This window comes from uncultured Pluralibacter sp. (genome assembly GCF_913775985.1).
In the GTDB taxonomy this organism is placed as follows: domain Bacteria; phylum Pseudomonadota; class Gammaproteobacteria; order Enterobacterales; family Enterobacteriaceae; genus Pluralibacter.
Genome location: NZ_CAJYMB010000147.1, coordinates 230,687 through 288,357, shown reverse-complemented (window position 1 = coordinate 288,357; position 57,671 = coordinate 230,687). Strand labels below are relative to the sequence as shown.

Sequence of the window (57,671 nt, the reverse complement as noted above, 5' to 3'; positions counted from 1 at the left end):
TCCGAGTATGCCAACGTCAAAGCGCAGTTCGTGCTGCGCGCGGCAGACCTGGCCGGGGCGCGCGATAACATGAAAGTACTGCACCCGCTGCCGCGCATTGATGAAATCACCACCGATGTTGATAAGACGCCGCACGCCTGGTACTTCCAGCAGGCCGGCAACGGCATTTTTGCTCGCCAGGCGCTGCTGGCGCTGGTGCTGAACAGCGATTTGGATCTGTAAGGGGAAACGTATGACTCAGGATAACAAGCTGCAGGTTGAAGCCATCAAGCGCGGCACCGTGATCGACCACATTCCGGCCCAGGTGGGCTTTAAGCTGCTGACCCTGTTCAAGCTGACCGAAACCGACCAGCGGATCACCATCGGCCTGAACCTGCCCTCCGGCGAGATGGGACGCAAAGATCTGATCAAGATCGAAAACACCTTTTTGACCGACGAGCAGGTTAACCAGCTGTCGCTGTACGCGCCGCAGGCGACGGTCAACCGCATCGACAATTATGAAGTGGTGGGTAAATCCCGCCCGGCGCTGCCGGATCGCATCGACGGCGTGCTGGTGTGCCCGAACAGCAACTGCATCAGCCACGCCGAGCCGGTGGCCTCGAGCTTTAGCGTGAAGAAGCGCGAGCAGGATATCGTGCTGAAGTGCAAATACTGCGAGAAAGCGTTTTCCCATTTCGTGGTACTGGCCAACTAATTAGGTTGGTAACCCCTGCCCGGCTCCCTATAATGGCCGGGTACCTTATGCCCGTCATACTTCAGGCTGCCTGCGCGTAAACTGCGTCAAGTGACTGGAATTATTGCGGGTATCAAAGCCATCCACTGTCACCAAGGAGAAAATAATGAGCAAAAGTATTGCGACAGAAAAAGCACCGGCAGCCATTGGCCCTTACGTTCAGGGCGTCGACCTCGGCAGCATGATCATCACCTCCGGCCAGATCCCGGTCGATCCGAAAACCGGCACCGTGGCCGACGACATCGCCGCCCAGGCGCGCCAGTCGCTGGAAAACGTGCAGGCGATCGTTGAAGCCGCGGGCCTGAAAGTGGGCGATATCGTAAAAACCACCGTTTTCGTGAAAGATCTCAATGATTTCGCCACCGTTAACGCTACTTACGAAGCGTTTTTCACCGAGCACAAGGCCAGCTTCCCGGCGCGCTCCTGCGTCGAAGTGGCCCGCCTGCCGAAAGACGTGAAGATTGAAATTGAAGCGATTGCCGTGCGTCGCTGATTGAAGCCTGACATCACGCAATGAGCCTCTTGATTACCCTCGCGTAATCAAGAGGCTTTTTTAATCCTCTCTCTTACCGGCCTCCCTTAATTCGTAGCATTCCCTTCTGTTGAATAAAACGCCAAAAACAGCTACATTTCTTTTTGTACGGATATTCACCGTACATCTGATAACAATCCCAGCAGGATAATCCTGCTGAAGGAAAAGAAAATGTCTGCACTGAAAAAGCAACGCATCGACCTCAGGTTGACTGAAGATGATAAAAATATCATTGAAGAGGCTGCTGCTATGTCCAATCAGACGGTGACTCAATTCCTGGTTTCCAGCGCCTGTGAACACGCCGCGCAGGTTATCGAGCAGCACCGCCGTTTGGTCTTAAATGAAGAGTCCTGGAATCAGGTGATGGATGCTATCAGCAATCCACCCCCCCCCAATGAAAGAATCAAGCGCGCAGCGGAACGCCTTAAAAAAATGGAGTAATTCATGCCTGATTACGGGATAGAAACCTACTCTGATGATAAAGAGTACGATTTTTCAGGTTTTGACTGCGGAGAAGGATCTCTGAATGTCTTTCTGCAAGATCACCTTATTCGCCAGCATCGCAGCCGTATTTTACGCGCCTACATGCTTATTAACCGGGATACGAGACCGCGTATCATGGGATTCTACACCCTCTCAGGTAGCAGCTTTGAGAAAGCGGCGCTTCCCTCAAACAGCCAAAAACGCCATATTCCCTACGTTAACGTTCCGAGCGTTACGCTCGGAAGGCTGGCAGTAGATAAAACGCTGCAGGGACAGGCATGGGGGAGCACGCTTGTCGCGCATGCCATGACAGTGGTGTACCAGGCTTCGCAAGCCGTGGGGATCCACGGCCTTTTTGTTGATGCCCTAAACGAAAATGCGCAGCAGTTTTACCGCAAGCTGGGCTTTATCCCGCTGGTGCGAGAAAACGCGCGCTCGCTTTTTTACCCGACAAAGTCGATGGAAAAGCTATTTCGGCCATAACACTAGATCGGCACCGATCTGTTGTTACGGCTTCTTCCATCACTCAATCCGCGTCGCCCGCAGCAGCTTCTCCAGCGGATAGACCGCCGCTATTGCCATTTCATCCTGAATTTTCGCCGCCTCGTCGAGCTGGGTCTGAATGGACGCGTACTCTTTATCGTCCAGCGTGCCCTGGCGCGCCACGATATCGGTGAGTCTCAGCCCCAGCGCGGCGAGCTTGTCCACCTGCAGCACCACCGGCTTCACAGCCGCCAGCTGATAGCTGGCGTCGGTGAGGGCCAGCACGTCGGCGGTGTTGTTCTGCCAGCGGGTAAAGACGTGGCGCAGGCTGTCGGCGCTGGCGTTGTCTTCCGGGTCGCTGATCAGGTTATCCGCCCACAGATCGAGATTGCGCAGGGTGGCGCTCTCCGGCGGCAGCGCGTCGGCGAGCCGGTTCAGCGGCTCGAATTGCGTGTAGTTGCCCGCCTGAAACTTCAGATGCTGGCGGGTGTAGTAGTGCGCCGGCTCCAGCGCCTGGGCGAGGATCGCCAGCGGCAGGGTATCTGCGCCATTGGCGAGCCGGGTGAACTGCACCTGCTGCTCGGCGTGCTGGCGCAGGCCGACGGAGACCGTTGACCAGCCGTCAATAGCCTGCAGCCGCTGGTACATGTTGTCGGTATCGTTGACGTCCTGCGCCGACCACAGCCGCTCCGCTACCGCAAACGCCCGCGGCCAGAGGCGAATATCCAGCACCGGCGCCACCACGTTTTCCGCCCACAGCGCCGCCTCGCCGCCGAGCAGGTTCTTCTGCTGCTGCGCGTCGAGCGTAACCGGTGGAATGCCGTTGGGCACCGCGTCAAGGCTGCTGCCGGTGATGGGATAGCGCACGTTGCCCAGCAGGAAATAGCCGCTGAGGCGATCGTCGTGAATGCTCACCACCGGCCGGGTTTCCCCCATCCAGGTATCGACGGTAAAGGTTACCTGGTCCGGGGTCAGCCACTCGATATCCTGCACCGCCCGGCGGGATTTGCCGTTGAAGTCAATAAAGCCGCGCCACTCGTCCTTGCCCTTCACCAGGGTAAAGCTGCCCTCGACCGGGCTGCCCTTCAGGCGCGGCATGGAGAACGACCAGCTCTGGGCGCTGTCGGCATCGCTTATCTTGTCCACGCCGTCCAGCCCCTGGGGGATGATTTCGTTGCGGTAGTGGTAGCGGGTGTACTGAGGCTGGTCGAGGTAGAAACCGGTGGAGAGAATGCCCCGATAGCCGTTTTTCGCTACTTCGCCCAGCGCGTCCTGCCCCTGCCAGGACTGGATCAGGATGCTTTTCGGCAGGTCGGGATGGTAGATCTCATCCCAGCCCACCATCTGGCGATGATGTTTTTCGAGGATAGTTTCCAGCCGGCGGTTGAAGTACGCCTGCAGCGCATGGCTGTCCGCCAGCCGGTGCTCGCGCATAAAGCGCTGAATATCCGGGTTACTTTTCCACTGGCTGTCGTCCACCTCGTCGCCGCCGATGTGCAGATACGGATCCGGGAAGATCGCCACCAGCTCGCTCACCATCGCCTCGGCAAAGACGTAGGTCGCCTCTTTGGTGGGATCGAGCACCGGCTTGAGCACGCCCCAGCGGCGCTCCATTTTGTACGGTCCGGGGGCGCTCATCAGCTCCGGATAGGCCACCGCAATCGCCGACGCGTGGCCCGGCATGTCAATTTCCGGCACCACCCGAATGCCGCGATCGGCGGCGTAGCGCACGATCTCTTTCATCTGCGCCGGAGTGTAAAACTGCCCGTCGCTCGCCAGCTGCTGCAGCTTAGGATAGCGGACAGAGGCAAAACGCCAGCCCTGGTCGTCGGTCAGGTGCCAGTGCAGCACGTTGAGCTTGGCCGCCGCCATGCCGTCGAGCTGGCGCTTAATGTCTTCAACCGGCAGGAAGTGGCGGGCAGAATCGAGCAGCAGCCCGCGCCAGGGAAAGCGCGGGCTGTCATTGATGGTGAGATACGGAATGGCGGTGTTGCTCGGGCCGTTCTGGATAAGCTGCAGCAGGGTTTCGATGCCGTGCAGCGCGCCGAAGCGGGTATTGGCGGCGATGCGCGCCCCGCTTTCGTCTACCGTCAGCCGGTAGCTTTCGTCGCTGTCCGGGCGCGGCAGCGGCGACATTTTTTTAGCGATGGTGATGCTGATAACAGGGGCATCAGCCGGGCCGCTCTGGGGCACCATTTCCCAGCCGGTCTGGCGGGCGATGCGGCTGCGCAGCCTCGCCGCCGCATCGCCGAGATCGTCGCCGGTAATATTGATGGTCAGCTGATGGTTGAGGATCAGCATTCCCTGCGCCGCCGGGCGCTCGACCTGCTGAGGCCAGGGCATCAGGGGCAGATCGCCGGCGGGCGCGGCTGCCGCGATGCCGCTAAACAGAATTGAGGTCGCCAGCAGGCTGACGCGCGCGGTATTGAACATGCGGGTTCCTTAGTGAAAGACGGGCCAAAAAAAAGCAAACCACTGAGGTATCACGCGGGATCGCAAGGGTCAATAGCGAGGCCGGTTTAACCTCGCTTCTGTTGCACTTTCAGCTACTGCCAGCCGTAGCGGCGGCTGTAAAAGCCCTTCACCAGCTGGGTCAGCGTCATGTAGCCCGCAAGGATCGCCACCAGCCACGGGAAGTAGGCCAGGGGCAGCGCCTGCAGCGACAGGTACGACGCCAGCGGCGAGAAGGGCAGCGCGATCCCCGCCGTCATCACCACCAGGGTCATCACCATCAGCGGCCACGCGGCTCGGCTCTGGATGAACGGAATGCGGCGGGTGCGGATCATGTGCACAATCAGCGTCTGCGACAGCAGGCCCACCACGAACCAGCCGGACTGGAACAGAGTCTGGTGCTCCGGCGTATTGGCGTGGAATACGAACCACATCAGGCAGAAGGTCAGAATGTCGAAGATCGAACTGATCGGACCGAAAAAGAGCATGAATCTGCCGAGATCGGCCGGGTTCCAGCGCTGGGGTTTGCGGATCTGCTCCTCGTCAACGTTATCAAACGGGATCGCCACCTGGGAGACATCGTACATCAGGTTCTGGATCAGCAGATGCAGCGGCAGCATCGGCAAAAACGGCAGGAAGGCGCTGGCCACCAGCACGCTAAAGACGTTGCCGAAGTTGGAGCTGGCGGTCATCTTGATGTACTTGAGCATATTGGCAAAGGTGCGGCGCCCTTCGATCACCCCCGCTTCCAGCACCATCAGGCTCTTCTCCAGCAGAATGATGTCCGCCGCTTCCCGGGCAATGTCCACCGCGCCGTCCACCGAGATACCGATATCCGCCGCGCGCAGCGCCGGGGCGTCGTTGATGCCGTCGCCCATAAAGCCCACCACGTGCCCTTCCCGCTTCAGCAGGGTGACGATGCGCTCTTTATGCATCGGCGTCAGGCGGGCAAACAGGGTGGTGCGCTTCGCCAGCGCCGCCAGCGCGTCATCGCTCAGGGCGTCCACCTGGCTGCCTACCACCGCATCGCCCGCGTCCAGGCCGACGTCCCGGCACACTTTCGCCGCCACCAGCTCGCTGTCGCCGGTGAGAATTTTCACCGTGATGCCGCTGGCCTTCAGCGCCTTCAGCGCCGGCGCGGTAGTTTCTTTCGGCGGATCGAGGAAGGCGATGTAGCCCTCCAGAATCAGATCCGATTCATCAATGCGCTGGTAGTCTCCCTCGCGGGCGGGCAGCACTTTGGTGGCGACCGCCACCACCCGCAGCCCCTGGCGGTTGAGGGTATCGGTCACCCGGCCGATGCGGCGCAGCATCGCGTCGTCCAGCGGGATAATCTCACCTTTAAAACTCACCCGGGTACAGACGCTGAGGATCTCCTGCAGCGCGCCCTTGCAGATAAGCTGGTGCTGGCCCGCTTCTTCGGCGACCACCACCGACATCCGGCGGCGCTCGAAATCAAAGGGGATCTCGTCGATTTTCTGCCAGCGGGCGGAGAGCGTCCGCGCCGCGGCTTCGTCCACCCCTTCCAGCACGGCGGTATCCAGCAGGTTTTTCAATCCGGTCTGGTAGTGGCTGTTAAGCCAGGCGCAGTGCAGCACCCGCTCGCTGGTTCTGCCGGAGATATCGGTGTGGTTTTCCAGCACGATTTTATCCCGGGTCAGGGTGCCGGTTTTATCGGTGCACAGGATGTCCATCGCGCCGAAGTTCTGAATGGCGTCGAGATGTTTGACGATCACTTTCTGCTTCGACAGCTTCACCGCCCCGCGCGCCAGGGTCGAGGTGACGATCATCGGCAGCATCTCCGGGGTCAGCCCCACCGCCACCGACAGCGCAAATAGCGCCGCTTCCCACCAGTCGCCCTTGGTGTAGCCGTTGATCAGCAGCACAATCGGGGTCATCACCAGCATAAAGCGGATCAGCAGCATGCTGACGCGGCTGATGCCTTTCTGAAAGGCGTTCGGCTCGGTCTGCTGCTCGCTGACGCGACCCGCCAGCTGGCCGAACCAGGTCTCACCGGCGGTGGCGAAGACCACCGCCTGGGCGGTGCCGCTCACCACGCTGGTGCCCATAAAGCACAGGGTATCGCACTCGAGCGGGTTGCTCTGCTGCGGATCGCGGCTGCGGGCGATCTTCTCCACCGGCAGCGACTCTCCGGTGAGCGAGGCCTGGGCGACAAACAGATCCCGGGCCTGGAGAACGCGAAGATCCGCCGGGATCATGTCTCCCGCCGAGAGCTTAACGATGTCGCCGCGCACCAGCCGATCGAGCGGGATCTCCTGCCAGCGGCTTTCGCCCTTGTCGTTGACGGTGCGCAGCACGGTGGCGGTGTTGCTGACCATCGCTTTCAGGGCGTCCGCCGCGCGGGTGGATCGCGCCTCCTGAATGAAATTGAGCAGCGTGGCAATCGCCACCATCAGGGCGATCACGCCCGCGGCAAACAGATCTTCCGTGGCGTAGGAGATGATCCCCAGCACGGTAAGCAGCAGGTTGAACGGATTGCGGTAGCAGCGCCACAGGTGCGCCCACCAGGGCGCCGGCTTCTGGGCCGGAATGATGTTTTCGCCGTGCGCTGCGCGGCTGGCTTCCACCTGCTGCGGCGTCAGCCCTTCGGGATGGCTGTCGAGGGCGCGCCAGATCTCGTGTTCATCAACGGCGGCGATGTTCAGGCAGCGCTGGCTCAGGCTGTCCGGCATCGGCACGCTGGCCAGGGTTTTGCCGTCCGGCAGCGGATCGCGGCTGGTGAGGCGGTGCGGCAGGCGGCGGGCGAGCTGCGCGAGCAGCTGCCGGGTGATAGTTTTCAGCATAAAAAGTCCCTCTGCGCTCGCCGTTCGGCGATCGCGGGTTACGTTCAGGCGCGGCGGGGCCGCGTCTGAAAGACGTGATAAAACAGGGACATCGGGAAAGAACGACGTCGCTGCCTTACGGTTTATCCGGCAAGGCAGCGCGGGGCAGGCTTACCGGAAAATGATGTTGCTCCATCGGTGATGGGGGGTGGGATCGGGATCCATAGCGCCTCCGGTAAGTGAGAAAACATTGGCTATATCGGTACGGTTGTTCAGGCCGCGGGCGGCCGGGCAATAAGCATCAGCCTGCGGCTCAAACTATTCAGGGAACAGCCAGAGTACGGAAAAATCATAACGCTACGTTATTAAACAGCAGCTATACCGCCACAAAACTGAGACAACTTTTTGCCGAAGGGACGCAGGTTGAGTAGGATGACGTTCACTTTTTCTTTTCGCATTTACCCCGGGAACAGAGATGACCAACCGCCTGACCATCAAAGATATCGCCCGCCTGAGCGGCGTCGGCAAATCCACTGTCTCCCGGGTGCTGAATAACGAAAGCGGCGTCAGCCAGCGCACCCGCGAGCGGGTTGAAGCGGTGATGAACCAGCACGGCTTCTCCCCCTCCCGATCCGCCCGGGCGATGCGCGGCCAGAGCGATAAAGTGGTGGCGATTATCGTTACCCGACTCGACTCGCTGTCGGAAAACCTCGCCGTGCAGACCATGCTGCCCGCCTTTTACGCCGAGGGCTACGACCCGATCATGATGGAGAGCCAGTTCTCGGCGGAAAAAGTGGAGGAGCACCTCGGGATGCTGCGCCGGCGCAATATCGACGGCGTAGTGCTGTTCGGCTTTAGCAGTATCAGCGTTGATATGCTGCATCCCTGGCGCGAAACCCTGGTGATGCTGGCCCGGGACGCGGACGGATTCGCCTCGGTGTGCTACGACGATGACGGCGCCATCACGATGCTGATGCAGCGTCTGCTGGATAAAGGCCACCGCCATATCAGCTTTCTCGGCGCGCCGCACTGCGATGAAACCACCGGCCGCCGCCGCCACGAAGCCTATCTGCGCTTTTGCCGCCAGCACCGCCTGACGCCGCTCTCTGCGCTGCCCGGCCTGACCATGAAACAGGGCTATGAAGCCGCCGCCGGGGTGCTGGCGGCGGACACGACCGCCCTGCTGTGCGCCACCGATACCCTGGCGCTGGGAGCCAGCAAATACCTGCAGGAACAGCGCATCGACACGCTGCAGCTGGCGAGCGTCGGCTGCACGCCGCTGATGACCTTTCTCCACCCGGAAATCGTTACCGTCGATCCCGGCTACGGCGAGGCCGGACGACAGGCGGCGCAGCAGCTTATCGAGCAGATCAACGGCCGGGCAGAGCCGCGCCAAATCATCATTCCCGCCACCCTGCTGTAGCCCTTCCCGACAAATAATTGTGATCTTTCCCGGATTTCGGGAACGTTCCCGTTTTCGCTTTTCAGGAAAGCGGATAGATTGCCTGCAGGTTATTTCACGCATCTCCCCACAGTCATGAGGCTTCATGATGAGCAAAGTAAATCAACAGGATATTGACAGGCTGGTGGCGCTGGTGGGCGGTCGCGGCAACATCGCCACCGTCAGCCACTGCATTACCCGGCTGCGCTTCGTGCTTAACGATCCGGCGAAGGCCGATCCGAAAGGCATCGACGGCCTGCCGATGGTTAAAGGCTGCTTCACCAACGCCGGGCAGTTTCAGGTGGTGATCGGCACCGACGTCGGCGACTGGTATCAGGCGCTGCTGAAAACCACCGGCCAGGCCTCCGCCGACAAAGAGCAGGCGAAGCTCGCCGCGCGCCAGAACATGAAGTGGCACGAGCGGATGATCTCGCACTTCGCGGAGATCTTCTTCCCGCTGCTGCCGGCGCTGATCAGCGGCGGCCTGATCCTCGGCTTTCGCAACGTGATCGGCGACGTGCCGATGAGCAATGGCCAGACCCTGGCGCAGATGCATCCGGGGATGAAAACCCTGTACGACTTCCTGTGGCTGATTGGCGAGGCAATCTTCTTCTATCTGCCGGTGGGCATCTGCTGGTCGGCGGTGAAAAAGATGGGCGGCACGCCGATCCTCGGCATCGTGCTGGGAATTACTCTGGTGTCGCCGCAGCTGATGAACGCCTACGAGCTGGGAAGCAAAATCCCCGAGGTGTGGAACTTCGGTCTGTTCGCCATTGAGAAGGTGGGCTATCAGGCGCAGGTGATCCCGGCCCTGCTGGCGGGGCTGGCGCTGGGCATCATTGAGACGCGTCTCAAGCGCATCGTACCGGACTACCTCTATCTGGTGGTGGTGCCGGTGTGCTCCCTGATCCTCGCGGTGTTCCTCGCCCACGCGGTTATCGGCCCGTTTGGCCGGATGATTGGCGACGGCGTGGCTTTCGCGGTGCGCCACCTGATGACCGGCAGCTTCGCGCCGGTGGGCGCGGCGCTGTTTGGCTTCCTGTACGCGCCGCTGGTGATCACCGGCGTGCACCAGACCACGCTGGCGGTTGATATGCAGATGATCCAGAGCATGGGCGGCACCCCGGTGTGGCCGCTAATTGCGCTCTCCAACATCGCGCAGGCCTCGGCGGTAGTGGGGATCATTATCTGCAGCCGCAAGAAGAACGAGCGCGAGATTTCGGTCCCGGCGGCGATTTCAGCCTTCCTCGGCGTCACCGAACCGGCAATGTACGGCATCAACCTCAAGTACCGCTTTCCGATGCTGTGCGCGATGGTGGGTTCCGGCCTCGGCGGGCTGCTGTGCGGACTCAGCGGCGTGATGGCCAACGGCATCGGCGTCGGCGGCCTGCCGGGGATCCTCTCTATTCAGCCGACCTTCTGGCAGGTGTACGCCACCGCCATGGCTATCTGCGTGGTGGTGCCGGTGGTGCTCACCAGCGCGGTCTACCAGCGCAAATACCGCCAGGGCACGCTGCAAATCGTTTAAACCTTTTCGGGGCGCGCCCGCGCCCCGCCGCTTTTTTGACAGGAACGTCTTATGCACAACCTCCCCCACTGGTGGCAAAACGGCACTATCTACCAGATTTACCCGAAGAGCTTTCAGGACACCACCGGCAGCGGCACCGGCGATCTGCCCGGTATCATCCGGCGGCTGGACTATCTGCACACCCTGGGCGTGGACGCCATCTGGCTGACGCCGTTTTACGTCTCGCCGCAGGTGGACAACGGCTACGACGTAGCGAACTACACCGCCATCGATCCGGCCTACGGCACCCTCGATGATTTCGACCAGCTGGTGGCCGAAGCCAAAGCCCGCGGCATCCGCATTATTCTCGATATGGTGTTTAACCACACCTCGACCCAGCATCCGTGGTTTCGCGAGTCCCTCAGCCCGGACAGCCCGTACCGCCGCTTCTACTTCTGGCGCGACGGCAAATCCGGCGCGCTGCCGAACAACTGGCGCTCGAAGTTCGGCGGCAGCGCCTGGCAGTGGCACGCGGAGAGCGAGCAGTACTATCTGCACCTGTTTGCCCCGGAGCAGGCGGATCTCAACTGGGAAGAGCCGGCGGTGCGGGATGAGCTGAAAAAGGTGTGCGCGTTCTGGGCGGATCGCGGGGTGGACGGGCTGCGGCTCGACGTGGTGAACCTGATCGCTAAAGATCCCGATTTTCCCTCGGATCCCGACGGCGACGGGCGCCGGTTCTACACCGACGGCGCGCGGGCCCACGACTTTCTGCAGGAGATGAGCCGGGAGGTGTTCACCCCGCGCGGGCTGATGACCGTGGGGGAGATGTCCTCCACCACCCTTGAGCACTGCCGCCGGTACGCCGCGCTGGACGGCCGCGCGCTGTCGATGACCTTTAACTTTCACCATCTGAAGGTGGACTATCCCGGCGGCGAGAAGTGGACCCTGGCGCGGCCGGACTTCGTGGCGCTTAAGGCGCTGTTCTGCCGCTGGCAGCAGGGGATGCACAACGCGGCTTGGAACGCGCTGTTCTGGTGTAACCACGATCAGCCGCGCATCGTCTCACGCTTCGGCGACGAAGGAGAATACCGGGTGGCCTCCGCCAAAATGCTGGCGATGGTGCTGCACGGCATGCAGGGCACGCCCTACATCTATCAGGGCGAAGAGATCGGCATGACCAACCCGCACTTCACCGCCATCGCCGACTACCGGGACGTGGAGAGCCACAACATGTACGGCGAGCTGCGCGAGCAGGGGCGCGATGCCGACGAACTGCTGGCTATTCTCGCCAGCAAGTCCCGGGACAACGGCCGCACGCCGATGCAGTGGAACGCGCAGCCCCACGGCGGCTTCACCGACGGCACGCCGTGGATAAGCGCCTGCCGCAACTACCCAACGGTGAACGCCGAGGCGGCGCTGGCGGATCCCGATTCGGTATTTCACACCTACCGGGCGCTGATCGCCCTGCGCAAGGCCGAGCCGCTGCTGACCTGGGGCGACTATCAGGATCTGCTGCCCGGGCACCCGGCGCTGTGGTGCTACCGCCGCGCGTGGCGCGGGCAGACGCTGCTGGTGGTGGCGAACCTCAGCCGCGAACCGCAGGCGTGGACCCCGGAGGACGCAGCCGGCGGGTGGACGCGGGTTATCAGCAACTATGACGATGTCGGAGAGCAGCCTCGCGCCGCGACGCTGCGGCCTTTCGAGGCGACGTGGTGGATACGGAAATAGGTGGCTGGCCCGCAGGGGCAAACCCCTTCGGGCACCGCACTCGCGGCCACATCCCCGCGCCTCCGGCTGCCACACTGATTGTTCTGTAGCAAACATTCAGCCTGCACACAGCGATAAAGGGAAGCGCCATGATTACGTTATGCAAAGCCTGCGGCACGTCTTATAACATCACCGATGCGCCGCCGGCCCATTGCCCTATATGTGGCGATGAGCGCCAGTACGTGCCCGCCAGCGGGCAGGCGTGGGTTAATGTTGACGCCCTGCACGCGTCGCACACTAATACGTGGCGGCAGCACGACGACGCCCTGTTCAGCCTGTGCACCGTCCCCGAATTTGCCATCGGCCAGCGCGCGTTTCTTCTGCGCACGCCCGAGGGCAACATTCTATGGGACTGTATCGCCAACCTCGACGACGCCACCAAAACAATTATCGACGCCCTCGGCGGAATCAAGGCCATCGCAATATCTCACCCGCACTTCTACACTACCATGCAGGACTGGGCGGAGATCTTCGACGCACCGATTTACCTGCACGCCAGCGATCGCGAGTGGGTCATGCGCGACAGTCCGCGCATCGTCTTCTGGGAAGGCGATTCCCTGGAGCTAACCCGTGACGTCCACGTCCTGCGCCTCGGCGGCCATTTCCCCGGCGGCTGCGTGCTGCACTGGGCCCGCGACGGGGGAATCGTGCTGTCCGGCGATATCGTGCAGGTCACCGCCGGCGCCAAAGCCGTCTCCTTTATGTGGAGCTACCCCAACCTGCTGCCGCTGCCTGCCGCGACGGTCAGCGATATTGTCCGCCGCCTGGGCGCGGTGGAATTTAAGCAGCTGTACGGGGCGTTTGAAGGCGGGGATATTCTGGAGAATGCGGATGAGATTGTGAGGGAGTCGGGGGAGAGGTATGTGGTTTGTTTGGGGTAGAGAGAAAAAGCAGATATTATACTAGAGACTGGATATAAATAGGTTGGAATATTAATACCTCTCAATCTTTTTTATAATAAGTGGGTGACGTTAACTCCTTATATATTTATATCGATAGATTCCCTCTCCCCCTCCCCCTATGGAAGAGGGGATGTTGCATTAACTACTTAACAGTTCATCCAACTTTAATTTTATATCTTTTATTAATGAATTACCTTTAGCAAGCTTATCCCCGCCACCTAAAGAGAAATAACGTTCTGAAGTAAAATTAAAGGCAGCCTCAATTTTATCATCAGTAATTTGTTGAGGAGTTATATTCTCAAGAAAACGAAATCCAGGGAATTTATTTTTTGTAATAATTACAGCAACTACAAACGCTAAATAAAATCGGAGGTTGTTTTTATCACTAACTGATAGATCTGTCTTCGTTTTTATATACAATTCAGACTTTTTACCTATTAAAGCAGCGATGTAATAAGCGTTAATGTGGTTATTTGTATTGTATAATTTTTCATAAGAAAAATCATCTTCCAGTAATGTAGATGGCCGAGCTCTCGCGGTATCAGGCTTATGCATGGTGATTGCCATAAGACATTGAGCTAAAAAAGGCAACCCAATAATATCTGTAGATTTTTTACCTTCATTTTTGTAATAGTTTTTCCTTCGATCATAATAAAACCCTCTGGGTTTAAAATAATCTTCAATGTCTCTATGAATTGAATCAGTTGCTCGCAGTGACGTCTTTGGTATTGGTGTTTGGCTGTTTGTAGCTCTAATAATCTTGTCACGACTAACCTCATTATCTGGGACAATCACCCGTACCAATAGGCTTCTATTAGAAACCCTTAATTCTTGATTGCTTTTTCTTTTGTTTTGAAAAAACAAATATATTTCGTTAGAGGTTTGCAAACCATTAACAATTTCAGGATCATGTATGACAAGCTCTTTTCCGCCAGGAGCTGAAACATCAGTGGCAAGAATTGTGACACCATTATTAAGCCACCAAAAGTCCTCTTTTGAAGTATCATCTTCTAAGGTCATCTTTATTTCTTGATTTACTGATGTTTTCCCTTGATAGTCTCGAACATTTGACTCAAATATGTATTTAATAATCTGCCCAGAGCTATCAGTAATAAAATCAAAATAATCACTTAGTTTTACAAGCGATATGAAAACTTTTCCTTGAGAGGATAAAGGGTTTTCTTGTAATTTAAGATTAAATACTGTACTATCTCTTTTTCTATATATTTCAACTAAGTTTGTTGCAGTTATAAAAGTGAATTCTACAGTCGAATCAGTTAATATTGTCGAGATTGACGACTTCAATTCATTAGATTGTTGAATTACATTCTTATGAATATCCACTCCTTTTGATACATAGAAGTACTTTATTTTTAAATTAGGTTTTTTTGTTATCAAGCTTAAATAAATACTACGAAACAGCTCAAATTTCTCCAAAACTTTACTATTGTATCTGCCGATATAACTAGCTGAATCAAACTCTAAATCCAATAAATTAGAACTAACCTTTAATAATTTGGTAATAGGATCCTCACCGAAAGACCTTTCATTTTTGCTTTGAATGATCACTAATTCTATATCGGCATTTTTCTTATACTTATCAACTATATTTTCATCCCCAAAAATCAAATCACCATTAACAAATACATATAGGGAATCAATGCCACCGTCTAGAGTTCTTCCACATAATCCATCTTCAATCTGATCGTAACTTAATTCATACTCTCTTAAAACTTGCGAAGCAGAAAAAAACTCAAAAAAATCATCTTCCCTTGAATAGTTTAGATTAGACTCATGTTCTTGTTTTATTATTTGTTCAACCAAAACCTGATCATTTTTAGACATATGAAATTACTCTCCTGCACACATTATCTGACATGTTACATTATGAGTATTATTCATTCAATACTTTGGTTGTTCAAAACATTATTCGTGTTCATTAATAACTACGGCTGACACAAATTCATTTTTTGCTCTAAAGTCTCTCATCATGCCACAACACAGAAAAACAACTAACTTTATATTAAGATAGGCATTCATCTTATATTAGATTCACCATCCAACCATTTTGTAAACCAAAAAAAAGCCCCCGCACCCGCGGAGGCAATTCATGTCCGATAAAAATATCACCGCCTTCAGCTCAGCAGCCGGGAACCCTACAGTCCCCAGCCCCTGCCCCTCCGGCGGCGCAAAACTTAGTTAAACACCATACCACCGTCGATCAGCAGGGACTGGCCGGTCATGTAGTCGGAGTCCGGGCTGGCGAGGTAGGAGACGCAGGCTGCCACGTCTTCCGGCTCGGACAGGCGGCCGAGGGTGATTTTTTTAGCGAACTGCTCGGTGCCGTAGCCCAGCGGTTTGCCGGCGGCTTCGGAGACCTGGCGATCGATTTCGTCCCACATTGGGGTTTTAACGATCCCCGGGCAGTAGGCGTTCACGGTGATACCCAGCGGCGCCAGATCGCGGGCGGCGGTCTGGGTCAGGCCGCGCACGGCGAATTTGCTGGAGCTGTACACCGCCAGTTCCGGGTTGCCGGTGTGGCCCGCCTGGGAGCAGGCGTTGATGATTTTGCCGCCGTGACCGGCTTTCTTGAAGGCGTCCATTGCGGCCTGAATGCCCCAGATAACACCCTTCACGTTGATGTTGTAGACCTTATCGACGATTTCCGGGGTGATCGATTCGATCGGGGTGGACGGCGCAACGCCGGCGTTGTTGACGATGACGTTGAAATCGCCAAACGCGGCGCGGGTTTTTTCCACCGCGGCGAACACCTGGTCACGGTCGGAGACATCAACTTTAATCGCCAGCGCCTTGCCGCCGTTGCTGTTGATTTCCTGCGCCACCTGCTCGGCGGTATTGATGTTGTAATCGGCGATGGCGACTGCAAAACCGTCTTTTACCAGACGCAGCGCAATAGCTTTACCGATACCCTGACCGGAGCCCGTGACGAGTGCTACTTTTTGCATATCCGTATCCTTTCGTTGATTCAAAGTAATTGGCTGAGATGGAGCTGGCCCATCAGCAGCGGGTTATCGCTGTAATCTACCGGTATCGCCACTACGGCGGGACCGTCTACATCCATTGCTGCACGCAAAGTCGGTTCCAGCGCATCCGCGCTTTCAACGGCGAACCCTTTCGCACCGAAGGCTTCCGCATAGACTTTAAAGTCCACGGGGCCAAACTCGACGCCGGACAGCCGCTGGTATTTTTTCTCTTCCTGAATCGCCACCATATTATAGGCGTTGTCCACCCAGACGATGTGAAGGACGTTGGCTTTCAGCCTTACCGCGGTTTCAAGCTCCATGCTCGACTGCAGGAAGCCGCCGTCGCCGGAGACGGAAACCACTTTGCGGCCCGGGTTCACCAGCCACGCGCCGATCGCCCACGGCAGGGCGACACCCATGGTCTGCTGGCCATTGGAGATCATCACCTGGCGGGCGCGGAAGCTGTACAGGTAGCGGGCGATCCAGATGTGGAAGCTGCCCATATCCACCGTCAGCGTCACGTCGCTGTTGACGATATCCTGCATGGCGCGAACGATGCGCAGCGGGTGCAGCGCAAACTGGTTGAGCTGCGCGCCGCGGCGGCTCAGCAGCTCGCGCTGGTGCTGGCGGTCCACCAGGATCTCAGAGGCGCGGGCGCTCAGCTCCAGCTGGGAGCTGATGCGGGCGGTCAGTTTTTTCAGGGTGCTGGCGATGTCACCCACCAGCTCGGTATCCGGCTGGTAGTTGCGCTCTTCGTAAGCCGGCAGCACGTCAATGTGTACCAGGGTCGCGTCGCCGGTGTTCCACATCGCCGGTTCGTATTCTACCGGGCTGTAGCCGATACAGATGATCAGGTCGGCCAGATGCAGCAGCCGATCCCCGGCCTGATTGTTGAACAGGCCCACGCGGCCGGCGAAGCGGGTGAAGTGCTCCTGGTGTACGGCACCGGCGGCCTGATAGGTGCTGGTGACCGGAATACGGCTTTTTTCCAGCAGCTGGTGCAGGGCGGTGCTGTTCTGCTGCTGGCTGGCCATCAGGCCCAGCAGGATCACCGGATTTTTCGCTTTATCGATCATCTTAGCGACTTGTTCAATCGCTTCGTCCGGCGCGGCGCCCATCTGCACCGAGGCGGACGGCGGCAGCACCTCGCCAATAACCGGCTGATCGACGATATCCTGCGGCAGGCTGACGAAGGCGCTGCCCGGACGGCCCTGCTCGGCGGCGCGGAAGGCGTTGGAGAGGACTTCGGACAGCGCATCCGGGGAGTTTACTTCCACCGCGTATTTAGTCACCGGGCTGAACATGGAAACCGTGTCCATGCTCTGGTGCACCTGCTTGGCGCGGTCGGCGCGTTTAACCTGCCCACCGAGGGCAACCACCGGATCGCCTTCGCTGTGGGCGGTGGCCATCCCGGTCACCAGGTTAGAGCAGCCCGGCCCGGAGGTGACTAACGCCACCCCGGCTTTACCGGTGATGCGCCCTACCGCGGCTGCCATAAAGGCGGCGTTGGCTTCGTGGCGCACCGGTACCAGCTGGATTGATGAATCCAGCAGCGAATCAAATACTTTATCGATTTTGGCGCCCGGAATACCGAACACGTGTTTCACGCCCTGGGCTTCCAGCTGGGCAACCACCAGATCGGCACCGTGCTGCCACTCTTTTACGCGACGTTCTTTGTTTTTCATGATGCTTCTCCTGTTAGCTCTCAACCGAGCGGATAGCCGCATCGAGATCGTCAGGATGCAGGTTGGCGTTCAGAAAGGCCTTGTCGGCCGGGAAATCGATAGTCAGCTTGTGGATCTCACCGAAGGTCAGCACCCCGCGCTCGAGCTGATAGTCGAGCAGGTGGCCGCCGCCCTGGCGGTCGTCGGTAATGAAGTGTTCGTGATAGCCGGCGACGTTGAGGCCCTGCATGTGCTGCGGGGTGCGGAAACCGACCAGCACGCCGTCGCGCTGGTTAAAGCGGAATATTGGCTGATCGTCGAGCACGTCGGTCATGGCGCGGTACGGCGGCGTCTGGCGCGGCACCGTGCGGGTGTGGGCGTGGCGGAACAGGCCGTCGATGCGCAGGGCACAGAAGACGTTATCGGACGGGATCTGCTCATCAATGATGGCGTGCAGCGCCTCGCGGCTCATCGGCTCGTCAATTTTTACCCGGTACTGGGGAACAAACTGGGTGACCACCGCGAAAGGGGTTTTCTGATCCGGGCTGACCACCCGGGCGCTGCCGTCGGAGCGCAGCTGGTGGATCTCGTCGCTGAAGGCGATCATCTCGCCGTCCAGGCCGTTAAAGGTGCCGAGTCCGAAATTTCCGTGGGTAAACAGCTCCGCGATGGTGGTGCTGCCTTCATACACGCCGCTGAGCAGAGCGCTCATTAGCGACGTCTGGTAGATGACGCTCTCGGGATGCTGTGCTGAAAATCCGCTCAGCGTTTCGACGAGGCTCTGTTCGCAGGTACATTCTGATGAATGCTTCATTATTGACTTCCTCGTTAAACAAAAATAGGAAAGATTCAATAAATGTTGACGCGATCCAGCTCACAGTTCCAATATATAGTCCATGTAGGTTTGAGACGTTTTATATATGGAACATCGTTATCTACGCTATTTCGTCGCCGTTGCCCGTACCGGTAACTTCACCCGCGCCGCCGAAGAGCTGAAAATTTCGCAGCCGCCGCTGAGCCAGCAGATCCAGCGGCTGGAGAGAGAGGTGGGCACCCCGCTGCTGCGCCGCCTCTCCCGCGGCGTGGAGTTAACAGAGGCCGGGGAAGCCTTCTACGTGGATGCCTGCCAGATCCTCGCCCTCACCGACGCAGCAATGGAAAAGGTCAAGGGCATCGCCCGGGGCATTAACGGCAGCCTGTCGATGGGGATCGCCAGCTCCGACGCCTTCCACCCCAACATATTCGCCACCATTCGCCAGTTTCAGCTGACCCATCCCGGAGTGACCATTCACCAGGTGGAAGCCAACATGGCGGCGCTGATGGCCGCTCTGAACGAGGCGGAGCTGGATATGGCCTTCATCCGCCTGCCCTGCGAGAACAGCAAAGTGTTTAACCTGCGGATCGTGGATCAGGAGCCGATGGTTATCGCCCTCAACCGCGCGCATCCGCTGGCTGGCGAAGACGCCCTGCGCCTGGAGCAGCTGCGGGACGTGCCGCTGGTGCTGTTCCCCCAGGCCATTGCGCCGGGGATTTACGAGCTTATCTACAATAGCTGCCTGCGGGCGGGGATCGACATGAGCCAGATCTACGAGTCGTCGCAGATCTCCTCTTCGCTGAATATGGTGAATGCCGGTTTCGGCTTCGCGCTGGTGCCGAAATCAATGATGTGTATTTCCCATCCGGAGGTAACCTGGCATCCCATCGCCGGCCCGGCGGTGACTACCGATATCGCCATTGCCTGGCGGCGTTTTGAGCGCTCGCGCACGGTAAAAGGCTTCCTCGACGAGTACGAGAAGTCGGCGGCGCGGAAAAAATAGCGTCTTTTTTCACCGCTTAGCGCGACCCAAAAATTCCTGCCAATCTGAACGGCCCGCCTTGCGGGCCGTCACCGTTTTACTTTGTCCTGCATCAAAAAAATCGCAAACATCTTTAATGCAAATCACTACATATAGAACTTAAAATGCACTCCGGCCCTACATATTGTATTAATCACCTGTTATCGCCGCGTTGTGTTCTCGCGCGACAGATAACATTTTGTGGATAAAAAGGGCCGGGACCCGAGGAAGTGACTGGGCAATAAGCCAAATCCTTTTGCCGGTTCGCCTTCACCCTTTGTGGATAACCTGTTTTTTACTATATGGAGCGATCATGACACCGCATGTTGTGAAACGAGACGGCTGCAAAGCCCCTTTCAACTCGGCACGCATTCAGGAAGCAATCCTGCGCGCGGCCCAGGCAGCGGGAGTCGATGACGCAGCGTACTGCGCCACCGTCGCAGAGACCGTCAGTCAGCAGATGCAGGGTCGCGAGCGGGTCGATATCAACGACATCCAGACCGCGGTTGAAAACCAGCTGATGTCCGGGCCGCACAAGCAGCTGGCCCGCGCCTACATTGAGTACCGCCACGACCGCGACGTGCAGCGCGAGAAGCGCGGTCGCCTGAACCAGGAGATCCGCGGCCTGGTGGAGCAGACCAACCCGGCGCTGCTCAATGAAAACGCCAACAAAGACAGCAAAGTTATCCCGACCCAGCGCGATCTGCTGGCGGGTATTGTCGCCAAGCACTACGCCCGCCAGCACCTGCTGCCCTACGACGTGGTGCAGGCCCACGAGCGCGGCGAGATCCACTATCACGATCTCGACTACTCGCCGTTCTTCCCGATGTTCAACTGCATGCTGATCGACCTGAAAGGCATGCTGACCCAGGGCTTTAAGATGGGCAACGCGGAGATTGAGCCGCCGAAGTCTATCTCTACCGCCACGGCGGTCACCGCGCAGATCATCGCCCAAGTGGCGAGCCACATCTACGGCGGCACCACCATTAACCGCATTGACGAAGTGCTGGCGCCGTTTGTCACTGCCAGCTTCAACAAGCATCGCCGCACCGCGGAAGAGTGGCAGATCCCGGACGCCGAAGGCTACGCCCGCTCGCGCACCGAAAAAGAGTGCTACGACGCGTTCCAGTCCCTGGAGTACGAAGTTAACACCCTGCACACCGCCAACGGCCAGACGCCATTCGTCACCTTCGGTTTTGGTCTGGGGACCTCCTGGGAATCGCGCTTAATTCAGCAGTCGATCCTGCGCAACCGCATCGCCGGGCTGGGGAAAAACCGCAAAACTGCCGTATTCCCGAAACTGGTGTTCGCCATCCGCGACGGGCTGAACCACAAGCCGGGAGACGCCAACTACGACATCAAGCAGCTGGCGCTGGAGTGCGCGAGCAAGCGCATGTACCCGGATATCCTCAACTACGACAAAGTGGTTGAAGTCACCGGATCGTTTAAAACGCCGATGGGCTGCCGCAGCTTCCTCGGCGTGTGGGAAAACGAAGACGGCGAGCAGGTCCACGACGGACGCAACAACCTTGGGGTGATCAGCCTCAACCTGCCGCGCATCGCCCTGGAAGCGGGCGGCGACGAAGCCGCGTTCTGGACGCTGCTTGACGAGCGCCTGCTGCTGGCGCGCAAAGCGTTGATGACCCGCATCGCCCGTCTTGAAGGGGTTAAAGCCCGGGTGGCACCTATCCTCTATATGGAAGGGGCCTGCGGCGTGCGCCTGAACGCCGACGACGACGTGGCGGAGATCTTCAAGAACGGTCGCGCGTCCATTTCGCTGGGCTATATTGGCATCCACGAAACCATCAACGCGCTGTTCGGCAACCAGCACATCTACGATAGCGAAGCCCTGCGCGAGAAGGGCGTGGCTATCGTCCAGCGCCTGCGCGACGCGGTTGACCAGTGGAAAGAGGAAACCGGCTACGGCTTCAGCCTGTACAGCACCCCGAGCGAGAACCTGTGCGACCGCTTCTGCCGCCTCGACACCGCCCGCTTCGGCCTGGTGGACGGCGTCACCGATAAGGGTTACTACACCAACAGCTTCCACCTCGACGTGGAGAAGAAGGTCAACCCGTACGACAAAATCGACTTCGAAGCGGCCTATCCGCCTATCGCCAGCGGCGGCTTCATCTGCTACGGCGAATACCCGAACATCCAGCACAACCTGAAAGCGCTGGAAGACGTGTGGGACTACAGCTATCAGCACGTGCCGTACTACGGCACCAACACGCCGATTGACGAGTGCTACGAGTGCGGCTTCACCGGCGAGTTCGAGTGCACCAGCAAAGGGTTCACCTGCCCGAAATGCGGCAACCACGACGCCGCCCGCGTATCGGTCACCCGCCGCGTGTGCGGCTACCTCGGCAGCCCGGACGCGCGCCCGTTCAATGCCGGCAAGCAGGAAGAAGTGAAGCGCCGGGTTAAGCATCTGGGGAATGGGCAGATCGGTTGATGCGCTATCACCAATATTATCCGGTCGACATCGTCAACGGCCCCGGCACCCGCTGCACCCTGTTCGTCTCGGGGTGCGTTCACGAATGCCCCGGCTGCTACAACAAAAGCACCTGGCGGCTGAACTCCGGCCAGCCGTTTACCCCGGAAATGGAAGCGCGGATTATTGCCGACCTGAATGATACCCGCATCCGCCGCCAGGGCATCTCGCTGTCCGGCGGCGATCCGCTGCATCCGGCCAACGTGCCGGATATTCTGCGGCTGGTACAGCGTATCCGCGCCGAGTGCCCGGGGAAGGATATCTGGGTATGGACCGGCTACCGCCTCGACGAGCTTGACGCGGCGCAGATGGCGGTGGTGGATTTGATTAACGTGCTGGTGGACGGGAAGTTTGTGCAGGACCTGAAAGACCCGGCGCTGATCTGGCGCGGGAGCGAGAATCAGGTGGTGCACCGGCTGCGGTAGGATGAAGTTGATAGGGGCGACCGGGAGGGATGAGGTGGTCGCCTAATGATAAAGATCTTACTAAGCCTAAGCCCCTCAAAACCGGCTCACGCACTCCATCGCCACGTCCTTAAATTCGGCGAAGTCGCGGCACGTGCAGAGCCTTGCCATCGCCCGCTCGCGCAGGAAGGTGACGAAAATGTCGTAAATCGCCATCGCCTCTTCGTATTCACTTTTGCTGATCGCCAGCAGGAAAATAACGTGGGCGGTTTCGTCTCCCCAGCGGATGCCCTGCGGGGCCAGCACGGTGTACACCACGGTTTTTTTCGCCAGCAGCCCGAGGGCGTGCGGCAGCGCGATGCCGTCGCCGAGCATGGTACTGACAATAGCCTCACGCTCGGTGACCGATTCAACGAACTCCGCATCCACAAACCCTTCATCCCGCAGCTGCTGGCACAGCTCGCTGAACAGCGTCTCCTGATCCATCGACGTGTCGATAATGCGGAAGTGGCGGGCATCGAAATATTTGTCCAGCATCCACGGCCGGGTGCGGTCCACCAGCACCAGCTTGCCGATCTGCTCCAGCTGATAGTCGGTGGGAAACGGCGACATCACCACCACCGGCTTGTTCTTCTCGGCGATGCGGGCGGTGGAAATAACAAAGTCTTCGCTGATGCTGTCGCGGCTCTCGTAGTCGCGCAGGGTCACGGTGCCGACAATCTCCAGCCGCGGATATTTACGCTGCAGCACCGCCTCAATCATGCGCACCATCGCGTTGCCGGCGTCGCATACCACCAGCACCTGCGGCTGGCGCTGGTAGCCGATGTTGTAGTGGCGCTCCAGCCCCACGCCGATATGCAGCACCAGAAAGCCGATTTCGTTCTCGCTGATGGTCCAGGGCGTGTATTTGCTCCAGCCGGAGACCGCCGCCAGAGTCATATCCCAGGCCATCGGATAGTGCTGCTTGATGTTATCCAGCAGCGGATTGGGGATCATTATCTGGTAGCGCACCCGGGTGATCATGGTTTTGATGTGGGTGAGCAGGTCGGCGTGCAGCTGCGCGTCGTTGAGCAGGTTGTAGTTATAGTGGGTGTTGATGTACTGCAGGATGTAGTTAACCAGCGCCTCGTCATCATCGGCGTTGATCTGGCTGGGGGCTATCTCCTGCACCCGGCGGGCGGCGATATGCACCTGCAGCCAGTTCTCTTCCGAGGCGGCGAGGGTTTTGCCGGAGAGCTGCTGGATCGCCGCAGCAATGTCGCGGGCGGCGCTGCGCACCTCTTCGGAAACATCATCGGCGGTAAACTCCGACAGCGGGAATCCTTCGCTGATGCGGCGCACGGCCACCGCGCAGTACAGGCGTACGAACAGCTCGCCTTCATCGGTCAGGCGGATGCGCCAGCGGGCAAGGGCCTGGTGCAGCACCGCGGCCAGCTGCTCGGGAACGCCGGGATTGAGCGCCTCCTCGGTCAGCAGCGGATTGGCGCTGTCCTGCTGGGCCAGCTGCCAGAGCAGATCGGTCAGACAGGCGCGGATCGCCTTTTCGCTGCCGAACAGCTTTACACCGTGGCGCGGCCGGGTTTCCAGCGTCAGCTGATAGCGGGCGAGGTACTCGCGCACCTCCGCCATATCGCCCTGAATCGTCGCCCGGCTGACGAACCACTCGTCGGCCAGATCTTCAAGCTTAAGGGAGAACGCCGAGGTGAGAAAACGCACCAGCAGATAGTGCACCCGCTCGGCGCCGGTGCGGGGAATGCGCAGGGCGCCGGGCCGGGCGGCCTGCACCGCCTGATAGCGTTCAGGATCGTCGATCCGCAGCTGGTAGCCGCTGCCGCGGGTCAGCACCAGCTGCGCACCGCGCTCGGCCAGCAGCGCGTTGAGTGCGGTGATATCGGCCCGAACGGTGCGCGTGGAGACGGATAACCGCTGCGCCAGCTCGTCCTGCGGCAGGGTTTCGTTTTGCAGCATTTCAAAAAGCTGCGCCAGGCGTTGGTTCGGGAATCGCACTCAAATCTCCTTCAATCTTAAGGTGTCGTCGACATCACCATCTGCGACGGGCTGCCGACGGCAACGTAGCCCGGCTCGAAAGTCAGGCGGCCGCTGCCGGGCGCAACGCGAAAGCGGGTAATATTATCGCTGCGCTGGTTCATCACATATAGCCACTCGCCGCGCTTATCAAGCGCCAGAGAGCGGGGATAGTCACCGCGGGTCCACACATCGTCCTGATGATGCAGCTCGCCGCTGGCGGACACGGTAAAGTGAGCGATGCTGTTATGCAAACGGTTCGCGACATAAAGCTGCGTGCCGTCGCTGCTCAGGGCCAGACCAGCGGCAAAGCTGGTGCCTTTGTAGCCTTCCGGCAGCACCGAAACGGTTTTGCCTTCGGTTAGCGTGCCCTTCTGTGCGTCCAGCGCGTAGTAAGTCAGGGTGGACGCCTCTTCGTTCACCAGCCACAGCCCGTCGCCCTTCGGCGTAAACACAAAGTGGCGCGGCCCGGCCCCTTTTGACGAGGCGGCGATAAACGGCGGATCGTTGGGGGTAAGCCTGCCGCTGGCCGCGTCAAAGCGGTATTGATAGATCCTGTCCAGACCGAGATCGGTTGAAAAGACAAACTTGCCCTGCGGATCGGCGGCGATCATGTGCGCGTGCGGGCCGTTGTGATCGCTGGCGGCAAAGCTGCCCTCGGCGGCAGCTTCCGGCTTCGCAGCGCCCGCGGGGCCGCTGTCCTGATGAACATCCGAAGCCTCGGCGAGACTGCCGTCCTCTTTCACCGGCAGCACGGCAACGCTGCCGCTGACGTAGTTCGCCACCAGCAGGTGGCGGCCGCTGGGTGTCAGCGCCAGCCAGACCGGCCCGGCACCGCCGGAAGCAACCTGATTCAGCTCGGTCAGCGCGCCGTCCGCGCCAATCCTCAGCGCCTGCACTACGCCCTGGGCCGCCTCGCTGGCGACGTACAGGGTTTTGCCGTCGTGCGCCACCGCCAGCTGGGCGGTGTTCGGCAGCTGGCTGACCAGCGTCCTGTCGCGCAGCTCGCCAGTGCGGGCATCAACGGTAAAGCGGTAAACCCCTTCGCCGTTCGGATTGTAGGTGCCAACCCAGGCGTACTGGGCCTGGGCGGCGGCGGAGAGTAAAGAGAGTGAAGCGATAAGCAGGTGGCGTGCGGACAGCATGAGAACTCCCGGGGGGTAAGTGAAATGCTCTCCGCGGGGGAGAGCATTGATGGCAGGGTTAGCCTACCAGTTTTTTGGTCATCTCCAGCAGAGTACGAACATCTTCCGGACGGGTATTGCCGCTGGCCTTGTCGATAATCGAGCTGTAAATGTGCGGGATAACCTTTTTCACTCCGGCATCCAGCGCGATTTTCAGGATTTCGCTGTAGTTTTCCAGATCGATACCGCCGGTCGGCTCCAGCCAGAAGTCGTTGCGGGCGCAGGCTTCCGCCACCGCTTTGTACTCGTCAATGTGCTTGAGGCCGCCCATCGGGAAATATTTGATGGAGCTGCAGCCCATATCTTTCAGCAGGGCAATGGCGGTGTCGACAGGCACGATGCCGTCCGGCGCCTGGCTGCTGAGCGGGCCGGTGGAGATTTTTACCATGCCCGGCGTGCCGGTAGGGGAAACCAGACCGTTGACCACCGTCTCATTCTGCCCCAGCAGCGCGCGGCTGGCGCCGACGCCGGTAAAAACCTGGTTAACGTGCTGCGGCTGCACTTCGGCGGAAATCTGGCTGACCATCGCCGACTGGTTCGGATCGCCGGCCCCGAGGCCTACGGAGAGCGCATTATCAATCAGCTTCGCGTATTCGCGCATGTCGGCAACCGCCGCCGGGACGTCCGGGTAGTTTTTGGAGAGCACGCCCACCAGCACATGACCTTCCGCCGCGGCATAAACATCGCTGGCGTTGGATTTCGAACCCGCCAGCACGTTCAGGCAGACGCGGTCGCGGTAAAAGTTAGGGGTCAGTTTCATGCGTGTTTCTCCTTGTTCAGCACGTCGGCAATGCGTTTTGCCACAATCTCAAGCTGCTGCGCGTTCACGCTGCGCACGTCGGCTTCTATAATGCCTTCGTTGGCTTTGTAGCCGCGGAAGTAGATGGCGTATTCGCCTTTTTTCAGCTCGGCCACCAGATCGCCAGTGGCGATACGGGTGACGGCTTCATCAAACTTGATCTCCGCCCGGGCGATATCGCGGCCCGCAGCATCCCATACCACCCGAGCGGTAACGCCGTTCAGGCCGTTGAGCGCGTCAATAAACGGCGTCATCTTCGCCACCATCTGCGCCCCGCTCTCTTTCTCCGCGGTCATGTAGTGTTCGATGGCGCAGGTCAGGCCGAGAATGCCCTCTTTGCCCACCTTCATGGCGCGGCCAATACCGTTGGACTGGCGCTTCACCCACTCAACGTACTGCGTTTTGCCGATCACCAGGCCGCTGGTTGGCCCTTCAATGGCTTTCGCGCCGCTGTAGATAACCAGATCCGCGCCGGCGCGGTAGTAGCACTGCAGATCTTCTTCCGCCGCGGCGTCGACGATCAGCGGCAGGTGGTGCGCGCGGGCAACCTCTGCGGCCTGGGCCACGCTGAGCATGCTCTTCTGCACGCAGTGGTGGGATTTGATGTACATGATCGCGGCGGTGCGCGGCGTAATGGCCGCCGCCAGCTGCGCGGCTGAACACTCGTTAGCGTAACCTGCTTCCACCATCCTGCCGCCGCCCAGCGCAATCATGGTGCTGACCGGCGCGCCGAAGTTGACGTTGTGGCCGCGCGGCAGGACGATTTCGTTGTTCTCAACCGGGGTGACGTGCAGGTTTTCCAGCAGCCAGTCGCTGTCTTTTACCAGTACCGCTGCGACAGACTGGGCAATCCCCGCGGAGGCGCAGGAAACGACAGTCGCGCCCTCAACGTCCAGCAGCTTCGCGATGTACTCCCCGGTTTTGTTCACCAGGTCTTTCATCTCGAAGTAGTGGTTCATGCCGTCCATCGCCGCCTGCACCACTTCCGGGCGCGGTGTTGAAACGCCGAGAATGGTCATGCGCCCGGAAGCGTTAATCACCTGTTTTAAATTGTACTTCTCATAAATCGAAGGCATGTTCTGCGCTCCCCTGTTCGGTCATGTAGCCCTTGCCCGCGCGGATCGCCGCTAGCGGCACCAGATCCTGTTCCGCATGCAGGACATCTTTTTCGGCATCCACCAGCTCCAGCGGCCGGCGTTTTAAGGTGAAAATAGTCAAATCGGCATCAAAGCCCACCGTCAGCTGGCCTTTCTGCTTGAGGCGCACCGCGTCGGCGGCGTGGGCCGTCACGCAAGCAATCACCTGCGGCAGGGTCATGCCCAGCGCCAGGAATTTCGCCATCACCCGCGCCAGAGAGTAGACCGGCCCGTCGATGCGGTTGCGGCAGTAGATATCCGAGCTGATGGTGTTCGGCAGGATGCCCATGCCGATCGCTGTCTTCGCCACCGCAAAGCTGAGGCTGGCGGAGCCGTGCCCCACGTCTAGCTTCACGCCGCGCTTGAGCGCATCGGCAACGGAAGCCCGCAGCGCGCCCGCAGGCGTCAGAATGCGGTTCGGCTTGCCGTTATAGCAGTGGGTGATGATGTCGCCGGAGGTAAGCAGTTCGGCAATCTCGTCGAGGTTCGGCGGGTTGTTGCCGATGTGCACCATCAGCGGCAAGTCGCCATTGGCCTTCTGAAACTGCTTCGCTTTTTCCAGCGGCGTAATGCCGTTGTCGCCCACCACGCTGCTGCTCATGCGCGCCTTCAGGCCGACGATAAAGTCCGGATGGCGCTTCACGGCGGCGCTAAAGGCATCGGCGTCGATGTTGTCCATGTTCGCCAGCTCGTTCTGGGCAATCAGTCCGACCCGGGAAATATTCAGCAGGGCGTACACGTCGGTGGCGCACTGGCGGGTCAGCTCATAGAAGGTGTCTACGTCATCCGCGCCGGTGCTGCCCGCGTCGATAACGGTGGTCACGCCGGTGGCGATGCCCACGCTGTCCGGCTCGTCGTGGTAAATCGGCGATTTCGGATAGCAGTGAACGTGCAGGTCAATCCAGCCGGCGCTGACGTAGCATTTGCCGTCGAGGGAGACGACGTTCGCCGCCTCCGCGTTAATCTCACCCAGCGCGGCAATTTTGCCGTCTTTGATGGCGATATCCGTTACCGTATCGTCAACCAGGCGCGCGCCTTTTAGCAGTAAATCAAACATCGCGTTCTCCTTGCTGGCTTACAGCGCCACCGGGAAGATGGAGCCGAGGATCATCGCGCCGAGGATTGCCCCGCCGGTGATCGGCTTCTGCCAGATGTAAAAAATGAGCGCGCCGACCAGAGAGCCAATGCCGATTGGAATGGAGGCAGTCATGGCGCTGAGGATAATCAACGGGCCGAGGAAGCGGCCAGAGGTGTTGCCCGCGCCCATCATCACGTCAGCACCGTAGGTGGAGTTGCTCTGATTGATGGTGAATTTACGCGCCAGAATGATGATGTAGCCAATCGCCAGGCCGAGGATCAGGCCAGTGGCCAGCGATGCGGCAAAGTTCGCCACCGGGAACACGAAGCCCGCGCCCAGCAGCAGCGCCGGAACCCCGAGGCCGATACCGGTTTGGATCGCCCCGCCGATATCCAGAATCCCCACCAGCGAGCCTTCGATGATGCGGGCAAACAGGAAGCTTGCGCCAAATGCCGCTACCGCGCCGTATACGCCGGTATCAATCCCGGACTTCAGCATCGCCACGAAGGCCACTTCGTTAAATGCGCCGATACCGTACAGGTAGTACATGTGCGTCCCGGCAAACACGCCGGAAGAGAGCAGACCGACAAAGATCGGGAATGACCAGTCCGCGTACCAAAAACCTTTATTCTGTTCCATCCGTTATCCCCTTATTTGCCGCTCAGCGCGTTGTGCAGCAGATCCAGCCAGTTCGGCACCGTCATGTGGAAGGATTCGATCATCTTCATGTCGAAACCGCGGAAGAAGGCGCTCATCACAAACAGGACGACAATGGCCCCCATCATCACTTTGGTGACGCGGTTCCAGCCCGCCTCTTCAACGCCTTTGCCGATCAGGATGCCCAGCACCAGGCCCGGTACGGCGTTGCCCATGATCAGCTGCGCAGCGCCGCCGAAAATGGTTGCCCAGAAGCCCGATTTTTTACCGGCGTCGATTGCCGCCAGCCAGAAAATCACCGGCATGATGATGTTCACCAGCAGGTTTGCCGCCGGGACCAGCACTTTAACCGCGGTCACCTGAAGGGCCGCCGGCACCGCGGAGGCGGTGGAGTTGAGGAATGCCACGACGACCATGCCGATGATGCCGCAGGCAATGGCCATCTTCTTCGGATCGTGCAGGGTTTCGGCGAGGTTGCGATTTTTCATCATCAGTGCCGCCGCGCCCCAGTTCGGGATGATGCGGTGGTCAACGTCCTGGGTGAAGGCACCCGCCGCAACGGAAGACGCCCAGGCGTTAAAGAAGAATCCAAGACCAAAGGAGAAATGTGACGCCGGGTCGCCCTCGCAGGAGTTCAGCTCGCCCAACGTACGAAAAGCACCCATCCCTTGCGTGGTGGGTGCATGAAACATGCGTGCAGCGCCGGCGCCCACACCGACGCCAACCAGGCCGCCAATAATGAGCGATTTAATAAGTATAATCAGGAACATGACTCTGCCCTTTCTAATGGTTATTGATGCGTAACGAAGTCCACTTCATCAAGATTCAGTGCCGTCACGTTGACGGTGACGTCCAGCTCGACGCTGAACGTGCGTCGCTCGCGGCGCAGGAAGATGAACAGAAAGGCTTCTTTCCGCACCGCGACCTGCGCCTGAACCACCTCCACGTCCTGTGGCTCAATACGCAGCAGGATGCACGGTGAGGCTTTCATCACCGCTGCCTGGACCTGGCTCAGGGCATCGGCAAAGGCGCGTGCTTTGTCCTCGCCTTTGCCCTTTACCCTCACCGTGGTGGTGAATTGTTGTTTCATGCTTATGCGCCGTACTTCTTCTGCCACGCCTGAACCAGACGCTCGCCCAGCTCTTCTTTGTCCATAAAGCCGAAGCCCAGCACGTTAGCGCCTTCGTTGATGGCGGTAACGCCTTCTTCAACGGAGCGCATGCCGTATTTAGCTTTGTAGCCGTGTTTCGTCTGGGCGGTGATAGCACCCGCGCCGCCGCTGCCGCAGAAGGAGATGCCGAAGGTGGCGTTTTCCGCTTTCATCGCGTCGCCAAGCTTCATGTCCGCAGCCATGCCCGGTACAACCACCGCGCGGCCGCCCGCTTTCTCAACGCCTGCTGCGACTTTCTGGCCTTTGCCCAGGCGATCGCCAATCACTACGGTAATCTGTGTCATGTTCTGCTCCTTAAATGTTTTCTTTCGCGACTTCGAAGTGCACCGACAGCAGCCAGGCTTCTTCGTCCGGCAGGTTGCCAAACTGGGCAACAACTGCCCGGGCAAGCGCCATTGATTCGGGGGAAATTTCGTCAAACAGGCTGGCTTCCACTTCCGGCAGCGGTTCACCGGTGATTGACCGGTGCGCCATGGCGCGGACGTGCGAGGTCAGCATTTGCTGCTGGACGGCGTTCGGGATGATGCCGTGCTCTTTCAGCAGGCTGTACACCTGACCCAGCATGCGTTCGGCAAGCGCTTCGGTCTGGCTCCCTGCGTCGGTAATGACTGCTCCGTTATTCACTCTTGTAGCCCCATTGATTGCGTCTGGAATAACAGTAACGGTGCGGGACAGGTGTTTGTAGCGAGTTGTTTTCCACTTCAAAGTGGAAAGGCGGGCGGGTGAAGTGATCTATCCCACAAAATTGCCGTGGTTAAGCATAAAGGGCTGGTTTTTCGTGATGAATATCACGGTTTATGGCGGAAACTGGCGCCGATCCGCGCGTTCTGGATGGCGGGTTTAATGGCAAAAGTGTGAGCTGCATAAGTTTTCGCGATGGCAGGACTTCGTGATTGAGGACCGGCGCGGACAAACGTGATGCCGATCAACAGAAAATGTCGGCTGCAACACCCTCTCCGGCATGCGCTATATCCATTATCAAAAATTTAAACTCCCGGTCACAATTTGAACGCAATCAGTTTGCTTTAGCCTGCGTCTTCTAATAGTTTTCTGTAACGATACACTAAACCGTTACAGAAAGATCTTTCCTTACCCGGCATCCGGCGGTCAGGGTGCATAAAGGGTAAAACAATAAAAAATCACCAAGGATCATTCGATGAAAACTTCTCCTACCCTACGCAAGCTTTTCACAGTATCTCTGATGAGCGCCTCGCTGCTGGCAGCCAGCGCGGTGGTCAATCTGACTCAGGCCGCGCTGAACCTGCGCGTTTACTCTTCGCTTCCCGCGGATCAAACTTCCGCGCACTACGTCTGGTTTAAGCGTTTCCAGGAAAATCTGGAAAAGAACGAAAAAACGAAGGGTCAGATCAAACTGAACTACTTCGCCAACGGGATGCTGGGGAAAGAGGCCGACGCCACCCAGCAGGTGCGCATTGGCGCGATCAATATGATGATCTCCGGCACCTCAATCTGGGCCACGCTGGTGCCGCAAATCGGCGTGCTCGATCTCGGCTATCTGTTTGACAATTATCAGCAGGTGGGCAAAGCGCTGGACGGTAAAACCGGCGAAACCCTCTCCGGGCTGATGGAATCAAAAGCCAACATCAGGGTGCTTGGCTACGGCTACAGTCTGGGCTCACGCAATATCTACACCAAAAAGCCCATTGAAAAACCAGAAGATCTTAAAAACCTGAAAATACGGGTATTACCGGTGCCGAACTTCATCGCCACCATCAACCATATGGGTGCCGTTGCCATCCCAATGCCGGGCGGTGAGGTCTATTCTGCGCTGCAGATGGGCGTTATCGATGGCGTGGAGCATGATGCGGCCACCGTCTACTCCAGCAAATATTACGAGATAGTCAAAAACGCGACGCTGACGCGGCATATCTACAACCCGATCATGATCGCCATGAATAAGAGCAGCTTCGAGCGGATCCCCGAAGCGCTGCGCCCGGACGTGCTGGCGGCAGCCAAAGAGGCTACCGACTACGAGCGCCAGCAGGCGCACGCGATGGAGGAGCAGGCCATCAAGGATCTGCAGGCGCACGGCGTGACCTTCCGCGAAACCGACAGGGACTACTTCCGCCAGCAGACCCATCCGGTGTGGGACGCCTTCCTGAAGCAGTATCCGGACATGAAGCCGCTGGTGGAGGAGATTACCGCCTCTGACAGCACGGCAGAGAAAGCGCAATAAGCCATTCAGGCGCGCCGCTGACCCGGCGCGCCGCGTATTGAGATGAGGTGTACTATGGCTGAAACATCGATGGCGAGACGCAATGACGATCTTCCGGTTGCCTTTCTGAGCCGCCTGAGCCACGGATTGACCACGCTGACCTCCTGGGCCGGCGCGCTGGTGCTGTTCATTAACGTGCTGGTGGTCTTTATGTCGGTTATCTGGCGCTACGCGCTGCATTCGCCGATCCACTGGGCCGAAGAGGTTGCCCGCGCGCTGATGATCGCGCTGGTATTTTTCGGCGTTGCCACCTGCACCGGGCGCGGCGGCCACATTGGCGTCGATCTGTTCCTGCGCTTTCTTCCCGACAGCGTTCGCCCCTACGTGGTGCACGCCAGCCGCTGGGTGCTGTTTCTGGTGTCGGTTGGGCTGGTGGTCTCCAGCTACGATCTGGTGCAGGCCGCCCGGGTGCAAACTACCGAAACCGGCCTGCCGCAGATTATCTACGTGATCCCGGTACTGATCGGCTCGGTGGTGATGATGATCGCCGCTCTCGAGCACGCCCTGCGCGCCAGCTGGCGAACGATCCTGATAAGCGCGGTCGGCATTGCCGGGCTGGCGCTGCTGGGCTACCTGAAACTTTCGCTGATGGACGATCCGTCCAGCGCGGCGGCGGGCCTGATGCTGGCCTGCTTCGTCATCGGCATTCTGGCGGGCGTGCCTATCGCCTTTACGCTGGGGATGTCGGCGATGGTGTTCTTCATCTGCGATCCGTCCCTGCCGTTCGTCTTCTTTTCCCAGCAGGTGGCGGCGGGGGTTGACCACTTCGTGCTGCTGGCGATCCCGTTCTTTTTACTGGCGGGCGCGGCGATGGAGATCAACGGCATGTCCACCCGGCTGGTGGAACTTATCGTGCGCGGCATGGGGCGCTTTCGCGGCGGCCTGAACATGACCACCGTGCTGTCGATGGCCTTCTTCTCCGGCATTTCCGGCTCCAAGCTGGCGGACGTGGCCGCCGTGGGCGGCGTGCTGATGCCCGCCGTACGCCGCGCCAAACAGGATAGCGAAGAGGCCGCCGGGGTGTTTGCCGCTTCTGCGGTAATGGCCGAAACCATTCCGCCCTGCGTTAACCTGATCGTGATGGGCTTCGTGGCCAATATCTCCATCGGCGCGCTGTTTATTGCCGGTCTGGTGCCCGCCATCTGCCTGCTGATCCTGCTACTGATTGCCGCCAACCGCTTCGGCGGGCGGATTAACATCAGCGAAGCCTATCCGGTGATGCGTCCCAAGCTGCAGCTCTATCTGGGCGCGGCGGTGGGGCTGGTGATGATCTTTATGATTGGCCGCGGCGTGATGATGGGGATTGCTACCTCCACCGAGATCTCCGCGTTCGCGGTGGTCTACGCCATCGTCGTCGGGCGCCTGGCGTTTGGCGAGCTGACCCTGAAAGCCACGGTGCGGATGTTCATTAACGTGGCGTCGCTGTCCGGCGTGCTGCTGTTCATCGTCGCCTGCGCCACCAGCCTCTCCTACGCCCTGACCATCCAGATGATCCCGCAGCAGATTGCCGAACTGCTGGTGGGGATCGGCCAGCAGCACGGCGCATGGCTGTTTATGCTGCTGACTATCGTCATTCTCTGCGTGTTTGGCGCGGTGCTGGAAGGCGCGCCGGCGCTGATCATTTTCGCCCCGATTCTGGTGCCGATCGCCACTCAGCTGGGCTTCAACCCGCTGCACTTCGGCATCGTGATGATTCTGGCGATGGGCTTCGGGCTGTTCTCGCCGCCGATTGGGCTGGGTCTGTATACCACCTGCACCATCTGCGGCGTTGAGATGAAGCATGTGATCCGCCCGATGGCGAAATATCTGGCGGTGGTGTTTGTCGGCATCATTATCGTGGCGCTGGTGCCTTTCCTGACCACCTGGCTGCCGGGGCTGGCGGGCTACTAGCGATTGCGGCGGGAGCGAGGCGCTCCCGCTGTTTTTGCAGCCGGGCGCGCCTTCTGTTTAGCGGCGCGCGCCCGCAGCGGGTATATTAACGGACAAATGAGTGAAGTTTACGACGGATAACTGCTGCCCTGACCCCGCTGGCCGGGCCCCGTCAAGATAAGGAACAGTATGGCTAATATTCGTGATGTTGCGCAGCACGCCGGCGTGTCGGTGAGCACCGTGTCCAACGTGCTGAACGGGCGCACCGATCAGATGCGCAAAGAGACGCTCAAGCGCATCGAAGACGCAATGGCCGCGCTGGGATACTCACCTAACCGCGCCGCCCAGCAGCTGAAAACAGGCCAGGCGCGGATGATCGGCCTGCTGGTGCCCTCCATCGTCAACCCGAGCTTTGCGGCGCTGGCGCGCGAGGTAGATTTAGCCGCCGGCAGCCGCCAGTTCCGGGTGCTGCTGGGCAACACCTACCGCAAAGAGAGCGAAGAGAGCGCCTTTATCGAGGATATGTTCGCCCACGGCGTGCGCGGCATCATCGTTGCCGCCAGCGACATGGAGAAACCGCATTTTCGCCAGGCGGCCCGCAAGGGCATGATCATGATTAATTACGACAGCAGAATGTCTGCCGACAGCGGCGGCGCGCTTCCCCGCTTTGACACAATTTCCATGGATAACGAGGCCGCCGGGCGGATGGCGGTGCAGCACCTGCTGGATCGCGGCTGCCGCAGCCCGGTCTTCGTTACCGAAGCCACCCCCACCGTTGGCCGCGGCTGTAAAGTTGGCGGCTTTCTCGCCGCGCTGCGCGAAGCGGGCATCGATGTGGAAGGCAGAATTATTGAAGGCAAAGCCCGCTCCGCCTACGGCGACACAGAGATGAGCGAGCTGGGCCAGGCGCTGGCCGCGCAGGTTATCGAGAGCGGCGTGCGCCCGGACAGCATTGTCGCCATCAACGACGCGCTGGCTATCGGCCTGATGGGCGGCCTGCGCCGGGCGGGCGTTGCTATCCCGCGGGATATGTCACTGGTGGGCATCGACAATATCCTGCTGGCCGGCCTGGTCACCCCGGGTTTGACCTCGGTGATGCCGCCGCTGCGCGAGATGGCAGAGCTGATGATCGACCGGCTTATCACGCGCATCGACGATCCCCGGTGCCCGCCGCAGGAGCAGCTGTTTGCACCGCAGCTTATCGTGCGCGAGTCGGTGCGTGTTCCGGAGGGCGAGAACGGCGCCAATATTTAGACACGCCAGCCGCGTCGATAACGGCTGGATATTCACGACGGCACTTTTTGCAAGTAACCAGCAAGCCGCGGCTTATTTCCGCGGCACCAGGGAGTTAACTCATGATCAAGACCGATATTATCCATCCGCCGCTGCTGCAGGCACTGGCCCAGTGCGGGCATAAATCCAATATTCTGATTGCCGACGCCAATTACGCCTGCATTAATAATGCCGCGGAAAATGCGACGCGTATTTACCTTAACTTCGCGCCGGGCACCGTAAGCAGCGTGCTGATTCTGGAAAAGCTGCTGCAGTATATTAATGTCGAGCGCGCGGTGTGCATGGCGTGGCCGGACGACTTTAACAATACCATCGCCGCAGAATACCAGGCGCTGCTGCCGGCCGGCATGGATATCGAGCAAAGAGAGCGGGCGGATTTTTACGCGCTGGCGAAGTCCCCGGACACCCATCTGGTGATTGCCTCTGGCGAAACGCGCCGCTTTGCCAATCTGCTGCTGACGGTGGCACCGGTTATCGTATAGCCCCAGAAAAAAAGCACCCGCCGCCGGCGGGTGCTTTATTATTCCGGCACGCCCTCTCCGGGCGCGCCGCGGGAATTAACGGTACTTCTTGTGATAGGCGTTGCGGGTTTTTGCCAGATCCTCAGCAGCCGCCTGCGCTTCTTTCACTTTCCCCTCATCTGCCAGCTTGATGGCGCCGTCAATCTGGCCAACCAGAATGTCGAAACCGTGGCGGAAGTCGGTCATTTCCGGACCGTTAGCGGCTTTGTCTTCCAGCTTCGGCGGCGTTTGCTTTTGCGCGTCCAGCGCCGCTGCGCGCATCTTGCCGAGCGCCTCTTTCATCTGCGCCGCATCGGTGGTTTTTTGCACCACTTTCAGGTTAGCGGCCAGGGTGTCCATATCATCGGCCAGATCTGCCAGCGCGGGCGCAGCGGCCAGCACCAGCGCTGATGCGGTCAGCATCGCCAGGAGTTTTTTATGCATTGCTCACTTCCTTCTTATTATGGATAACAAAAGGGCGCCGCGAGGGCGCCCTGCAGGATAAACCTGTTATTGGCCGGCGATTTTCATCTCCGGCAGCAGTACGGAGCCGCACTGAATATTGCTGCGGGTTTCAATATCGTCCGCCACGGTGGCGATATTGCGCCACATCTCTTTCAGGTTACCGGCGATGGTAATTTCGCTCACCGGATACTGAATTTCACCGTTTTCAACCCAGAAGCCGGACGCGCCGCGGGAATAGTCGCCGGTCACGCCGCTGACGCCCTGCCCCATCAGCTCGGTCACCAGCAGGCCGGTGCCCATCTCTTTGAGCAGCTGGGCAAAGCTCAGTCCCTGGCCGGCAATCAGCCAGTTGTGGATGCCGCCCGCGTGCCCGGTGCTTTTCAGCCCCAGCTTGCGCGCGGAGTAGTTGGTCAGCAGCCACTGGGTCAGCACGCCGTCTTTAATAATATCGCGGCGGGTAGTGGCAACGCCTTCGCTGTCAAACGGCGTAGAGGCCAGCCCCTTGAGTTTGTGCGGATGTTCTTCAATGGTCAGCCACTCGGGCAGGATCTGCTTGCCGAGGGAGTCCAGCAGGAAGGTGGACTTGCGGTATACCGAACCGCCGGCAATCGCGCCCACCAGGTGACCAAACAGCCCGGTGGCCACTTCGTTGGCGAAAATCACCGGCGCTTTCATGGTGGAGAGCTTGCGCGGCGACAGGCGCGACAGGGTGCGCTCGGCGCATTCCGCACCTACCGCTTCCGGGCTCTGCAAATCCCCCAGCGCGCGGCCGATGGTGTAGGCGTAATCGCGCTCCATATCGCCGTTCTCTTCGGCAATCACGCTGCTGGAGAGCGAGTGGCGGGTCGAGCAGTAGCTTTGCAGCATGCCGTGGCTGTTGCCGAAGACCCGAATGCCGTAATGGCTGTTAAAGCTGCCGCCTTCGGTGTTGGTAATACGCTTGTCGGCTTTCAGCGCGGCCTGCTCGGCGCGGGCCGCCATATCGATAGCTTCATCGGGAGAGACTTCCGCCGGATGAAACAGGTCAAGATCCGGCGCATCGAACGCCAGCAGATCTTTTTCCGCCACGCCCGCGTAAGGATCCGGCGAGGTGTAGCGGGCGATGTCCAGCGCCGCCTGCACGGTGCGGGCAATGGCGTCGGGGCTGAGATCGGTTGATGAGGCGCTGCCTTTGCGATTCTGGTGGTACACCGTAATGCCTAGCGCGCCGTCACTGTTGAATTCCACATTTTCCACTTCGCCATAGCGGGTGCTCACGCCAATGCCGGTGGTCTTGCTGACCGAAACTTCCGCGCCATCAGATTTGCCGGACGCCAGTTCCAGCGCGGTGGAGACGGCCTTTTCCAGTGCTTTACGCTGTTCTGCAACCTGTGTGATTACTTTCATCGCTAATGCCATAATGTAGAAAGGAGTTTGACTTGAGTCTAACAGATAACCGTTTTTCAGTGCTCGCCTTAACTGATAACATGTGTCTCTTTTTTAAGGAACCTGAAATGACAAAGCAGCCCGAAGACTGGCTCGACGACGTGCCCGGCGATGATGAAATCGACGATGAAGATGATGAAATCATCTGGGTCAGCAAAAGCGAAATTAAGCGCGATGCGGAAGAATTAAAACAGCTCGGCGCCGAACTGGTGGACCTGGGTAAAAACGCGCTGGATAAAATTCCGCTGGACGACGACCTGCGCAGCGCCATTGAACTTGCGCAGCGTATTAAGAAAGAGGGCCGCCGCCGCCAGCTGCAGCTGATCGGCAAACTGCTGCGCCAGCGCGACGTGGATCCCATTCGCCAGGCGCTGGACAAGCTGAAAAACCGCCACAACCAGCAGGTTGCCCTGTTCCACAAGCTGGAGCAGCTGCGCGATCGCCTGATTGACGAAGGTGACGACGCCGTGGCCGAGGTGCTGAAACTGTGGCCGAATGCCGACCGCCAGCAGCTGCGATCGCTGATCCGCAACGCCAAAAAAGAGAAAGACGGGAATAAGCCGCCGAAGTCGGCGCGTCAGATCTTCCAGTACCTGCGCGAACTTTCCGAAAGCGCAGAGTAATCCGTCCGCCCGGGGATTACGCCCCGGGTGCCTTTTGGTTTGCCTGTCTTCGCATCATTAAAAAAAAATCTCGCCAGCTGAATCGTTAAAGCTAAAAACACTGCACTTCACAACATCTAAGCAACACGCGCTCCTTTTTGCATAGAAAAACAACAACCGTCACCTTCACACCCCACCAGATTGCGCATTTTCTCACCCGGTGAGCCACCTCACGTTTTATCCGTCCGTTAGCCACTAGATTTTGTTGCACACAACACAACCGATTCAGCTAAAGGGACTCACCATGAAAAAAACGTTCGTTTTATCCGCGCTTGCGGTACTGATTTCCGCGCCTGTAATGGCAAAAACCTGGGTGCTGACTGACGCTGAAAGCGGCACGGATAAAGGAAACTGGCAGATTAGCAGCCAGGAGCTGAAGGCCTCCGGCGACGCGTTCAGCATTGAGCAAAAAGTCCTTCACGGCGGCAGGCAGGAAGGCAGCAAAGTCATCACGATCCGCAGCAAAAGCGGCCTTACTATCGCCCTTAGCCCCACGCGCGGCATGAACCTGCTGAAAGTGGAAGGTTTCGGCTCGCGGATGGGCTGGGATTCGCCGGTCAAAGAAGTGGTCAACCCGGCGTTCATCAATCTGGAAAGCCGCAACGGCCTCGGCTGGCTGGAAGGATTCAATGAAATGATGGTGCGCTGCGGCTACGAGTGGACCGGCCACCCGGTACGGGCCGACGGGCAGCTGTACACCCTGCACGGCAAAGCGGGAAATACGCCGGTATCGCGGGTTGAAGTCGAAGTGGCCGACGCCGCGCCTTACGAAATTCGGGTGCGCGGGCTGATCAAAGAGAGCACCTTTAAAAAGGCCGATTTGCAGACCCTGACCGAGCTGCGCTACGTGCCGGGCAGCAACAGCTTCAGCCTGCACGACGTGCTGACCAACCACGCGGACTACCCGCACGACTACCAGATTATCTACCACAGCAACTTCGGCACGCCGATTCTGGAAGACGGCGCGCGCTTCCTGGCACCGATGGCCGGCGTCAGCCCGTTTAACGATTACGCCAAAGGCGGGCTGAAAGCGTGGCAAACCTATGCCGGCCCGACCAAAGATTTCGACGAGATGGTGTTCAATATCCAGCCTCTCTCCGACAGCAATCACCAGACGCTGGCGGCGGTGGTCAACAAGGCGGGGGATAAAGGCGCGTCTATCGCCTTTAACACCGAACAGTTGCCGGTACTGACGATGTGGAAGAACACCGATACCCTCAAGCAGGGCTACGTCACCGGCATCGAACCGGGCACCAGCTACGCCTATCCGGTCACCATCGAGCGCCAGCAGAAGCGCGTGAAGCAGCTGCAACCGGGCGCCAGCACCCAGTTCGATCTGACCTATACCCTGCTGCACGACCACGCCCAGGTGGCCGAGGTGGAAAAGAAAATTGCCGCAATTCAGGGCGATAAAAAGATCGACGTCAGCGATACGCCAATTGCCAAAGAGTAATGCTGCACCGGCATGGGAGCGCCGGGCATAAAAAAACCGGCAGCCGCTAACGAGGCTGCCGGCTGTCGTTTGCAGCAGGCTATTACGCTGCCGTCACATCCTTCATCACCTGCTGGCACAGGTCATCGTTAAAGCGCTGATAGGCCCGCGCGTCCAGCGGCGCAGGGTAGCTGAGCACGATCAGATCGTGGCCCGCCACTCCTTCGTGATAGGCCGGATGCACGTGCGGCCAGGAATTAGCAACGAATCCCATCGATTCATAAAAACGCAGCCGCTTGCGGGCAATCTCGGTAGTCAGCGGATCGATTTCGAGGATGGTCACCGGCGCGCGGGTCAGGATCTGCCCCAGCAGGCGCTTGCCGTAGCCCTGCGAGCGCAGGCTGCTGTCCACCGCCAGATGCTCCACATAAAGGTAGTCGCCAAATACCCAGCAGCCGCTCAGCCCCACGAACTGCTCCCCGTCGAACCAGGCCTCCAGCGCGTAGTGCGGATTGGCGATAGCTGCGAGCTTGGCCGCCATCTGGCGCTGCTCGTGGTGGGGAAAGGCCGAAGCGTAAAGCGCATCCAGATGCTGAAACAGCGCCGACTCCACAGAGGTTATTTTTGTATGGGTTAACATAATGTCCTGCTCGTTAACGCTGGCCCGCGCCGCGGGCCAGTCTCTCAGTCAATCAAATGGGCAATATCATCGCGTTTAACGGAAGGCGTGTCTTTACGCAGGCCGCGGGTCAGCACCAGCAGCCAGGCAAAGCCAATCGCCAGCCAGATCAGCCCGACCTTCAGCGCGTCCGGCGCCAGGTTAGTCCACAGCCACACCGACATGCCCACGCCCATCAACGGCAGCAGGCCGTAGCGAAACAGGGCCGCCGCCCCGCGCTGTTTCTCGTTAATCAGAAAATGTTTGATGACGCTCAGGTTGACGAAGGTGAACGCCACCAGCGCGCCGAAGCTTATCATCGACACCACCAGATCCAGGCTCAGCTCCAGCGCCGCCAGCGAAATCAGCGCCACAAAAATAATCGCCCGGTTCGGAGTACGAAAGCGCGGATGCAGATGGTAGAAGATTTTTTTCGGCAGCACGCCCTCGCGGCCCATGGCGTAGAAAATACGCGACACGCCGGTCTGCGCAGTCATCGCCGAGGCGTACACGCCGGTGAGATAGGCAGCCATAAAGAAGTTATACATCCACTTGCCGCCCGCTTTTTCGGACACCACCAGGCTGGCGGTGTCCTGCACCGGGATCAGCGATTTCCAGTCGGGATAGATCAGGTGCGCGGCGTAGGAGACGGCGATAAAGATAACCCCCGCCAGCAACACGGTGATGATAATCGCCCGCGGCAGGGTGCGCTTCGCGTCGTCAGCCTCTTCTGCCATGGTCGCAATGGCGTCAAAGCCGAGAAAGGCCAGGCACAGCACCGCCGCGCCGGCCAGCAGCCCGCTAAAGTGGCCGCTGTTGACCAGCAGCGGGCGCATCAGCGCCTCGGGGCTGAGATCGGCGTGGCTGAACGACAGAGTGATAAACAGGACGATGAACACCAGCTGGGCGGCGATCAGGGTAAAGTTCACCGAAGTCAGCAGCCTGACGCCGATAATATTCAGGAAGCTAACGGAAATAATGGAGGCCAGCACAAATGCCGCAGCCGGGATCGCCGGAAATGCCTCGTGCAGAAAAATGCCCAGCACCAGATAGTTAAGGATCGGTAAAAACAGATAATCCAGAATCTGCGCCCAGCCCACCAGGAATCCCATTTTACCGCCGAAGCTGCGCTGCACGTACGAAAAGGCGGAGCCCGCCAGCGGCAGCGCGCGGGTCATTCGACAATAGCTCAGGGCGGTAAACAGAATCGTCACCACGGTGACGAGGTAGGCGACGGGCAGATGCCCTTCGCTGAGTACGGTAACCTGACCGTAGGTGGTAAACACCCCGAGCGGCACCATATAGGCGAGGCCAAACGCAACAAGCGCTGGTGTTTTAAGCACTCTTCGTAACTGAAGTGTTTGTGGCATTCCCGTATCATCTCCTGGCGCAGCGTGCGGCGCCGTTGTAAGCGAAAAAAAGAGGACGCACTTTTGCACAGGGGGCGTGATTTGAAAAGCAAAACGGAGGTCCTGTTCAGGCCTATACCCAAAATAATTCGAGTTGCTTGAAGGCGGCAAGTGAGTGAATCCCCGGGAGCTTACTGGAGTAAGTGACCGGGGTGAGCGAACGCAGCCAACGCGCAAGCAGCTTGAAGTATGACGGGTATCACTCCCTGTTGCGCTGCCGTCCATCCTGAAACGGTTAACGGCCCGGCCATACCTCGCGCCGGAGCCGCCTTCCCATAATTACATTACGCGCTCTGCCAGACGGTTTTACCGCCAACTACGGTGCGCAGAACCCGCGTCTGGTACAGCGTTTCCGGCGGGCGGGTGAAAATATCCTGCTCCAGCACGATAACATCCGCCAGCTTGCCCGCCTCCAGCGAGCCCACTTCACTGTCGCGGGCAATCATAAACGCCGCGTCGATAGTGGCCGAGCGCAGCACTTCAATCAGCGTCAGGTCGCGATCGTTATCCAGCCGAGGCCCGGCGGGCTGGCCGTCGGCATCCCACGCCCGGCGGGTCATCGCCACCTGCAGGTTGTACCATTCATCAAGCCGGTCAATGGGCCAGTCGCTGCCGTAGGCCACCCGCGCGCCGGCGTCCAGAAAACGCCCCTGGGGCTCCAGGTGCGGGAAGCGCGCTTCCCCGAGCATCTCCCGCTCCTCGCTTATCAGCACGCCGGGCAGCCCCGCCCACTGGTAGGAGAGCACCGCCGAGGCGTCGAGTTCGGCAAAGCGAGCGTACTGGTGCGCCGCCGCCAGCTCGTTATGCGCCAGCCCCGGGCGGAGGTCTTTATCCGGCCACGCCTTGCGCATCTTCTCCAGCGCGTCGAGAGTCATCTCAATGGCGCCGTCGCCCACGGTGTGCATGTGCGGATGAACACCCGCGCGGCCGCACTGGTCGATCAGGGATTCAAAAACGTCTTTGGTGAAGTACAGATCGCCGCACTCATCGGTGTCCTGCCAGTCCGGGCTGGCGTGAGTGCCGCGATTCTTGCGGTACGGCTGCAGCAGCGAGGCGGTCATAGTCGGCGGCTGGAGTACGCCGTCGACGAAGAACTTCACGTGGGTCAGGCCAAAGCCCGGCGCGGGCTGCCACTGCGCGTCGTTCCAGCGCTGGTTAAAGGCGACGATCTCGTCCATCGCCCGGGCCGCGTCCTGCGGGCCGTCTACGCTGTCGGGAGTAATTTCCCGCGCGCCGCACATGCGCAGCGTCAGCTCCCCGCGATCGCGCAGGGCGGCGAAGGCGATCAGCTGCTCGTCGTACACCCGGGTGTCCATCACGGTGGTAACGCCCTGCTGGTTAAGCACCTTCTGGACGTGGCGGGCGATCAGCTCGCACTGCTCCGGCGTACCGGTAGGGATGCTGTCAAAAGCGCGCATCGCGGGAGCGTCTTCCAGGATGCCGTTCAGGCGCCCGCGGGCGTCGCGGCCGATTTTACCGTCTGCCGGCACCGGCGTCTGCTCGTCGATACCCAGCATCTCCAGCGCCCGGCTGTTGGCCGCCAGCGTATGGCAATCGTTGGAGAACAGCACCACCGGGCGGCGGGTATTGAGAGTATCCAGCAGCGCGCGGCTCATGTCCGCTCCGGCGGGCACCATGCCCTGGCGCTGCCAGGCGCTCACCGACAGCCAGTCGTCGGGATCCTGCAGCGGATCGTCGTCCAGATGCTGCTGGATAATCGCCAGCGTCTGCTCAACGGTAAGCGCCGCGTAGTTAAGGTTGCAGCCGCGCAGCTGCTTGCCGCCCCAAAACGGGTGCATGTGGCTATCAATAAGGCCGGGGAGCATAACTTTCCCCTCCAGATCAATCACCTCCGTGTGTTCTCCTGCCAGCTTGAGCAGCGCGTCGCTGCTGCCGACGGCGGCGATATAACCCTGCGCAATGGCGATCGCCTCGCAAAAGCTGTCGCGCGCGTCCGCCGTGTAGATTTTACCCCCGTGATAAATCACGTCGGGATTTAAGGAGTCAGTCATCATGAATGTTGTTCCGGGGATCGTAGTGAATTCAAAAGGAATATAAAAAAGGCCAGCGCTAACTCCGCTGGCCTCGTCCCGACTGCAGGGATTACGCCTGCGCTTTGGCAGCAAGCTTATCGAGCAGCTTCTGGTGAATGCCGCCGAAGCCGCCGTTACTCATCACCAGAATATGGTCGCCCGGTTGCGCTTTTTTGACAATCATCTCCACCAGCGCGTCCACGTCGGCGCTCCAGTGGGCCGGCTGCACGCAGGCTTCCGCCACTTCGGCCACCTGCCACGGAATGTGCTGCGGCTGAAGCAGGAACACTTCATCGGCGCGGCCCAGCGCCGGGGCAAGGTCGTCCTTGCTGACGCCCATTTTCATGGTGTTAGAGCGCGGCTCCAGTACCGCCAGAATACGCGCGGTGCCGCCCACTTTTCCGCGCAGCGCCTGCAGCGTCGCCAGGATCGCGGTCGGGTGGTGGGCAAAGTCGTCATAAACAGTCACGCCGTTGGCTTCGCCGCGCAGCTCGAGGCGGCGGCGGGCGTTCACAAACGAGCCCAGCGCATCGGCAGCGTCGGCGGGCGTTACGCCCACGTGGCGCGCGGCGGCAATCGCCATCAGGCCGTTATGCATGTTGTGCTCGCCCACCAGGCCCCACTTGACCTGGCCGACTTTCGCACCGTCGAGCCACACTTCCCACTCGGCAGCGTCGGTGGTGATTTTCTTCGCCTGCCAGTGGCCCTGCTCGCCCACCAGCTCCTGCTCGCTCCAGCAGCCCATCGCCAGGGTGTGCTTGAGGTTAATATCATTTTCCGGCCAGATAATGCGGCCCTGTCCCGGGACGATGCGCACCAGGTGGTGGAACTGTTTCTGAATCGCTTTCAGATCGTCAAAAATATCCGCGTGATCGAACTCGAGATTATTGAGGATCAGGGTACGCGGGCAGTAGTGTACGAATTTGGAGCGCTTGTCGAAGAAGGCGCAGTCGTACTCGTCGGCTTCGATAACGAAGAACGGGCTGTCGCCGAGACGGGCGGAAACCTCGAAATTCCCCGGCACGCCGCCGATCACGAAGCCGGGTTTGTAACCGCACGCTTCAAGGATCCAGGTCGCCATGCCGGCGGTGGTGGTTTTACCGTGGGTTCCGGCTACCGCCACAACCCAGCGGTCGCGCAGCACGAAATCGTGCAGCCACTGCGGGCCGGACATGTACGGAATATTTTTCTCCAGCACCGCCTCAACGCACGGATTGCCGCGGGTCATGGCGTTGCCGATAATCACCAGATCGGGCTGAGGCTCAAGCTGGCTGGCGTCGTAGCCCTCAATCAGCGAGATGCCCTGCTCCTCGAGCAGCGTGCTCATCGGCGGATAGACGTTGGCGTCCGATCCGGTCACGTCGTGCCCAAGCGAACGGGCAAGCATCGCCAGACCGCCCATAAAGGTGCCACAGATTCCCAAAATATGAATGCGCATTCTTCACCGTTCCTCTTTCATCAGCGGCACATTTTACTCACATGTTTCCCGGGTGAGAAACGCATTTCCGCCAATTGTTACACTTGCTGGCGCGATTCACCTGTACGTCCCGCCGGGATAGTTTGTTAAGATTGATGGCTCAAACGGCATTACTCCATCTCAATTGCAGGGAATGTGTTATGAAAACGTTAGGTGAATTTATTGTTGAGAAGCAGCACGAGTTCTCGCACGCAACCGGTGAACTCACTGCTTTGCTGTCGGCAATAAAACTGGGCGCCAAGATCATCCACCGCGATATCAACAAGGCCGGACTGGTCGATATCCTGGGTGCCAGCGGTGTCGAGAATGTGCAGGGCGAAACCCAGCAGAAGCTGGATCTGTTCGCTAACGAAAAGCTGAAAGCCGCACTGAAGGCCCGTGATATTGTCGCCGGTATCGCCTCAGAGGAAGAAGATGACATCGTTATTTTCGACGGCTGCGAGCATGCGAAATACGTGGTGCTGATGGATCCGCTGGATGGCTCCTCCAACATCGACGTTAACGTCTCCGTCGGGACTATCTTCTCCATCTACAGCCGCGTAACGCCGGTGGGCACGCCCGTCACCGAAGAAGATTTCCTGCAGCCGGGCAACAAGCAGGTTGCCGCAGGCTACGTGGTGTACGGCTCCTCCACCATGCTGGTGTACACCACCGGCTGCGGCGTTCACGCCTTTACCTACGATCCGTCTCTGGGCGTGTTCTGCCTGAGCCAGGAGAAGATGGAGTTCCCCGAAAAGGGCAATACCTACTCCATTAACGAAGGTAACTACATCAAATTCCCCAACGGCGTGAAAAAATACCTGAAATTCTGCCAGGAAGAAGACAAGTCGACCCAGCGCCCGTACACGTCGCGCTACATCGGCTCACTGGTTGCCGACTTCCACCGCAACCTGCTCAAGGGCGGCATCTACCTCTACCCGAGCACCGCCAGCCATCCGCAAGGCAAGCTGCGCCTGCTGTACGAGTGCAACCCGATGGCGTTCCTCGCCGAGCAGGCGGGCGGTAAGGCCAGCGACGGCAAAATGCGCATTCTCGATATCGAACCGACCGCCCTGCACGAGCGCCGCCCGTTCTTTGTCGGCAACAACCACATGGTGGATGACGTTGAGCGCTTTATGCGCGAGTTCCCGGATGCCTGATGCCCGCGTCTGAAAAGACGGTGCAGTAACCACGGCTGCCGCAGCGGTTTTACACGCTGCGGCTTTTTTATTTCAGGCGGCGCCTTCCAGCGCCGCGCCGGGCTCGGGACACTCCCGCTGCCGGCTGAGGAACAGCGCGCCAAAAATCAGCAGGAAAAAGATGATGACCGAAATGGTGTAAAACACGGTTTGATATCCCGCCGCGTCAAACAGCATGCCCACCGGCAGCGACAGCACCACAATCCCCACCGAGCTGGCAATCTGAAAGCCCACCAGATAAATCGTCGACGACAGCCGGCGATCGAAGTTGGTTATCGCGTACTTAAACACCGAAATCACGCCCAGCGGAACTTCAATGGCGTGCAGCAGCTTCACCAGCGAGATAATCCACGGATCGCTGAAGATTGCGCAGGAGAGAATGCGCAGCATCATGATCATCACGCTGAGCAGCAGGCCGTTCCTCGGGCCGATGCGGTTGATAAAAAAGGGCATCATCGCCATGCTCAGCGCTTCCAGCACCACCTGAAAGGCATTGAGATAGCCGTAGATGCGTGCGCCCGTCTCGGGAGAGTCAAAAAGCCCGGCATAGAACACCGGAAACAGCTGCTGATCGTAAATGGTGTAGAAGGACCAGGTGCCGACAATAAACAGCACCAGCACCCAAAACCTGACGTCTTTAAAGACGCCGATAAAATCGGCCCTGCTCACTTTATTGCCGCTGAACTGCTGCGTGGTTCCCGCATCAACCCGAAACCGGATATTGATTAGAATAAAAAGCGCGCCGCACAGCGAGACCAGCCAGAAGTTAATGTGCGGATTAATGCTGAAGAACACTCCGGCGCACAGCGCCCCCACGGCATAGCCGAGGGAGCCCCAGGCGCGGGAGGTGCCGTATTCAAAATCGTAGGCGCGGGACATCTTCTCCATAAAGCTGTCCAGCAGCCCGTTGCCCGCCAGATAGCCCAGCCCGAAGAACACGGAACCCAGCACCAGCCCCAGCGAGAAGTGGCTTTGCAGCAGCGGTTCGTAGAGGTAAATAATGAACGGGCCGGTCAGCACCAGAATGGCGCACATCCCCCAAATCAACTGCTTGTTGAGCCCGAGCCGGTCCTGCACCACGCCGTAGACCACCATAAACAGCATGCTGGTGAACTGGTTCACTGAATAGAGCGTTCCCAGCTCGGCGCCGGTGAGCCCCAGATCCCGCTTCAGCCAGATGGCGTACAGCGACCACCACAGCGACCACGAAATAAAAAACAGAAACGAGTAGCCGGACGCGAACCGGTAGTAGGGGTTTCGAAATGGAATTGTCATCGTCATACGTCATCCTCGACGCTGAGTGATTATCTAAGCGGGCCTGGCCGGCCCGCCGGTCTGACTAACAGAAACGCGCCAGCGCCTCCCTGCGGGGCAGCGCGGTCATCGCCCCCCGGGCGGTTACCGCCAGCGCGCCGCAGGCCTGGGCTTGCGCAACCAGCGGCGCCAGCGCCGCGTCGCTGTCCGGAAAGCCCCGCTCCGCGAGGCCGGCCAGCAGACCGGCAACGAACGCATCTCCGGCGCCGGTAGTATCCACGCTCTCCACCTCGTCGGCACAGTAGCGGCGCACCGCGCCGCGCCAGCAGACGCGAACGCCCTCTTTACCTTCGGTCACCAGCAGCAGCGTCGTGCCGTACGCCGCCGCCAGCCCCTGAATTGCCGCCTCATCCTGCTCGCCGCCAGTCAGAAACAGCAGCTCCTCCACCGAGAGCTTCACCACATCCGCCAGGGTCAGTGCCCTGTGCAGGCACGCCTTAAGCAGCGCCGGGTCCTGCCAGAGATCTTCACGAATATTCGGATCGACGCTGACAAAGCCGCCCGCCCGCTTTACGGCGTTCATCGCCGCAAATGCCGCCGATCGGGACGGCTCCGCCGAAAGCGCAATGGAGCACAGGTGCAGCCACTCGCCGGGCCCGAATGCGGGCAAATCAGCAGCCTGTAAAAACAGATCGGCGCCCGGCCTGACCATAAAGGTGAAGGTGCGCTCGCCCGCGTCATTCAGCGCCACCAGCACCGTCGACGTGCGGCGGAAGCCGTCCAGCGTCATGTAGCGCACGTCTACCCGCTCGCGCGCCAGCGTGCGCATCATCATCTGGCCAAACGGATCGTCGCCGACCCGGCCAATAAAGGCGCTGTTTCCGCCCAGCCGGGCGACGCCCACGGCGACGTTAGCCGGCGCGCCGCCGGGACACGGCATCAGCAGCTCCCCGCCGGACTCCGCCGGGATAAGATCCACCACTGCATCGCCCAGTACCCACACTTTGGCTGTCATTGTGTTCCCTCTCCGTAATCTGATTGCTCATTGATAAGACCTTCCCTGCGCTAAAAAAAGTCGATTTCAGGCGGTGTGCTGCGTGGATCACAAAACAGCAATGTTAACGTTAACAATTGTGATTAACATCGCAAAAAAACGCTAAAACCAGTTCCTTTATCTTAAAGTTAACGTTAACAATCGAACTTGAAAAATGAGATAACCGGCGATGGAAGGAAGTAAAAATGAAGCAGCGTTTACAGCTTGCACAGGCGGGCCTGGAGAAAATGCGCGCGGGGCGCGGCAGCCGCTATTATCCGCACTATCACCTGGCGCCGCCCGCCGGCTGGATGAACGATCCTAACGGGCTTATCTGGTTCAACGGGCTGTATCACGCATTTTACCAGCATCATCCCATGAGCGAACACTGGGGGCCGATGCACTGGGGGCACGCCACCAGCAAAGATATGGTGCACTGGCAGCACCAGCCCATCGCGCTGGCTCCCGGCGATGTTGAAGATCCTGACGGCTGCTTCTCCGGCAGCGCGGTGGACGATGACGGCGTGCTATCGCTGATCTACACCGGCCACGCCTGGCTGGACGGCGTGGGCAACGACGCGGCCATCCGCCAGGTGCAGTGCCTCGCCACCAGCCGCGACGGCGTACATTTCGAAAAACAGGGTGAAGTACTGGCCCCCCCCGACGGCATCATGCACTTTCGCGATCCGAAAGTCTGGCGCCAGGACGGGACCTGGTGGATGGTGGTTGGCGCCCGGGACGACCGCGACTGCGGGCAGGTTTTACTCTATCGCGGCGAGACGCTGCGCGACTGGACGTTTGAGCGGGTGCTCGCCGGGGCGAACGACGGGGAGAGCTACATGTGGGAGTGCCCCGATTTCTTCCCGCTGGGCGAGCAGCACTATCTGATGTTCTCGCCTCAGGGAATGCGCCCCTGCGGCTATGCGTTCCGCAATCTGTTTCAGAGCGGGACGATTGCCGGGCGCTGGCAGCCCGGCGGCGCGTTTATCCCCGCCGGCCCGTTTCGCGAACTGGATCACGGCCACGATTTCTATGCCCCCCAGAGCTTCAGCGCCGCCGACGGCCGGCGGATTATCATCGGCTGGATGGACATGTGGGAGTCTTCGATGCCGTCGAAAGCCGAGGGCTGGGCAGGCTGCATGACGCTGCCGCGCGAGATAACCGAGGAGAACGGCGCGCTGCGCCAGCGGCCGGTGGACGAGCTTCTTGCCTTGCGCCAGTCGTCGGCCCCGCTGCCGTCCGGCACGCTCTCGGGTGAGCAGCAGGTCGCGACGCACATAACCCGCAGCGAGCTGCTGCTGACGTGGGATACCCAGGCCAGCCGGGCCGAGCACTACGGCCTGCGGCTCGGCGACGGGCTGCGTCTGTACGTGGATAATCAGGCGCGCCGGCTGGTGCTCTGGCGGTGCTATCCGCAGGCCGGGCTGGACGGCTACCGCAGCATACCGCTGCCGCCGGGCGTGCTGCTGAGCCTGCGCATTTTCGTCGACCGGTCCTCCGTGGAGGTGTTCGTCAATGAGGGAGAGGCGGTATTGAGTAGCCGAATTTATCCTGCCGACGATAACCGCAGCCTGCACCTGTACGCCGCGCAGGATGAAGCGATGCTGTGCCGGGGGGAATTATGGACGCTGGCAGCGATTCAGGCTGACTGACGCACCAGCAGCGGGCAGTGAATACGGTGCTGCCCGCGCTTCTCGCGTCCTTCAATAATATGCAGCGCCGCCTCGCGCCCGATAACATCGTGCGGCAGCTGCACGGTGGTCAGCGGCGGCAAAAACAGATCGCCGACGCCGACCATATTGTCAAAGCCGAGCACCGCCACATCTTCAGGCACGCGCAGGCCACGGGCGAAAAGAACCTGATAGGCGACAAACGCCGCGCGATCGTTGCCGCACACCAGCACGTCAAAATCGGGCCTGCCGTTTGCCAGCCGCGGGGCAAGCAGCGCCGCGAGATCGACATAGTGCTCGTCTCCGGGCAGCATATGGTACTGCTGCACGTCGTCGAGGCTATTTCCCGCCTCGCGCCAGGCCTGCTCAAAGCCCTGCCGGCGCAGGCGCGCTGCGATAGCCCCCTCCGGCAGCCAAAAGCAGAGCGGCTTTTTATAGCCTCTGGCAATCAGGTGCTGCGTGGCCCGGTACTGGGCGTCAAAATCATCGGGGATATAGGCGGGCCGGGCGGGATCGTCGCTGGTGCAGTTGGCCAGCACGCAGTTTTCTTCCGCCAGTTCGGCAGGCAGCACCACCTGGCGCAGCCCCATGGTGGTGTAAATAATGCCGTCCGGGCGGTGGGCCAGCAGCTGGCGGGTGGCCCGCCGGGCGTCATCTTCCGAGAAAATATTAATAAGAAAGCTGTTCCAGCCAAACTCGCTGGCGGTGTGCTCAATGGCCAGCAGCATATCGACCGAGAACGGCGTGGTGGCCGTATCCTGCGCCAGTACCGCCAGGGTCGACGGGCGGGAACCCTGGGTGCGCATTTTACGCGCCGACAAGTCCGGCACGTAGTGGAGGGTTTCAATCGCCTGCATCACCCTGTCGCGAGTGGCAGAAGAGACGGCTCCCGTCTGGTTAATGACGCGGGAGACGGTCATCATCGACACCCCCGCCATCTGCGCAACATCTTTTAAAGACGCCATACCTTCCCCACTCCGTTCAGACAGCGGGCACTGTAGCAAAAGTTGCCCGGCCTGTCTTGAGCGGCCCGCGTGCGGTATCAGGAGTGAGAGGCCACCCGCGTCACCGGGGCATTTTGTCGGCGCTCCCACAGCAGCGTTAATCCGCGCTGCAGCGCAATGAAGATAAACAGCAAAATACCAATCGCGATTTTGGTCCACCACGAACTCAGGGTGCCGTCAAAATTGATGTAAGTCTGAATCAGCCCCTGAATGCCGACCCCGAACAGCGTGCCCAGTACCGTGCCTACGCCGCCGCTGAGCAGCGTACCGCCAATAACAACGGATGCGATAGCGTCCAGCTCCACGCCAACCCCCGCCAACGCGTAGCCTGCCTGGGTATAGATGGAGAACACGATCCCCGCCAGCGTCGCCAGCCCCGTAGAGAGCATATAAATACGCACGGTGGTGCTGCGGGTAGAAATCCCCATCAGCCCCGCCGACGCCGCGCTTCCACCGATTGCATATACCTGATTGCCAAAGCGCGTGCGGTGCGCCAGCAGCATACCCAACACCACCACCAGCAGCATCAGCAGTCCCATCGCGCTAAGCCGCCCTCCTCCGGGAATTGACCAGCCCATGTCCGACAGCTGCTCGTAGATGGGATGATCGATGGGGATCGATGCCTCAGAGATGAGATAGCTGACGCCGCGCAGGAAAAACATTCCGGCCAGAGTAATGATAAACGCGGGGATCTTCAGCGCATCAATGAGCAGCCCCATGAACGCGCCGAAGGCGCAGCCCATCACCAGCACCAGCGGAAATGCCAGCAGCGGCGACAATCCCCAGTCGCCGATGGCCTTCGCCAGAAAGACCCCGGTAAACGCCACCGCCGAGCCGACGGAAAGATCGATCCCGCCGGAGAGGATCGCAAAGGTCATTCCTACCGCGATAATTCCGAGAAAGGCATTATCGGTAAGGATGTTGCAAATCACCCGCGTGGAGGCGAACCCCGGAAACTGGGTCAGGCAGTACAGATAGCCGAGCACGAAGACCCCGAGAGTGATCATTAGCGGCAGATTACGTTTTAGCATGGCGGCGGCCTCGTTTTAGCAGGGCGATAAAGCGCGGGGACTGCACGACCAGCACGCAGAGTACGACAACCGCTTTCACCACCTGATTAAGTTCCGGCTGAAAGCCAGAGAGCAGTATGCCGGTATTCATCCCCTGGATAATGAGCGCGCCCACCACCGAGAGCAGCATGTTAAAGCGCCCGCCCATCAGCGATCCGCCGCCAATGACGACGGCCAGAATGGCATCCAGCTCCAGCCACAATCCGGCGTTATTAGCGTCCGCGCCGCGAATGTCCGCTGCGACCACGATCCCGGCTATCGCGGCGCAGATGCCGCTCAAGATGTAAGTCAGCATCACCACAACCCGGGTATTTACCCCGGCATTTTTAGCCGCGCGAAGATTGATCCCCGCCGCTTCAATAAACATCCCCAGCGCCGTTTTGCGAATAACCAGCCAGAAAACGACCAGCGTCAGCAGGGCAATCATCACCGGCGCCGGAAACAGCAGCAGTCGGCCGCTGCCGAGCCACGCCAGCGCCGGCGAGTCAAATGTCACGATCTGCCCGGCGGTGATAAGCTGCGCCACGCCGCGCCCGGCAACCATTAAAATCAGGGTGGCGACAAAGGGCTGAATTTTCAGCACCGCCACCAAAATGCCATTCCACAAGCCCGCCAGCGCCCCGGTTGCCAGTGCCGCCAGCAGCACCACGGGCAGCGCGTGACCTGCCACCACCATTGATGCCGCCGTTGCGCCGGAGATGGCCATCACCGCACCAACCGAAAGATCGATTCCACCGGTGGCGATCACCAGCGTCATACCGATGGCCAGCAGCGCGACCGGCGCCGCACGATTGAGAATATCGATTGGGCTTCCGAACAGCCGCCCATCCTGCAGCACCACCTGGAAGAAGTGCGGCGAGACAAGGCTGTCAATGAGCAGCACCAGCAGCAGGGCCGCTATTTGCGGTGTGCCAGTAGGCCAGCACAGCCGCCGCTTTGGCGACGCGGGAGAAACAGAACCTGACATCACGGGAAGCTCCTTATGCCGCGATCGCATTGACGATCGCCGTTACCGACAGTGCCTCAACGGAGATCTCCGCCACCTGTCGGCGATCGCGCAGAATAATGACCCGATCCGCATAGCCCACCAGTTCCTCAAGTTCGGAGGAGATAACCAGCAGCGCCAGCCCGTCGGCGCAGAGCGTCTCAATCAGGCGAATGATCTCCGCGTGTGCCCCGACGTCAATACCGCGGGTAGGCTCATCAAGGATCAGGAACTGCGGTCGGGTGAGCAGCCAGCGGGAAAGCAGCACCTTCTGCTGATTGCCGCCGGAGAGAAACTCGATGGGCTGCTCGGCGCTGGGGGTACGGATCCCCAGCTGGCGAATGAAGCGGCTGGCGATGTCATTCTGCTCCCGCCGCGATAGTGGCCGCAGCCAGCCTCGCTGGGCCTGAAGGGCGAGGATAATATTTTCCCGCACCGACGCCGCACCGATAATGCCGTCGGTTTTGCGATCTTCCGGGCAAAAGCCGATCCCGAGGCGCGAGGCCTGACGCGGAGATCGCAGGCGCTGGGGTTTGCCCTTAATTTCAGCGCTGCCGCTGTCTGCCGGTTTGATACCAAAGATAGTCTCGGCCATTTCCGTGCGTCCCGAACCCAACAGCCCCGCCAGTCCGACAATCTCTCCGGGCCGGACCTGCAGATCGAACGGGGCTATCACCCCTTTTTTGCCGTAGCCGCTGAATGCTGCCACCGGCTTATCGCTGAGCAGCGTGCGTCCGGCCCGGTGGAGCGCCTCGCTATCCAGCGCGCGGCCAAGCATCATTTTCACCAGCTCAACCTGCGGCAGCGAAGCCGCCTCCCGGCAGCCGACGAAGCCGCCGTTGCGCAATACGGTAATGCGATCGCAAACCTGATAAACCTGATCGAGAAAATGGGTGACGAAAATCAGGCTGACGCCGCGATCGCGCAGCTGGCGCATCAGGGTAAACAGCATCTCCACCTCCTGCGCGTCGAGGCTGGCGGTGGGTTCATCGAGGATCAGCACCTTCGCGGAGAGATCGATTGCGCGGCAGATGGCGACAATCTGCTGCATCGCTACCGAAAAGCGGTTCAGCGGCTGGGTAACGTCGAGGGAAAAACCGTAGGACGCCATCAGCCCCGTGGCCCGCTCGGTCATCTCCCCACGGCGGATCAGCCCAAAACGCCGGGGTTCGCGGCCAATAAACAGATTATCCGCCACCGACATGTTCGGCAGCAGATTGACCTCCTGATAAACCGTGCCGATGCCGAGCTGCTGGGCGTGGGCGGTGCTTTTTGGCGCGATGGTCTCGCCTTCCAGCCAGACCGTACCCCGGTCGGCCTGATAAACACCGGTCAGCGTCTTAATGAGGGTCGATTTCCCGGCGCCGTTCTCTCCCAGAAGCGCCATGATTTCGCCGCGCCGCAGGCTGAAATCGACATTATCCAGCGCCTTAACGCCGGGGAAACTCTTACTTAAGCCTTCCGTGCGCAGTAACTCCGGCTGTGCGGATATTGTGCTCATGATTCAGCTCCAGAAATGCGCGATCCTGAGAAAGTTACTCAGCGCGCCCTCTCCCGGCGGAAGAGGGCCGCCTGCGGGGATGTGAGGTTAGTAGCCCATGCCCTTTTTCTTATCCAGCTGCGCCTGGGCGTCGGCTGGCAGATACAGCCGGGACTCGGTGAGGGTTAACTTCGGCGGTACGGTGCCGTCTTTTTTGAATTTTTCCAGCGCATCAAAGGCCGGTCCGGCCATATCCGGCGTCAGCTCGACGTTAGCGTTGGCCTCTCCGGCCTGCATCGCTTTATAAATATCCGGCACGCCGTCGATGGAGCCGGTCAGGATGTCTTTCCCCGGCTTCAGGCCCGCCTCTTTAATTGCCTGGATAGCGCCAATGGCCATATCGTCGTTATGGGCATAGACCATACAAATATTTTTGCCGCCGTTCTCAGCCTTGATAAAGCTCTCCATCACCTCTTTACCCTTGCTGCGGGTAAAGTCGCCGGACTGGGAGCGAATAACCTTGATGTTAGGCGCACCGGCGATAGCCTCTGTGAAACCTTTCTTACGGTCGATGGCAACGCTGGCACCCACCGTCCCCTGTAGTTCCACGACGTTGCAGGGTTTGCCGTTTTCGGTTTTAACCAGCCAGTCGCCGATAAGCTTGCCTTCCAGAACGTTGTCGGCGGTCACGGTGGTCATGTACAGCGATTTATCTTTCACATCAATAGAGCGGTCGAGCAGCAGTACCGGAATATCAGCCCGCTTCGCCTCTTTGAGAACGGGCTCCCAGCCGGTGGCGACAACCGGCGCAATAAATATTGCGTCCACGCCCTGAGCGATAAACGAGCGCACGGCCTTAATTTGGTTCTCCTGCTTTTGCTGGCCGTCGGCAATTTTTAGCGTAATCCCCCGCTTTTGAGCCTCGCTTTTTGCCACGCTGGTTTCCGCGGCACGCCAGCCGGATTCCGAACCTACCTGAGAAAAACCGACCGTTAGCGGCGCGGCCAGCGCCGCAGACGACAGGGCGGCAGAGACTGCAGAGACAAGAAGTAAGCGCTTCCACATATGATGTATCCTCGCAGGGTTATTGTTATAAAAAGCGTCAACTATCGAAAACTATAGACAACGTTAATCGCAACAAACTGCGCAATATCACACTTCAGTAAAGAGCGAACCAAATTTGTAAACGCTTTCATATGGGTATTCAGCGCACGGCTGTGTTTATGGATTTTTCATCCTTCAACAGGTCTTATTTTTAGCGAGAGTAAGGGCTGCGGGTAAAAGAATTCACGACATTCAGACTCAGTTGGCTATAATGTCCGGCACTTGATTGACCTCCATTTTAAGGAATCAGACATGAGCTTACTGAACGTTCCGGCGGGCAAAGAACTGCCTGAAGACATCTACGTCGTTATCGAAATTCCGGCCAATGCCGATCCGATCAAATATGAAGTGGACAAAGACAGCGGCGCGCTGTTCGTTGACCGTTTCATGTCTACCGCGATGTTCTACCCGTGCAACTACGGCTACATCAACCACACCCTGTCCCTGGATGGCGACCCGGTTGACGTGCTGGTCCCGACTCCGTATCCGCTGGAGCCGGGCTCTGTGATCCGCTGCCGTCCGGTTGGCGTACTGAAAATGACCGACGAATCCGGTGAAGACGCCAAGCTGGTTGCGGTTCCGCACACCAAGCTGAGCAAAGAGTACGATCACATCAAAGATGTGAACGACCTGCCGGAACTGCTGAAAGCGCAGATCACCCACTTCTTTGAGCACTACAAAGATCTGGAAAAAGGCAAGTGGGTTAAAGTTGACGGCTGGGAAAACGCGGAAGCGGCCAAAGCTGAAATCATCGCCTCCTACGAGCGCGCGCAGAAGAAATAATTTTTTTTCAGCGTGAAGAGCGGCTCCCGATTCGGGGGCCGTTTTTTTTTGGCAAAAAAACGCCCCGCGAGGCGGGGCGTCAGGCGCGAGCGCGGGATCAGCTGTCGCGCTGGATCTTCTTGATGATGTTGGTGGTGGAGC

General features: G+C 59.4%; 52 protein-coding genes (2 of these 52 running past the window's edge). 21 read left to right on the top strand and 31 right to left on the bottom strand.

The window, feature by feature from the left end:
* The 5 genes from pyrB to QZ766_RS18775 all read left to right on the top strand — a co-directional run.
* On the top strand, positions 1-222 hold the final stretch of the coding sequence (pyrB, locus tag QZ766_RS18795) for an aspartate carbamoyltransferase (RefSeq protein ID WP_297205850.1). Its footprint begins 714 nt before the window's first position; 222 of the gene's 936 nt are visible here — the last part of the coding sequence; its start codon lies beyond the left edge, outside the window; it ends in the stop codon at positions 220-222.
* Between the two features lie 10 nt (positions 223-232).
* Positions 233-694, top strand: coding sequence for an aspartate carbamoyltransferase regulatory subunit (pyrI, locus tag QZ766_RS18790; protein WP_297205847.1), 462 nt, complete (start codon positions 233-235; stop codon positions 692-694).
* 145 nt (positions 695-839) lie between these two features.
* Entirely contained in the window at positions 840-1,226 is a 387-nt protein-coding gene (gene ridA / locus QZ766_RS18785) for a 2-iminobutanoate/2-iminopropanoate deaminase (protein ID WP_297205843.1), read from the top strand.
* Positions 1,227-1,436: 210 nt separating this feature from the next.
* The gene (locus QZ766_RS18780; protein ID WP_297205840.1) at positions 1,437-1,706 is read left to right on the top strand and encodes a DUF1778 domain-containing protein; all 270 of its coding nucleotides are present in this window, start codon (positions 1,437-1,439) and stop codon (positions 1,704-1,706) included.
* 3 nt (positions 1,707-1,709) lie between these two features.
* Positions 1,710-2,231, top strand: a complete 522-nt coding sequence (locus tag QZ766_RS18775) for a GNAT family N-acetyltransferase (protein ID WP_297205837.1) — start codon at positions 1,710-1,712, stop codon at positions 2,229-2,231.
* Positions 2,232-2,270: 39 nt separating this feature from the next.
* On the opposite strand, the gene QZ766_RS18770 is transcribed toward QZ766_RS18775, so the two are convergent.
* The 3 genes from QZ766_RS18770 to mgtL all read right to left on the bottom strand — a co-directional run bounded on the left by QZ766_RS18770 (position 2,271) and on the right by mgtL (position 7,690).
* On the bottom strand, positions 2,271-4,664 hold the full coding sequence (locus tag QZ766_RS18770; RefSeq protein WP_297205834.1) for a family 20 glycosylhydrolase: 2,394 nt from the start codon (positions 4,662-4,664) through the stop codon (positions 2,271-2,273).
* A 113-nt stretch (positions 4,665-4,777) separates the two neighbouring features.
* Positions 4,778-7,486 (bottom strand): magnesium-translocating P-type ATPase, encoded by a 2,709-nt coding sequence (mgtA, locus tag QZ766_RS18765; RefSeq protein ID WP_297205831.1) that lies wholly within the window; start codon positions 7,484-7,486, stop codon positions 4,778-4,780.
* A 150-nt stretch (positions 7,487-7,636) separates the two neighbouring features.
* Positions 7,637-7,690, bottom strand: a complete 54-nt coding sequence (mgtL, locus tag QZ766_RS23120; protein WP_366509457.1) for a mgtA regulatory leader peptide MgtL — start codon at positions 7,688-7,690, stop codon at positions 7,637-7,639.
* A 250-nt stretch (positions 7,691-7,940) separates the two neighbouring features.
* Here mgtL and treR point away from each other — a divergent pair, with 250 nt between their 5' ends.
* The 4 genes from treR to QZ766_RS18745 all read left to right on the top strand — a co-directional run bounded on the left by treR (position 7,941) and on the right by QZ766_RS18745 (position 13,061).
* A complete protein-coding gene (treR, locus tag QZ766_RS18760) occupies positions 7,941-8,888 on the top strand; it encodes a trehalose operon repressor TreR (protein WP_297205829.1) in 948 nt (315 codons plus the stop codon).
* Between the two features lie 127 nt (positions 8,889-9,015).
* Entirely contained in the window at positions 9,016-10,434 is a 1,419-nt protein-coding gene (treB, locus tag QZ766_RS18755) for a PTS trehalose transporter subunit IIBC (RefSeq protein ID WP_297206474.1), read from the top strand.
* Between the two features lie 51 nt (positions 10,435-10,485).
* A complete protein-coding gene (gene treC, locus QZ766_RS18750; RefSeq protein ID WP_297205827.1) occupies positions 10,486-12,141 on the top strand; it encodes an alpha,alpha-phosphotrehalase in 1,656 nt (551 codons plus the stop codon).
* Between the two features lie 128 nt (positions 12,142-12,269).
* Positions 12,270-13,061 (top strand): MBL fold metallo-hydrolase, encoded by a 792-nt coding sequence (locus tag QZ766_RS18745; RefSeq protein WP_297205825.1) that lies wholly within the window; start codon positions 12,270-12,272, stop codon positions 13,059-13,061.
* A gap of 159 nt (positions 13,062-13,220) precedes the next feature.
* On the opposite strand, the gene QZ766_RS18740 is transcribed toward QZ766_RS18745, so the two are convergent.
* From QZ766_RS18740 to budA, 4 genes are all read right to left on the bottom strand, one after another.
* The gene (locus QZ766_RS18740) at positions 13,221-14,927 is read right to left on the bottom strand and encodes an AIPR family protein (RefSeq protein ID WP_297205823.1); all 1,707 of its coding nucleotides are present in this window, start codon (positions 14,925-14,927) and stop codon (positions 13,221-13,223) included.
* A 350-nt stretch (positions 14,928-15,277) separates the two neighbouring features.
* A complete protein-coding gene (locus QZ766_RS18735) occupies positions 15,278-16,048 on the bottom strand; it encodes a (S)-acetoin forming diacetyl reductase (RefSeq protein ID WP_297205821.1) in 771 nt (256 codons plus the stop codon).
* Positions 16,049-16,068: 20 nt separating this feature from the next.
* Entirely contained in the window at positions 16,069-17,751 is a 1,683-nt protein-coding gene (alsS, locus tag QZ766_RS18730) for an acetolactate synthase AlsS (protein ID WP_297205819.1), read from the bottom strand.
* Between the two features lie 13 nt (positions 17,752-17,764).
* Positions 17,765-18,544, bottom strand: coding sequence for an acetolactate decarboxylase (gene budA, locus QZ766_RS18725; protein WP_297205817.1), 780 nt, complete (start codon positions 18,542-18,544; stop codon positions 17,765-17,767).
* A 106-nt stretch (positions 18,545-18,650) separates the two neighbouring features.
* Between budA and QZ766_RS18720 the strand changes: the two genes are divergently transcribed.
* The 3 genes from QZ766_RS18720 to nrdG all read left to right on the top strand — a co-directional run bounded on the left by QZ766_RS18720 (position 18,651) and on the right by nrdG (position 22,481).
* Entirely contained in the window at positions 18,651-19,547 is an 897-nt protein-coding gene (locus QZ766_RS18720) for a LysR family transcriptional regulator (protein WP_297205815.1), read from the top strand.
* A 331-nt stretch (positions 19,548-19,878) separates the two neighbouring features.
* Complete coding sequence (gene nrdD / locus QZ766_RS18715; RefSeq protein ID WP_297205813.1) at positions 19,879-22,017, top strand: anaerobic ribonucleoside-triphosphate reductase; 2,139 nt, start codon at positions 19,879-19,881, stop codon at positions 22,015-22,017.
* A complete protein-coding gene (gene nrdG, locus QZ766_RS18710) occupies positions 22,017-22,481 on the top strand; it encodes an anaerobic ribonucleoside-triphosphate reductase-activating protein (RefSeq protein WP_297205811.1) in 465 nt (154 codons plus the stop codon). The genes nrdD and nrdG overlap by 1 nt, the downstream gene beginning before the upstream one ends.
* A gap of 75 nt (positions 22,482-22,556) precedes the next feature.
* Here the strand turns inward: nrdG and QZ766_RS18705 are convergent, their stop codons facing one another.
* Genes QZ766_RS18705 through QZ766_RS18660 form a run of 10 tightly spaced genes read right to left on the bottom strand, consistent with a single transcriptional unit; the run spans position 22,557 to position 31,134 of the window.
* The gene (locus QZ766_RS18705) at positions 22,557-24,467 is read right to left on the bottom strand and encodes a PRD domain-containing protein (protein WP_297205809.1); all 1,911 of its coding nucleotides are present in this window, start codon (positions 24,465-24,467) and stop codon (positions 22,557-22,559) included.
* A gap of 17 nt (positions 24,468-24,484) precedes the next feature.
* Positions 24,485-25,630: a lactonase family protein gene (locus tag QZ766_RS18700; protein ID WP_297205806.1), complete on the bottom strand. Its 1,146-nt coding sequence runs from the start codon at positions 25,628-25,630 to the stop codon at positions 24,485-24,487.
* Between the two features lie 58 nt (positions 25,631-25,688).
* Positions 25,689-26,429: a KDGP aldolase family protein gene (locus tag QZ766_RS18695; RefSeq protein ID WP_297205805.1), complete on the bottom strand. Its 741-nt coding sequence runs from the start codon at positions 26,427-26,429 to the stop codon at positions 25,689-25,691.
* A complete protein-coding gene (locus QZ766_RS18690; RefSeq protein WP_297205802.1) occupies positions 26,426-27,544 on the bottom strand; it encodes a DgaE family pyridoxal phosphate-dependent ammonia lyase in 1,119 nt (372 codons plus the stop codon). The genes QZ766_RS18695 and QZ766_RS18690 overlap by 4 nt, the downstream gene beginning before the upstream one ends.
* Positions 27,528-28,661 carry an amidohydrolase/deacetylase family metallohydrolase gene (locus QZ766_RS18685; protein ID WP_297205800.1) on the bottom strand — a complete coding sequence of 378 codons (1,134 nt, stop codon included), beginning with the start codon at positions 28,659-28,661 and terminating at the stop codon, positions 27,528-27,530. The genes QZ766_RS18690 and QZ766_RS18685 overlap by 17 nt, the downstream gene beginning before the upstream one ends.
* Before the next feature lie 18 nt (positions 28,662-28,679).
* Complete coding sequence (locus QZ766_RS18680; protein WP_297205797.1) at positions 28,680-29,321, bottom strand: DUF4310 family protein; 642 nt, start codon at positions 29,319-29,321, stop codon at positions 28,680-28,682.
* 11 nt (positions 29,322-29,332) lie between these two features.
* Positions 29,333-30,109, bottom strand: coding sequence for a DUF4311 domain-containing protein (locus QZ766_RS18675; protein WP_297205794.1), 777 nt, complete (start codon positions 30,107-30,109; stop codon positions 29,333-29,335).
* A 20-nt stretch (positions 30,110-30,129) separates the two neighbouring features.
* Positions 30,130-30,429, bottom strand: a complete 300-nt coding sequence (locus QZ766_RS18670) for a DUF4312 family protein (RefSeq protein ID WP_297205792.1) — start codon at positions 30,427-30,429, stop codon at positions 30,130-30,132.
* A 2-nt stretch (positions 30,430-30,431) separates the two neighbouring features.
* On the bottom strand, positions 30,432-30,794 hold the full coding sequence (locus tag QZ766_RS18665) for an SFCGS family glycine-rich protein (protein WP_297205791.1): 363 nt from the start codon (positions 30,792-30,794) through the stop codon (positions 30,432-30,434).
* Between the two features lie 10 nt (positions 30,795-30,804).
* Positions 30,805-31,134, bottom strand: coding sequence for a glycine dehydrogenase (locus QZ766_RS18660; RefSeq protein ID WP_297205789.1), 330 nt, complete (start codon positions 31,132-31,134; stop codon positions 30,805-30,807).
* Between the two features lie 532 nt (positions 31,135-31,666).
* On the opposite strand from QZ766_RS18660, the gene QZ766_RS18655 reads away from it, so the two are divergent.
* The 4 genes from QZ766_RS18655 (at position 31,667) to QZ766_RS18640 (ending at position 36,390) form a co-directional block, all read left to right on the top strand.
* Entirely contained in the window at positions 31,667-32,707 is a 1,041-nt protein-coding gene (locus QZ766_RS18655) for a TRAP transporter substrate-binding protein (RefSeq protein ID WP_297205787.1), read from the top strand.
* A 54-nt stretch (positions 32,708-32,761) separates the two neighbouring features.
* Positions 32,762-34,636 (top strand): TRAP transporter large permease subunit, encoded by a 1,875-nt coding sequence (locus QZ766_RS18650; protein WP_297205785.1) that lies wholly within the window; start codon positions 32,762-32,764, stop codon positions 34,634-34,636.
* A gap of 168 nt (positions 34,637-34,804) precedes the next feature.
* Positions 34,805-35,869, top strand: coding sequence for a LacI family DNA-binding transcriptional regulator (locus tag QZ766_RS18645; protein ID WP_297205783.1), 1,065 nt, complete (start codon positions 34,805-34,807; stop codon positions 35,867-35,869).
* A gap of 101 nt (positions 35,870-35,970) precedes the next feature.
* Positions 35,971-36,390, top strand: a complete 420-nt coding sequence (locus tag QZ766_RS18640; protein WP_297205780.1) for an RbsD/FucU family protein — start codon at positions 35,971-35,973, stop codon at positions 36,388-36,390.
* A gap of 75 nt (positions 36,391-36,465) precedes the next feature.
* On the opposite strand, the gene cybC is transcribed toward QZ766_RS18640, so the two are convergent.
* Positions 36,466-36,852: a cytochrome b562 gene (cybC, locus tag QZ766_RS18635; protein WP_297205777.1), complete on the bottom strand. Its 387-nt coding sequence runs from the start codon at positions 36,850-36,852 to the stop codon at positions 36,466-36,468.
* A 66-nt stretch (positions 36,853-36,918) separates the two neighbouring features.
* Complete coding sequence (pmbA, locus tag QZ766_RS18630) at positions 36,919-38,271, bottom strand: metalloprotease PmbA (protein ID WP_297205774.1); 1,353 nt, start codon at positions 38,269-38,271, stop codon at positions 36,919-36,921.
* Positions 38,272-38,366: 95 nt separating this feature from the next.
* Between pmbA and yjgA the strand changes: the two genes are divergently transcribed.
* Complete coding sequence (yjgA, locus tag QZ766_RS18625) at positions 38,367-38,921, top strand: ribosome biogenesis factor YjgA (protein WP_297205771.1); 555 nt, start codon at positions 38,367-38,369, stop codon at positions 38,919-38,921.
* A 283-nt stretch (positions 38,922-39,204) separates the two neighbouring features.
* Positions 39,205-40,413, top strand: a complete 1,209-nt coding sequence (locus tag QZ766_RS18620; RefSeq protein WP_297205768.1) for an aldose 1-epimerase family protein — start codon at positions 39,205-39,207, stop codon at positions 40,411-40,413.
* Between the two features lie 82 nt (positions 40,414-40,495).
* Here QZ766_RS18620 and QZ766_RS18615 read toward each other — a convergent pair whose 3' ends face one another.
* From QZ766_RS18615 to mpl, 4 genes are all read right to left on the bottom strand, one after another.
* Positions 40,496-41,032 (bottom strand): GNAT family N-acetyltransferase, encoded by a 537-nt coding sequence (locus QZ766_RS18615; protein ID WP_297205766.1) that lies wholly within the window; start codon positions 41,030-41,032, stop codon positions 40,496-40,498.
* 44 nt (positions 41,033-41,076) lie between these two features.
* Complete coding sequence (locus QZ766_RS18610) at positions 41,077-42,420, bottom strand: APC family permease (RefSeq protein ID WP_297205763.1); 1,344 nt, start codon at positions 42,418-42,420, stop codon at positions 41,077-41,079.
* 323 nt (positions 42,421-42,743) lie between these two features.
* On the bottom strand, positions 42,744-44,474 hold the full coding sequence (locus tag QZ766_RS18605; protein WP_297205760.1) for an amidohydrolase: 1,731 nt from the start codon (positions 44,472-44,474) through the stop codon (positions 42,744-42,746).
* 88 nt (positions 44,475-44,562) lie between these two features.
* Positions 44,563-45,930, bottom strand: coding sequence for a UDP-N-acetylmuramate:L-alanyl-gamma-D-glutamyl-meso-diaminopimelate ligase (gene mpl / locus QZ766_RS18600; RefSeq protein WP_297205757.1), 1,368 nt, complete (start codon positions 45,928-45,930; stop codon positions 44,563-44,565).
* 179 nt (positions 45,931-46,109) lie between these two features.
* Between mpl and fbp the strand changes: the two genes are divergently transcribed.
* Complete coding sequence (gene fbp / locus QZ766_RS18595; protein ID WP_297205755.1) at positions 46,110-47,108, top strand: class 1 fructose-bisphosphatase; 999 nt, start codon at positions 46,110-46,112, stop codon at positions 47,106-47,108.
* Between the two features lie 72 nt (positions 47,109-47,180).
* Here fbp and QZ766_RS18590 read toward each other — a convergent pair whose 3' ends face one another.
* Positions 47,181-48,428 carry an oligosaccharide MFS transporter gene (locus QZ766_RS18590; RefSeq protein WP_297205752.1) on the bottom strand — a complete coding sequence of 416 codons (1,248 nt, stop codon included), beginning with the start codon at positions 48,426-48,428 and terminating at the stop codon, positions 47,181-47,183.
* A gap of 58 nt (positions 48,429-48,486) precedes the next feature.
* Complete coding sequence (locus tag QZ766_RS18585) at positions 48,487-49,416, bottom strand: aminoimidazole riboside kinase (protein WP_297205749.1); 930 nt, start codon at positions 49,414-49,416, stop codon at positions 48,487-48,489.
* A gap of 224 nt (positions 49,417-49,640) precedes the next feature.
* Here QZ766_RS18585 and QZ766_RS18580 point away from each other — a divergent pair, with 224 nt between their 5' ends.
* Entirely contained in the window at positions 49,641-51,086 is a 1,446-nt protein-coding gene (locus tag QZ766_RS18580; RefSeq protein WP_297205747.1) for a glycoside hydrolase family 32 protein, read from the top strand.
* Here the strand turns inward: QZ766_RS18580 and QZ766_RS18575 are convergent.
* From QZ766_RS18575 to ytfQ, 5 genes are all read right to left on the bottom strand, one after another.
* The gene (locus QZ766_RS18575; RefSeq protein ID WP_297205744.1) at positions 51,074-52,069 is read right to left on the bottom strand and encodes a LacI family DNA-binding transcriptional regulator; all 996 of its coding nucleotides are present in this window, start codon (positions 52,067-52,069) and stop codon (positions 51,074-51,076) included. The two genes, QZ766_RS18580 and QZ766_RS18575, sit on opposite strands and share 13 nt — an antisense overlap.
* 77 nt (positions 52,070-52,146) lie before the next feature.
* On the bottom strand, positions 52,147-53,139 hold the full coding sequence (yjfF, locus tag QZ766_RS18570) for a galactofuranose ABC transporter, permease protein YjfF (protein ID WP_297205741.1): 993 nt from the start codon (positions 53,137-53,139) through the stop codon (positions 52,147-52,149).
* Positions 53,126-54,148 carry a galactofuranose ABC transporter, ATP-binding protein YtfT gene (gene ytfT / locus QZ766_RS18565; RefSeq protein WP_297205737.1) on the bottom strand — a complete coding sequence of 341 codons (1,023 nt, stop codon included), beginning with the start codon at positions 54,146-54,148 and terminating at the stop codon, positions 53,126-53,128. The genes yjfF and ytfT overlap by 14 nt, the downstream gene beginning before the upstream one ends.
* Before the next feature lie 10 nt (positions 54,149-54,158).
* Positions 54,159-55,664 carry a galactofuranose ABC transporter, ATP-binding protein YtfR gene (ytfR, locus tag QZ766_RS18560; protein WP_297205735.1) on the bottom strand — a complete coding sequence of 502 codons (1,506 nt, stop codon included), beginning with the start codon at positions 55,662-55,664 and terminating at the stop codon, positions 54,159-54,161.
* 87 nt (positions 55,665-55,751) lie between these two features.
* Positions 55,752-56,708, bottom strand: a complete 957-nt coding sequence (gene ytfQ / locus QZ766_RS18555; RefSeq protein WP_297205733.1) for a galactofuranose ABC transporter, galactofuranose-binding protein YtfQ — start codon at positions 56,706-56,708, stop codon at positions 55,752-55,754.
* Positions 56,709-56,999: 291 nt separating this feature from the next.
* Between ytfQ and ppa the strand changes: the two genes are divergently transcribed.
* A complete protein-coding gene (ppa, locus tag QZ766_RS18550; protein ID WP_297205731.1) occupies positions 57,000-57,530 on the top strand; it encodes an inorganic diphosphatase in 531 nt (176 codons plus the stop codon).
* Between the two features lie 97 nt (positions 57,531-57,627).
* On the opposite strand, the gene hldE is transcribed toward ppa, so the two are convergent.
* Positions 57,628-57,671, bottom strand: partial view of a bifunctional D-glycero-beta-D-manno-heptose-7-phosphate kinase/D-glycero-beta-D-manno-heptose 1-phosphate adenylyltransferase HldE gene (gene hldE, locus QZ766_RS18545; protein WP_297205728.1) — the end only. 1,384 nt of this gene lie beyond the right edge of the window; only the last 44 of its 1,428 coding nucleotides appear in the window; the start codon falls outside the window, past its right edge; its stop codon occupies positions 57,628-57,630.

Coding starts and splice junctions, on each gene's coding strand:
- pyrI (WP_297205847.1), top strand. CDS start 233: ATGACTCAGGATAACAAGCTGCAGGTTGAAGCCATCAAGCGCGGCACC.
- ridA (WP_297205843.1), top strand. CDS start 840: ATGAGCAAAAGTATTGCGACAGAAAAAGCACCGGCAGCCATTGGCCCT.
- QZ766_RS18780 (WP_297205840.1), top strand. CDS start 1,437: ATGTCTGCACTGAAAAAGCAACGCATCGACCTCAGGTTGACTGAAGAT.
- QZ766_RS18775 (WP_297205837.1), top strand. CDS start 1,710: ATGCCTGATTACGGGATAGAAACCTACTCTGATGATAAAGAGTACGAT.
- QZ766_RS18770 (WP_297205834.1), bottom strand. CDS start 4,664: ATGTTCAATACCGCGCGCGTCAGCCTGCTGGCGACCTCAATTCTGTTT.
- mgtA (WP_297205831.1), bottom strand. CDS start 7,486: ATGCTGAAAACTATCACCCGGCAGCTGCTCGCGCAGCTCGCCCGCCGC.
- treR (WP_297205829.1), top strand. CDS start 7,941: ATGACCAACCGCCTGACCATCAAAGATATCGCCCGCCTGAGCGGCGTC.
- treB (WP_297206474.1), top strand. CDS start 9,016: ATGAGCAAAGTAAATCAACAGGATATTGACAGGCTGGTGGCGCTGGTG.
- treC (WP_297205827.1), top strand. CDS start 10,486: ATGCACAACCTCCCCCACTGGTGGCAAAACGGCACTATCTACCAGATT.
- QZ766_RS18745 (WP_297205825.1), top strand. CDS start 12,270: ATGATTACGTTATGCAAAGCCTGCGGCACGTCTTATAACATCACCGAT.
- QZ766_RS18740 (WP_297205823.1), bottom strand. CDS start 14,927: ATGTCTAAAAATGATCAGGTTTTGGTTGAACAAATAATAAAACAAGAA.
- QZ766_RS18735 (WP_297205821.1), bottom strand. CDS start 16,048: ATGCAAAAAGTAGCACTCGTCACGGGCTCCGGTCAGGGTATCGGTAAA.
- alsS (WP_297205819.1), bottom strand. CDS start 17,751: ATGAAAAACAAAGAACGTCGCGTAAAAGAGTGGCAGCACGGTGCCGAT.
- budA (WP_297205817.1), bottom strand. CDS start 18,544: ATGAAGCATTCATCAGAATGTACCTGCGAACAGAGCCTCGTCGAAACG.
- QZ766_RS18720 (WP_297205815.1), top strand. CDS start 18,651: ATGGAACATCGTTATCTACGCTATTTCGTCGCCGTTGCCCGTACCGGT.
- nrdD (WP_297205813.1), top strand. CDS start 19,879: ATGACACCGCATGTTGTGAAACGAGACGGCTGCAAAGCCCCTTTCAAC.
- nrdG (WP_297205811.1), top strand. CDS start 22,017: ATGCGCTATCACCAATATTATCCGGTCGACATCGTCAACGGCCCCGGC.
- QZ766_RS18700 (WP_297205806.1), bottom strand. CDS start 25,630: ATGCTGTCCGCACGCCACCTGCTTATCGCTTCACTCTCTTTACTCTCC.
- QZ766_RS18695 (WP_297205805.1), bottom strand. CDS start 26,429: ATGAAACTGACCCCTAACTTTTACCGCGACCGCGTCTGCCTGAACGTG.
- QZ766_RS18690 (WP_297205802.1), bottom strand. CDS start 27,544: ATGCCTTCGATTTATGAGAAGTACAATTTAAAACAGGTGATTAACGCT.
- QZ766_RS18685 (WP_297205800.1), bottom strand. CDS start 28,661: ATGTTTGATTTACTGCTAAAAGGCGCGCGCCTGGTTGACGATACGGTA.
- QZ766_RS18680 (WP_297205797.1), bottom strand. CDS start 29,321: ATGGAACAGAATAAAGGTTTTTGGTACGCGGACTGGTCATTCCCGATC.
- QZ766_RS18675 (WP_297205794.1), bottom strand. CDS start 30,109: ATGTTCCTGATTATACTTATTAAATCGCTCATTATTGGCGGCCTGGTT.
- QZ766_RS18670 (WP_297205792.1), bottom strand. CDS start 30,429: ATGAAACAACAATTCACCACCACGGTGAGGGTAAAGGGCAAAGGCGAG.
- QZ766_RS18665 (WP_297205791.1), bottom strand. CDS start 30,794: ATGACACAGATTACCGTAGTGATTGGCGATCGCCTGGGCAAAGGCCAG.
- QZ766_RS18655 (WP_297205787.1), top strand. CDS start 31,667: ATGAAAACTTCTCCTACCCTACGCAAGCTTTTCACAGTATCTCTGATG.
- QZ766_RS18650 (WP_297205785.1), top strand. CDS start 32,762: ATGGCTGAAACATCGATGGCGAGACGCAATGACGATCTTCCGGTTGCC.
- QZ766_RS18645 (WP_297205783.1), top strand. CDS start 34,805: ATGGCTAATATTCGTGATGTTGCGCAGCACGCCGGCGTGTCGGTGAGC.
- QZ766_RS18640 (WP_297205780.1), top strand. CDS start 35,971: ATGATCAAGACCGATATTATCCATCCGCCGCTGCTGCAGGCACTGGCC.
- cybC (WP_297205777.1), bottom strand. CDS start 36,852: ATGCATAAAAAACTCCTGGCGATGCTGACCGCATCAGCGCTGGTGCTG.
- pmbA (WP_297205774.1), bottom strand. CDS start 38,271: ATGGCATTAGCGATGAAAGTAATCACACAGGTTGCAGAACAGCGTAAA.
- yjgA (WP_297205771.1), top strand. CDS start 38,367: ATGACAAAGCAGCCCGAAGACTGGCTCGACGACGTGCCCGGCGATGAT.
- QZ766_RS18620 (WP_297205768.1), top strand. CDS start 39,205: ATGAAAAAAACGTTCGTTTTATCCGCGCTTGCGGTACTGATTTCCGCG.
- QZ766_RS18615 (WP_297205766.1), bottom strand. CDS start 41,032: ATGTTAACCCATACAAAAATAACCTCTGTGGAGTCGGCGCTGTTTCAG.
- QZ766_RS18610 (WP_297205763.1), bottom strand. CDS start 42,420: ATGCCACAAACACTTCAGTTACGAAGAGTGCTTAAAACACCAGCGCTT.
- QZ766_RS18605 (WP_297205760.1), bottom strand. CDS start 44,474: ATGATGACTGACTCCTTAAATCCCGACGTGATTTATCACGGGGGTAAA.
- mpl (WP_297205757.1), bottom strand. CDS start 45,930: ATGCGCATTCATATTTTGGGAATCTGTGGCACCTTTATGGGCGGTCTG.
- fbp (WP_297205755.1), top strand. CDS start 46,110: ATGAAAACGTTAGGTGAATTTATTGTTGAGAAGCAGCACGAGTTCTCG.
- QZ766_RS18590 (WP_297205752.1), bottom strand. CDS start 48,428: ATGACGATGACAATTCCATTTCGAAACCCCTACTACCGGTTCGCGTCC.
- QZ766_RS18585 (WP_297205749.1), bottom strand. CDS start 49,416: ATGACAGCCAAAGTGTGGGTACTGGGCGATGCAGTGGTGGATCTTATC.
- QZ766_RS18580 (WP_297205747.1), top strand. CDS start 49,641: ATGAAGCAGCGTTTACAGCTTGCACAGGCGGGCCTGGAGAAAATGCGC.
- QZ766_RS18575 (WP_297205744.1), bottom strand. CDS start 52,069: ATGGCGTCTTTAAAAGATGTTGCGCAGATGGCGGGGGTGTCGATGATG.
- yjfF (WP_297205741.1), bottom strand. CDS start 53,139: ATGCTAAAACGTAATCTGCCGCTAATGATCACTCTCGGGGTCTTCGTG.
- ytfR (WP_297205735.1), bottom strand. CDS start 55,664: ATGAGCACAATATCCGCACAGCCGGAGTTACTGCGCACGGAAGGCTTA.
- ytfQ (WP_297205733.1), bottom strand. CDS start 56,708: ATGTGGAAGCGCTTACTTCTTGTCTCTGCAGTCTCTGCCGCCCTGTCG.
- ppa (WP_297205731.1), top strand. CDS start 57,000: ATGAGCTTACTGAACGTTCCGGCGGGCAAAGAACTGCCTGAAGACATC.